We start from the raw sequence: 54,733 nt of genomic DNA, 5'->3' as shown, positions 1-54,733 counted from the left end.
CTCGCGCTTGAGGATGAAGGTGGGATCGGGAAACAGGGTCAGGAGCGCGAAGGTCTCCCAGACCGACTGGTGCTTTGCCGCGACGATGAAACCGCCGTCGGGAATGTTCTGTCGGCCTCGCACCTCGATCCTGACGCCGGCGATCACCCGCAGCATCCACAGGCTCGCGCGCGCCCAGAACACGATCAGCGGCCAGCCGACCTTACGCGGCAGGAAAAAGGCCGGGATATAGGCGAACAACGCGACGACGATGTAGAAATAGAAAAAGAAATTGAACAGCGCGGAGCGCAGAAGCACCATTGGAAGCGGTCCCGGGCTGGCCGGTGTCCCCAAAGGGGCCGGCATCAGGGCTTGGCGGTCGAGGCCGACACGGTGGTCGTGTCGCTGGGCGCAGGTTCCACGCCCGTGCGCAGCCACGCGACGATATACTTCACATATTCCCGCATGAGAAGCTTCATGGTCGCGGCTTTCAGGTACCAGTGCGGCAGGTTCAGATCGGCTGCGAAGACGGGGTAGGGCTGGAAGCGCATGTGCGGCATGGCCGAGCGCAGTTCGAGGATGCCGCGCGGCATGTGATAGGCGCTGGTGACAACGATCAGCGACTTGAAGCCATGTTTTTCCGCCCACTTGCGGGTTTCCGTGGCGTTGCCGATCGTGTCCTTGGCCCGCCGGTCGAGATCGACGCAGCAATCGAAGATGTCCTTGCCGCTTTCGGTCAGTCGCATGATCTGGCGCGGCGTCGTTGCCGGATGGACGCCCGATATCAGCAGGCGCCGGGCCCGACCGGCTTCCAGCAGCTCAATCGCGCCCGATACGCGTTCCCGTCCGCCGGTGAGCACCACGATCCCGTCTGCCGTCGCCTTGGGGTCGGCAACGAAAGACGCCACGTGAATGGCGAAAAGGACATAACCGCCGAGAAACAGGCCGAGCGCCGCGCCTGCCAGCAGTGTCAGAACGCCGACGATCCGCGGCCAGCGTCTTTGGGGCCGGCGGTCGGCCTTCTGAAACTCGGACGTGTGCGGGGGCAAGAGCAGCGGTCCGTCTCCAGATGAACGAAGCTCGGTCGGGTTGAATCGGGTCATACCGACAGGATCAGGCCCCCAGTGGGCTATTCTGCGGCAGGCGGTGTCCGGATGGATGCTTGGTTCCGGCCCGGACGATTTGCGGGAGCGGTTTCCATGTTACGTCCGATGACCGGCGTCTTCCAAGCACCGCTAGTCCATGTGCATAAGATGATTGTGCACCGCGATGCGCGAGGTCAATGCGGTCAGGAGCGCAACCAGCACAACCACACCGGCAACGCCAAGATAACCGGCAAATCCGATACTGGCGCCGCCGACGAGGGCGGCGACCTGGTCGGCACCGGCGAAGCCCGTATCGCGCGCCGTCACCAGATTGAAGATCAGGAAGGACAAGGCGGCCGCGCCGCCGCCGGCGACGCCGCCCTTGAGCCCGAGCCAAAGGAAGTGGCGCTCGAACTCCCGCGCGATGAAGCTGTTTTCGGCGCCGACCAGGTGCAGCACTTCCACCACCTCCCGATTGCCCGCCATGGCTGCGCGGGTGGCAAAGACGACGCTCAGCATCATCGCGGTCAGCATCAGGATCAGGATGACGATGCCGCCGTAGACGACCGCGCCGGCCATCGAGGCGAGCCGCTCGGTCCACACCGAGTGATCGTCGAGGCTGCCTCCCTTGATGTCGGAGGCGACCGCGTCGCGCAGGCCGCGGAAGTCGACGATTTCCGGATTGTTCAGTTCCACCACGACAAGACGCGGCACAGGCAGCGATTTCAGGTCGAGGCCGGAACCGAGCCAGGGCTGCAATAGGGCGCGGGTTTCCTCATCCGACAGGGCCCGGACCTCGCCCACGCCCTGGAATTCCTGGGCAAGAGCGATCGCCTTGTCGATCTCGCGCACCATGTCCACGCCTTCGATCGGCTTGATCTGGATCGTCACCTCGCGCACCAGATCGTTCTGCCAATCGTGCGCGGCATCGCTGACGAGCGTCACCCCGCCCACCGTCAGGCAGGCGAGAAACGCCATGATGGCGACCACGAGCGTCAGGGCGCGGCCGGCGACCGATTGCTGGGGAACGATTGCGGCAGGCGGGCGGATCGCAGGCTGTCCGCCTCTGGACTGGCCGCGGCGGGAAGGGAGCTTGCGGGATTTCTCCCGTTTGGCCGTCGGCGCAGCCGGCTTGCCGCTCTTCCTGCCGTCTGCAATGCCCGAACCGGTATCGCGCGCGGGCCGCGCCGCTTCGCGGTCGGAGCTTGCTGGGGGTCTGGTTGGAGCCTTGGTCATACGCGACATCATTCATAGATTGTCATGCGGCCGTCGGCCAGCACGAGCCGTCGGGCATCGATCTGCTCCATCAGGGAAAAATCGTGGGTGGCGATCACCACCGAGGTTCCCAGCCGGTTGAGCTCGATGAAAAGACGCAGCAGACGCCGCGCCAGCGGAGGATCGACGTTGCCGGTGGGCTCGTCGGCAAGCAGTACCTCCGGCTTGGTGATCAGCGCTCTTGCGATGGCCGCGCGCTGCTTTTCTCCGCCTGAAAGCACCTGCGGCTGGACGTGCATGCGTTCGCCGAGGCCGACCCACTTGAGAAGTTCGATAACGTCGCCGCGATACTGCGCCTCGTCCCGTCCGAGGACGCGCAGCGGAAGGGCGACGTTTTCGTATGTGGTCAGGTGGTCGAGCAGACGGAAATCCTGAAACACGACGCCGATACGCCGGCGAACGGCCGGCAGGTCGCGCTGCGAGATCGTCGCCGTGTCCTTGCCGAAGGCCTTGATCAGGCCGCGTGTCGGCTTCAACGCCATGAACAGGAGGCGCATAAGACTGGTCTTGCCGGCGCCGGAGGGGCCGGTCAGGAACTGGAACGACTGCGGCTCGATGCGGAAGGTGATGTCGCGCAACACCTCCGGCCCCATGCCGTATCGCAGCCCGACATTCTCGAACCGGATCATGAGCGCATCCAATCTCTCGCGTCGGCCTTTTGGTGCCGCGCGACTACGGATATGGGGTTTTCGCGCAGGAACGCGACGTCATACATGGTATTGTCCACCGGACGGAGCTTTGGGGCCTTCACGGGTGTCGATCATGTCGTCGTTCGTGCCGCAAAAATCATCAACAGGCAAATTCCGTGCGGGCAACCAGGTTAACGTTTCATTAAAGATATCCGCGTCCCCTGTCGTGCGCGATTTCGCATACCGGACGCGTCGTGGTGCCGGCGGCTGGAAGTTGCACGATATGACTAAAAACGGCGCCCCAAAGCGGATGCGGGAGTGATTCGGACGTGAAGATCGTCTGTCCGAACTGCAGCACAACCTACGAGGTCGGAGCAACCAGCATTGCACCGGGCGGTCGGGACGTGCGCTGCTCGCGTTGCGGCACCACGTGGCATCTCGATCCCGAAACGATCCTTGATCAGTCTGAGGAAGACGGCGCGGACCAGCCAGACTACGACGCGGAGGCAGTGGCCTTCGACGAGGCTGGAGCCGATGACGACGACATCGCTTTTTCCGACGACGAGACGTCCGAGGAAGACGAAGAGCTCGACAATGATCCGAACTGGGCGTTCGCGGGCGCCGAGGATGAGGATGACCAGGCGCTGGCAGCACCCGCGGATCCGGACGAGTGGGCGAACGAAATCAGTTCGATGGAACCGACCGGGGCAGGCGACGGGGCCGGAAACGATGACGACCCGGGAGAAGACGTCGAGGCGGCGGCTGCCCACCCGCGCAGATGGCGATCGCGCAAGAAGGGCGGGCGCGCCGATGCCAGATATCGGGTCTCGCCGCAGATGCGTGCGGCAATGGGCCTCGCCCTTTTTGCAGGGTCGATCGTGCTGTCCATCGCGATGGTGACCTTGCGCGAACCGATTGTTCGGGCGGCGCCGAACCTCGCCGATCTCTATGCCTCCGTCGGGCTTGAGGTGAACCTGCGCGGTCTGGAGTTCCGCGACCTGCGCACCTTCCGCGAATACGAGAAGGGAGCGCCGATGCTGATCGTCGAAGGCACGGTGGAGAATATCCGGGATACGTCTGCGCATGTCCCGGCAATCCGACTGGCGCTGAGAAGCGGCGATGCGCAGGAAATCTATGCCTGGACGATCGAACCGCGCCAACTCTGGTTGCGGGCAGGTCAGACGCTGCGTTTCAGCACGCGGCTGGCTTCCCCGCCCGACGTGGCGTCGGACGTCCTCCTTCGTTTCACCGACCGCACCAAGCGCCAGACCGACATTTGAGATCCAGGTCCACACATGACGACCACGCATGAAATCGCCGTCCTCTATGACGAGGACGCCATCGCCGGGCGGGTGGACGCGATCGCCAACGCCATTGCCGCGGCGCAGACGGAACGTTTGCTCGTCGTCGCCGTTCTGAAGGGAAGTTTCGTCTTCGCCGCCGACCTGATCCGGGCGATGCACCGGGCTGGTCTCGCCCCCGAAATGGAGTTCATCCACCTGTCGAGTTACGGCGCTGAGAAAACATCGTCGGGGAGCGTGAGAATTCTGCGCGATATCGAGAGCGACGTTTCCGGACGGGACGTCCTGCTTGTCGACGACATTCTGGAATCCGGCCGCACGCTTTCCTACGCCCGCGATCTCATTGCCTCGCGCGGGGCGAAGTCGGTCGCGATCGCCGCATTGCTGGACAAGCCGGGGCATCGGGTGGCGAAGCTGGAAGCCGATTACGTCGGCTTTCTCTGCCCGGACAAGTTCGTTGTCGGCTACGGAATGGACGCCGCGCATGCCTACCGGCAATTGCCGTTCATCGGCTATCTGGTCGATGCGGAGAGCTGAGGCCTCAAAATTGCCTTGACTGGCGTCGATCCTTTCGAATCGGCGCAATAACACGATGGAAAGAAATACTGGCGCATTCTGTTCCGAATGATTGGAATCGATGGCTCCAGACGCTCCGACGCCGAACAACGGGATCGGCGTTCCGGACAGGAGGTTGAGGATGGCACGGATACTGGTGACCGAGGACGACGACGCGGTCCGCTCCTTCGTGAAGCGGGCGCTCGAACTCGACGGCCATACGGTGGAAATTGCCGAAGACGGGGCGCAGGCCGTCGACGTCATCACACGGGCCGGCGGGAATTTCGACCTACTGCTTTCCGACATCAAGATGCCGGTGATGGACGGTATTGCGCTGGCGCTCGTCGTCGCCCGCGACTGGCCATCCCTTCGCATCCTGCTGATGACCGGCTTTGCCGATCAGCGCGAGCGCGCGCACAATCTGGAAGCGCTTGTCCATGACGTGGTGACCAAGCCCTTCTCGCTGGCGGATATCCGCCGCGCCGTTTCGCTGGCCATTGCCGGCGTCATCGATGACGATCGCAACAGGCTTTACGCCTGACACTTTGCGCCTGACGGATTTCGTTGCGGGGGCGGGGCCTCAAGGTTCGACAATGACCTTGCCGCGCGCGCGCCGCTGCGCCAATTCGGCCAGCGCCTGAGGCGTTTGGGCCAGCGGATAGACCGCGTGAATGTGTGGCTTGAGCTTTCCTTCCTCCACCCATGCCAGAAGCTGCGTCACGTCCGCCCAGTGCTCTTCCGGTTCGCGCACGATCGCCTCGCCCCAGAAGACGCCCAGGATATCGCAGCCCTTGAGAAGCACGAGATTGAGCGGGATCTTCGGGATCGTGCCGGCGGCAAAGCCGACCACGAGATAGCGTCCGCGCCAGGCGGTCGCCCGCAGGGCCTGTTCGGCGTGGTCGCCGCCGACCGGATCGTAGACCACGTCGACACCGCAGCCGCCCGTTAGCGCCTTCAGCCGCGCCTTGAGGTCTTCCTCGGCATAGTTCACCGTCTCCGCGGCGCCGAAACGTTGCGCGAATTCCAGCTTTTCCCGCGACGAGGCGCAGGCGATGACGCGGGCGCCCATGAGCGTCGCGATTTCCACCGCAGCCTGACCCACGCCACCGGACGCTCCCAGCACGGCGACCGTTTCGCCGGGCTGAAGGTTCGCCCGTCCCCTCAGCGCGTGCAGGGTCGTTCCGTAGGTGACCATTATTCCCGCCGCGACCTGGAAGGAGACGCCCTGCGGCATCGGGACGATATCGTCTTCGCTGGCGACGACGCGCTCGCGGCAGGCGCCGAAGCGGGTATAGGCAACGATGCGGTCCCCGGCCTTCACGCGGGTAACCCCATCGCCGACCGAAAGAACGATGCCGGCCAGTTCGGCTCCGGGCGAGAACGGCATTTCCGGGCGGACCTGATAGCGGTCTTCGATGATGAGCGTGTCGAAGAAGTTCAGCGCGGCGGCCTTGACGTCGATCAGCACCTCGCCCGGTCCCGGCTCCGGGTCCGGCAGGTTTTCAACGACAAGCGTGTCCGGTGGCCCGTAGGCCTTGCAAAGGACGGCCTTCATTTGTGTTTCAGCCCGTTTTTCGCTAGATCCCCACACCGCTGGTATCATGCGGCCAGCGGCATTGAAAGATTTCGTTAACCATAATCGGTCGAACAGCGATCGCAACGGCCGGCCTGCCGACAGGGAATGGTGCCGGCAAGAACCGGGAAGTACTTGTATGCGCGGCTATTTCGCGATCGGAATCGAAGGTGTCTCCAAGGTGATGAACCTGGGAAACCTGATACGCACCGCTCATGGTTTCGGCGCCGCGTTCGTCTTCACGGTTGATGCCGACAAGCGTCTCGGCCGGGTGCCTCCCTCCGACACATCGCGCACCCCCGATCACACGCCCTATTACGCCTGGAAATCGATCGAGGAAATGCAGCTGCCCGGCGGGTGCAAGCTCGTCGGGGTGGAACTGACGGACGATGCGGTCGATCTGCCCAGTTTTGGTCATCCGCTCAGGGCCGCCTATGTTCTGGGCCCGGAACGCGGGTCGCTGTCGCCCCAGATGCTGGAGCGGTGCGACCACGTGATCCGCATCCCCACGGGGTTCTGCATCAACGTGGCGACGGCCGGTGCGATCGTCATGTACGACCGTGTTCGCACCATGGGACGATTTGCCGAACGGCCGCTCGTCGGAGGGGCTCCGCGGGAGGGACTGGCCGACCATGTGCACGGCGGTCCGATCACGCGCACTGGCGCGACACGGCGGACGCTGGAAGGCTGAGTGGCTCGAAAGCCACACTCTCGCCAGAATTTTCGGGCCAGCGTTGGCCGAACCCACCGAAATGGTCCGGACCTTCGGCGTGGAAGGTCGTTGGAGAGGTCAACCCTTTCGTAACCCTGGTTCGGGTAACCTTTGATTGAGGTTTACGACCGATGAAATCGGCCGGCCCGATTTTAATCAAGACAAGCGGTTTGGAGATGATGCAAGCACGTATGCTGGCTACGGCCATTCTGGCCCTCGCTCTCTCGGGCGCTGCCGCGAACGCGCAGTCCCCCTCCCTCCTGAGCACCTTCAACGATTGGGCCGCCTACGCCCATACGGGCCAGAAGGGCAAGGTATGCTACGCCTTGTCGAAACCCACCGACATGCAGCCCGCCGATCGCAACCACGGCGAGGTCTTCGTGTTCGTCTCGACCCGGCCCGGCGAGAACGTTCGCGACGAGCCGAGCTTCCTGGTCGGTTATCCCTTCAAGGAAGGTTCGTCCGTGGCGGTGAATATCGACGGCAACATGTTCACGATGTTCACGAAGGGCGACGGCGCCTGGGTGGAGAATGCAGCGGAAGAGCAGCGCCTGATCGCGGCCATGAAGGCCGGACGTTCGATGAAGCTCTCCGGGGTGTCCTCGCGCAACACCAACACCTCCTACACGGTGTCCCTGTCGGGCGTCACGGCGGCCATCAATGCTGCTGACAAGGCCTGCCAGTAGATCGGTGCGCCCGGGTTTTCGCCGGTTGCGGACTCGCATCCTCGGCGAAAAGCGATATATAGAAAAAACGGGCTGGGGGCGGTGACGAGCAGTCGCCGCCCCTTTGCCGTATCGACGTTTCACCACAAAGCTCACACGCAGCGCATAACGAAGAGCGAACCGATGGCGGTATCTCTCGATCTGACCCAGACACGCCCGGCCGGCAGGACGATCACGCCGAGGCCGACTGTCGTGGCCTCGACGGGCGAAAAGCCTTCGCTCATCGGCATGTCGCGCTCCGAGCTTGCCGCGGCCTTGTCGAGCGTCGGCGTTCCCGACAAGCAGATCCGCATGCGCGTCGCGCAGCTCTGGCACTGGATCTATGTGCGCGGCTTTTGCGATTTCGAGCGGATGACGAACGTATCGAAGGAGTTGCGCCAGAAGCTGGCCGATGCCTTCACGCTCGCGCGCCCGGAACTGGTGCTGGAGCAGATATCGGTCGATGGCACCCGCAAGTGGCTGATGCGCTTTCCTTCACGCGGAGCCGGCAAGCCGGTGGAGATCGAGACGGTCTACATTCCCGAAGAGGGGCGCGGGACGCTATGCGTCTCCTCGCAGGTCGGCTGCACGCTGACCTGTTCCTTCTGTCACACGGGAACGCAGAAACTCGTGCGCAACCTGACGTCGGAGGAGATTGTCGCCCAGATCATGGTCGCGCGCGACCGGCTCGGCGATTTCCCCGAGATCGACACGCCCCAGGGGGCTTTCGTGCCGAGCGAGGGGCGCCTCGTCTCCAACGTCGTGATGATGGGCATGGGCGAGCCGCTCTACAATTTCGACGAGGTGAAGAAGGCGCTTCTGATCGCCTCCGATGGCGAGGGCTTGAGCCTTTCCAAGCGTCGGATCACGCTTTCGACGTCCGGCGTCGTGCCGATGATCGGCAAGGCGGGCAGCGAAATTGGCTGCATGCTCGCCATTTCGCTGCATGCGGTACGCGATGATCTGCGCAACGAACTGGTGCCGATCAACAAGAAGTATCCGCTGAAGGAGCTTCTCGACGCCTGCCGCGCCTATCCCGGTCTTTCCAACGCCAGGCGCATCACCTTCGAATACGTCATGCTCAAGGGTGTCAACGATTCGCTTGAGGATGCGAAGGAGCTGGTGCGGCTCCTGAAGGGTATCCCGGCGAAGATCAATCTCATTCCGTTCAATCCGTGGCCGGGCTCGCCCTATGATTGCTCCGACTGGGAGCAGATCGAGGTCTTTGCCGACTATGTGAACAGGGCAGGGTACGCCTCGCCCATCCGCACGCCGCGCGGCCGCGATATCTTCGCCGCCTGCGGCCAGCTGAAGAGCGAATCGGAGCGGCTGAAGCGGGTCGAGCGCGAAAAGCTGGAAGCCGCGCAGGCCGCTTCGGGCGATGCGCATGGTGAGACCTCTCACGCGCCGCTGGCCGGAAGCTGACGGCCTCGACATGGACGGGTTTCACGTCTTCGGCAGGCTCTTCGCGATCGTCTTCGGCTATTGTCTGGCCGTGGTCGCGGCGAGCTTTTTTCTGGCATTCGCCGTGCCGGACTGGATGCCCGCCGCGTGGGTCTTCGACCACTGGCATGTCGGGTCCGAGTTTCTCGTCTACGACTACCGGGCCTCGGGCGACGCGGTCGATGTCGCCGATACGGTGACGCGGGTCATTGTCGGCACCGTCGGTGCCAGCATCGTTGGCGGTCTCGCCTTCGTGCCCGCAGCCCTTGCCATCCTTGCGGCGGAAATTCTCAGGCTTCGCAGCATTCTCTACCACGTGCTCATCGGCGGGCTTGTTGCCATCGCGCTTGTGGTGGCCACATGGGTGCCGGACGCTGGATCGCGGGGCCTGCCGCCGGATTGGAACCTCTTTCTCGCCGCAGGTTTCGTCGGCGGCTTCGTCTACTGGCTGATCGCCGGGCGTGGATCCGGCATCACCAGGCCGGGGGCCCCCGGCGCGGGCGCGTAGTCGGCCGGGGCGTTTCCAGATCTCCAAGCCGCTTGCCGAAATCGCCGAGGGCTGCTAGCCCGGGTGCGTCCCGTTTTCAGACGTTTCCGGATCCCAGATGCCCACACTCGCTCCCCAGTCCCTTGGTGCTTTCGTCGTTTCCGCCGGCTTTCTCGGCGATGTCGCCTGTTTCGCTCTGGGGGACGGTACGGTTCATCTGATCGGTGCCGAACCTCAGGTGGTGCAGGCGCACAAGGGCTCCGTGCTTGCCGCAAGCTCCTCGCGCGATGGCCGCAGCCTGATCACATCCGGCGATGACGGACGCGTGGTCCAGATCTCGGGCGACGGCGCGCTTGAGGTGCTGGCAGAGCGGCCGCGCAAATGGATCGACATTCTCGCCACGGGACCGGACGGGGTCGTCGCCTTCGCCAGCGGGCGCACCGCGTGGACGCGCGATCGCAACGGTGTCGAGAAGGAATTCGCCATCGAGCGCGCCGTCGGCGGTCTGGCCTTCGCCCCCAAGGGCATGCGGCTCGCCATGGCGCGCTACGGCGGGGCGACGCTCTACTGGGTCAACACGACGGGAAAGCCCGTGGATCTCGCCTGGGCCGGCGCCCACAATGCGGTGATCTGGTCCCCTGACGGGAAATATGTCGTCACGTCCATGCAGGAAAACGCGTTGCACGGCTGGCGGCTTGCCGACGGGCAGGACATGCGGATGACGGGCTATCCGACCAAGGTCAAGTCGATGTCGTGGACGGTGCGCGGAAAGTATCTCGCCACGTCGGGCGCGGCGGCGACGATCCTGTGGCCCTTCATCGGCAAGTCCGGCCCGATGGGGCAGGAGCCCCTGCAGCTCGGTGCGCGCGGCGAAGGAGACCTGGTGACCTTCGTCGCCTGTCATCCGCAGGAAGAGGCGATCGCGATCGGCTACCAGGACGGGCTTGTGCTCGCCAGCCGGTTCCAGGACGGTGCGGAACGGGTTCTGCGCCGTCCCGGCGACGGGCCGGTCTCGTCGCTGGCGTGGAGCGCGGACGGCATGAAGCTCGCCTTCGGAACGGAAGAAGGGGCTGCAGGCGTGATCGCCCTGCCTTGACGGATCTGCCCATCCCCGCCAGCACGGACAGGTCCATTCGGGACCGGCATGTCCGTTAACCGCCCTGCCAGGCCCGGATCGCTTCGGACGGGTAGAGGAGCATGATCACGTTCAGCGTGAGATTGTCTCGAATGACCCACAGCGCCAGCAATTCCAGAACTATGCCGATCGCTATTGTCAGCCACACGGGCAAGCGTGCGGCAATGAAGAACCCCGCGAGCATGAAGAGGATGTCGCTGACCGAATTGAGGACGCTGTCGCCCGTATAGCCGACCGCAATGGTCGCCTCGCGATAGCGATCGATGATCCACGGGCTGTTCTCGACGATCTCCCATGCCGCCTCAACCGCGATTGCGATCAGGGCACGGGCCCCAATCGGTCGCGAACGCATCAAAAGCCACAACGCGCCATAGAAAAGGAAACCGTGGATGACATGGGAGGGCGAATACCAGTCCGCGATGTGCTGCGAGTTTCCGGCCAGATCCTCCGGCGGAGACCACAGGCGCACATAGCCGCATTCACAAATGGGAATGCGGCCCATGGCCAGCAGTGTGGCCGCCGTGGCGGCGATGATCGCAAGGCCCGCGATCCAGTATTTCCGAGTTGTCATTAGCCATCCTTCCGATGCCGGTTTTGCGAACGCCATTCCGGCCGGTCTGCGTCCTGCGATCAATGCTTCCTTTAGAGCGAAGATGCTATTCCCGATTGCAGCATTAAATGCACGACGCAGGTGATACATAGAAGGAATCCGTCCGCAACGACGGGTTCTCCAGAGCGTGTTCCGGTCAGATATCGTCAATCCGATCGGCAGGAATATGCTCAAGGTGTCGATCTGGCGCGCTTTCCGCCCATTCGGAGATTTGCATGGAGACGATCACTTCGACCGCCGGCATGGTGGTCGCGCCTCACATGGCGGCGGCCAAGGCCGGCGCGGAAGTGCTGGCCGCCGGGGGGACCGCCGTGGACGCCATGATCGCGGCCGCGGCCACGATCGCGGTTGTCTATCCCCACATGAACGCGATCGGCGGAGACGGTTTCTGGCTGATCGCGCCGCAGGGCCGCGACCCTTGGTATGTCGAGGCTTGCGGTCCGGCGGCGCGCAAGGCCTCCATCGAGGCCTATCGCAAGGCGGAGTGCGACATCGTTCCCACCAGAGGGCCGCTTGCCGCCCTCACCGTGCCCGGCACGGTCGGTGGGTGGGCAAGGGCGCACGAGATCGCCGCGCATTTGGGCGGCGGACTGCCTGTCGCGGAGCTTTTGAGCGATGCCGTGCGGCGCGCGCGCGAAGGGATCGTCGTGTCGCGCAGCCAGGCTGCGCTGACGGCCGAAAAGCTGGCGGAACTCAGCGGTCAGTCGGGTTTTGCCGATGTCTATCTTCTGAACAAGAAAGCTCCCGCCGAGGGCGCTTCGCTGTGCCAGGAGCGGCTTTCCGACACGCTGGATCATCTCGGTCATGCCGGTTTCGCCGACTTTTACCGCGGCGATGTCGCGGCCACGCTTGCCGCCGATCTCGATGCGATGGGATCGCCCGTCACGCGGGATGACCTGAGGGCCTACGAAGCCCGCCTGCGGCCTCCGCTTCGCACGCGCATCAAGGCCGGCCATCTCTTCAATTCGGCACCGCCGACGCAGGGGCTCGCCTCGCTCATCATTCTTGGGCTTTACGACCGGCTGGAGGTCGCCCGGCCAGAAAGCTTCGAGCATATACATGGCCTGATCGAAGCCACAAAGCGCGCGTTTCTCGTGCGCGATCGCATCGTCACCGATCCGGCGTACATGGACATCGATCCGGCGGAGTTCCTTTCCCCCGACTGGCTTGACCGCGAAGCTGGCGAGATAGATCGTCGGCGCGCCGCCCCGTGGCCGCATGTGGCGAAGGATGGCGACACCGTCTGGCTCGGTGCGATGGATGCGGCGGGCAATGCGGTCTCCTTCATCCAGTCGATCTATTGGGAATTCGGATCGGGCTGCGTCTCGCCGCGCACCGGGATCCTGATGCAGAACCGGGGAGCGAGCTTTTCGCTCGAACCGGATGCCGTCAATCCGCTGCAGCCGGGCCGGCGACCCTTCCACACGCTCAATCCGGCGCTTGCGCGGCTCGATGACGGCCGCACCGTGGTCTACGGCACCATGGGCGGCGAGGGGCAGCCGCAGACACAGGCCGCGGTGTTTTCCCGTGCCATCTTGCACGGGCAGGATCTTGGCGCCGCTGTCGATGCGCCGCGCTGGCTGCTGGGCCGCACCTGGGGTGACGAGACAACGGCGTTGCGGCTGGAAAATCGTTTCGATCCCGATCTGGTGCGGGCACTTGAGCGGGCGGGCCATCAGGTGGTGGTGCTCGATGCGGCCTATTCCGACACGATGGGCCATGCGGGAATGATCGTGCGCGAGCCATCCGGTGCGCTCATGGGCGTACACGATCCGCGCGCGGATGGCGGCGCGGCCTGCGGATAGGGCAGGCGTCACGCGCTGAATGGCGTATCCGCGGCTTTATCGTCGGCGAGAGCGACCAGATTGCGGATATCCTCGGGCGTGGCTCCGGTTTTCCGCAATTCGGCAAGCCCCGTCGATGCGGCGGATTTGGAGAGCTTTCTGCCGCTCTCGTCGAGAATCAGGCGATGGTGATGATATTCGGGCGCCGGCAGTCGAAGGAGCTCCTGGAGCAGGCGGTGAATGGCCGTTGCCTGAAGGAGATCGCGGCCGCGCACGACATGTGAGACGCCCTGAAGCGCGTCGTCTACGACAACGGACAGATGATAGCTGGTCGGGGTCTCCTTGCGCGCCAGCACCACGTCGCCCCAGACCAGAGGATCGGCGACGATTTCCTGCCGATGACCGGCTCCGGTCTCCAGCCAGCGCGGAGCGTCGCCAAGGCGTGCAAGGGCCGCTTTCGTGTCGAGCCGCAGGGCCTGCGGCTCCTCCCGCCGTCGGCGTCGGATTTCGGTCGGATCGAGAATGACCTCGTCCCCGCCAAAAAGCGGCGCGCCGTCCGGGTCGCGCGGCCAGGGCCTGCCTTCGGCGCTTGCGCGCGCCGCCGCCTCCCGGATCTCGCGGCGGCTCGCGACGCTGCGCCGGATGAGCCCCATCGCGTCGAGCTGACGGAGCGCATCCGCATAGGCATCGAAATGGTCCGATTGCCGGCGCACGGGCTCTTCCCACTCAAGCCCGATCCACGAAAGATCGCGGTAGATCGCGGCTTCGTATTCCGGCTTGCAACGGGTGGTGTCGATGTCTTCCAGGCGCAACAGCAGCCGGCCGTCCAGATCCGCAGCATGTCTTTGGTTCAGCAGGGCGGAATAGGCGTGGCCGAGATGCAGAAATCCGTTCGGGGAGGGGGCGAAACGCAATACGGGGCGATGGGGCATGTCTGGTCCGACAGGCTGCGCGGGCACGGGAAACCTGCACGTTCAATGTTGCATAGCAGATGAAAGGCGCACGCTGATCGTCTCTTCGCCTCGCGTTCGCTATGGAATAGCATAAGGGCACGGATGCGGGATCGTGAAAGGCGCTTCTTGAAGACGATAACGTGTGAACGCGATGTTCGAAACGGGCTCGATGCGTTGCTGGTTCTCGATCCGCGCCTGAAACCGGTCGCGGCGGCCGCCGGGCCGTTGCCGCTGCGCCGGCGGCCGGCTGATCTGAAGGGCCTTGCCCATATCGTTGTCGGGCAGCAGGTCTCCATCGCCAGCGCAGCTGCCATCTTCTCGCGCCTGGAGGCGCTGGTGGATCCTTTCGACGCCGAAACGCTCTCGTCGCATAATGATGCGGCGTTGGCGGCCGTCGGCCTCTCCCGGCCGAAGATCAGGACCTTGCGGGCCGTCTGCGCGGCTCTCAGCGACGGGCTCGATCTCACCTCGCTCGCCGAAGCACCCGCAGACGAAGCCCACACGCGGCTTTGTGCGATCTCCGGCATAGGGCCCTGGTCGGCGGATATTTTCCTGCTGTTCTGCGCGGGCCATGCGGATATCTTCCCTTGCGGAGATCTCGCCTTGCGCGAAGCGCTGCGCGTCGCCTTCGCGCTCGAGGTCCGGCCGAACGTGAGGGAGGTTGCGGAAATGGCGCGGGCCTGGCAGCCGTGGCGAGGCATCGCGGCCCGGCTTTTCTGGGCCTATTACAGGACGTTGCGCCAGGGGCGGGACGTGCTGCCTTTGTGAGAGGAAAGGGAATCCAGTTGTCCGACGTCACATTGCCCATCAGTACGCTTCTGGTTTGCGGTCTGGCCATTCTCTTCGTGATCCTGACCAGCCGCGTTATCCAGTTGCGGATACGATGCCGGGTATCGCTTGGCGACGGCGGCAATCCGGAGCTTCACCGGGCCATTCGCGCCCAGGGAAACCTCGTGGAGGTCGCGCCGCTATTCGTCCTGCTCGTGCTTGTGGGCGAGATGCAGGGTGCCGCCGCGCTGTGGCTTGGCCCGCTCGCGGCGGCGTTTCTCGTTGGACGCGCCATGCACGGATCTTGCCTGGCATTCCTGAAATCGAACATGTTTCTGCGCTCCGGCGGAATGATCCTCAGCCTCATTCCGATGATCGCGATGATCCTTGTCGATCTGGCCGTGATCATTTCCGGATAGGACACGCCGTTGCTCCAAGCCAATAGGGCCCGCTCTGGCGCACACCGCCCGCGGTGTCGGGAACATTTGGCTCGTTCGAAAATAAATAAATAATATCAAGTCACTGGGCTATGCCTTGCAGGCGTGCCTGATCAATATCAGCGTGTGCCGACCTAGCCGTTGGCGATATATTGCGCGCCGTTGATCGTGAGAACCGCGCCTGTCATGAAGCCCGCGGCTTCCGACGCCAGGTAGACGGCGAGCCCGCCAATCTCCTCCGGGTGCCCGAGGCGGCCGACGGGGATAGTGGAAATGATGCTTTCCAGAACTTTTTCCGGCATGGCGGCGACCATGTCCGTGTTGATGTATCCGGGGCAGATGGCGTTGACGGTGATCCCCTTGCGGGCATTTTCCTGGGCAAGCGCCTTTGTGAATCCGATGACGCCGGCCTTGGCGGCGGAATAGTTCGCCTGCCCCATCTGCCCCTTCTGGCCGTTGATCGAGGATATGTTGATGATGCGGCCATGGCCGCGTTCGCGCATGCCTTCGATAACCGGGCGGGTCATGGCGAACATGCTGTCCAGATTGGTGGAGAGAACCTCGCGCCACTGTTCCCACGTCATCTTGTGGAACATCCCGTCGCGAGTGATGCCGGCGTTGTTGACGAGAACATCCACCGGGCCGAGATCCGCTTCGACCCTGGCGATGCCGTCGACGCATTCTTCCGGGTGCGACACATCCCATTTGAAGACATGGATGCCGGTCTGTGCCTTGAAGGCTTCGGCCTTTTCCACGTTGCCGTGATAGGTCGCCGCGACCGTGTATCCAGCGTCTTTCAATGCACGCGAAATCGCCTCCCCGATGCCCCGCGTGCCACCGGTGACCACTGCAACTGAACTCATCGTTTCCCCCTAACCTGATCCTCGACGCGCGCGCCGCTTTGTTCCGGTCGCGCCCACTCTCCCAACTCAAGCGACAGCCTAAAGAAAAGGGCGGGATGTGATCACCCCGCCCTTGGTCTTAGTCAGGCGTTTTCGAGGCACATGGCGATGCCCATTCCACCGCCGATACAAAGCGTTGCAAGGCCTTTCGCCGCCTGTCGGCGCTTCATCTCGTGCAGAAGCGTGACGAGGATGCGCGTGCCGGAGGCGCCGATCGGATGGCCGATGGCGATGGCGCCGCCGTTCACGTTGACGATTTCCGGGTTCCAGCCCATGTCCTTGTTGACCGCACAGGCCTGAGCGGCGAAGGCCTCGTTGGCTTCGACAAGGTCGAGGTCCTCGACCGTCCAGCCTGCCTTCTTCAGAGCCTTGCGGGATGCGGGGATCGGGCCCGAGCCCATCACCTTGGGGTCGACGCCGGCGGTCGCCCAGGAGGCGACCCGCGCCAGCGGCTTCAGCCCGCGCCTGTCCGCTTCCGCAGCGCTCATCAGCACGACGGCGGCTGCGCCGTCGTTGATGCCCGAGGCGTTGCCGGCGGTGACCGTGCCTTCCTTGTCGAAGGCGGGACGCAGCTTGGCGAGACTGTCGATCGTCACGCCGTGGCGGATGTACTCGTCGTCCTCGACGATACGCTCGCCCTTGCGCTCCTTGATCGTGACCGGCGTGATCTCGTCCTTGAACCTGCCGGCCTTCTGGGCCGCCTCGGCCTTGTTCTGCGAGGCGACGGCAAGCTCGTCCTGCTGAGCCCGGGTGATCTGCCACTGACCGGCGACATTCTCCGCCGTCGTGCCCATGTGATAGCCGTTGAAGGCATCCCACAGACCATCCTTGATCATGGTGTCGATCATCTTGAAGTCGCCCATCTTGTAGCCGCCGCGCATATGGGCGCAGTGCGGCGAGAGCGACATGGATTCCTGCCCACCGGCAACGATGACGGAGGCATCGCCGGACAGGATCTGCTGCATGCCGAGGGCAACGGTGCGCAGGCCCGATCCGCACACCTGGTTGACCACGAGCGCGGTCGCGCCTTCGGGAATGCCTGCGGCGATCGCGGCCTGCCGGGCCGGGTTCTGTCCCTGGCCGGCGGTCAGGACCTGGCCGAAGATGACCTCGTCGACGTCGGCCGCCTCGACGCCTGCGCGCGTGAGCGCCTCGCGGATGACGGCCGTGCCGAGCTCGTGGGCCGGCGTGTTGCCGAAGGCGCCGTTGAATGCGCCGACAGGCGTGCGCGTGGCGCTGACGATGACGATATCCGAACGTGCGTCCATTGAATCTCTCCGCTTTGGGCATGGGGGCGCGCGGAACCGAAAGGTCTAAAAAAATCGGGCACCGGGCGGTTTTCCATTGGCAGGAATACTGCTCCTACATTCCCTGAAGTCAACCGCTGTGACGCAAGAGCGCGAATGCGGGGCAGGGAGACAGGCGCAGCTATCGTGCGCTCGCAAACTCTTCTCGCAGAAGCGAGAAAAAGCGGTGGTGAATCCAAGGACGTTTGGCATATCGTGGTGGCAGAGGGGGAAACAGGACGGACGCGTTCGCGAACGGGCGGCGTCGGTCCCGTGCCTAGAGAGCAAATTCGCCGCCGGTTCCGATCCGGTCAGGCGGCAGGGTTCATGCTCCCGTGAATACTTGGGAGTGACGCGCATTGTCCGGCCCGCTCGATCCGGACAACCCGCACTCCGGCATTCAACTTGCGCGCAACAACGCGGTAGGCAAAATGGCAAAGAAAGACGGACCGACAACGATCAAGAAATACGCCAATCGGCGCCTCTACAACACAGGCACCAGCACCTATGTCACGCTGGAAGACCTGGCGTCGATGGTAAAGAGCGGGGAGGACTTCCAGGTCTTCGATGCCAAGTCGGGTGAAGACATTACCCGTTCGGTTCTCACGCAGATCATCTTCGAGCAGGAAGCCAAGGGGCAGAACCTGCTGCCCGTTACCTTCCTGCGCCAGCTCATCCGGTTCTACGGCGACCAGATCCAGGCGCTCGTCCCGAGCTATCTCGAATATTCCATGGCCTCGCTCACCAAGGAACAGAACAAGCTTCGCGAGCAGATGTCGCAGACTTTCGGGGCGACCGCCTTCGATGCGATGGAGGAGCAGGTCCGCCGCAATACCGAAATGTTCGAGCGCGCCATGCGGATGTTCATGCCGTTTCCTGCCGGGGCCGAGGGTGGCAAGGAAGGGCAGCCGGCTGCCGCTGGCGATCAGGGCACAGGCGAAGGCACGGGCAAACGGGAAGCGGGCGACCTCAACGCCTTGAAGCAGCAGCTTGCCGACATGCAGAAGCAACTCGAGGAGCTCGCGAAACCGAAGGGATGAGAGCCGGGAGGCTGGCCAAGACGCTGGCCAAGACGCTGGCCGGGACGCCGTAAGGTGAGATTCGGCGCCCGGGCTTTGCTCTTTCCGGCTCTGCTGCGCGATCGTCAGGCGCCGGTATCGGCGACGAGGCCTGCGGCCTGAATTCCTGCCACGGCGCAAGCCTCGTCATTGTCGGAGGTGTCCCCGGTGATGCCGACGGCGCCGACGGGCTTTCCCTGTCCATCGCGGATCATGACGCCGCCGGGAACCGGAATGATGGAGCCCCCGGACGCGCCGTTCAGCGCCTGGATGAAGTGCGGACGGCTCTCCGCATTCGCGTTGAGCCAGCGGGTGCCCGTGCCGACGGCGAGCGCACCGTAGGCTTTGCCGTAGGCGATCTGGGGTCGCATGATCGAGGAGCCGTCCTGACGGGCGAGCGCGGTCAGGTGGCCGCCGGCGTCGAGCACCGCGACAGTGATCGGCTTGATCCGGAGTTCGGCCGCCTTGTCCATGGCGGCGGCGATGATCGTCTGGGCGGTTGCGAGCGACAGGTCCGTCATGGTTTTCAGCCTCGAAAGAATGTGGGTTTTCACAAGGGTGTCCTGATCTAGCAGGCGGACGCCCGCGGGAAAACAAGCGCCGGAGAAAAACTGCCGTTCGCCGGCGGCGCAAAAGACGAACGTGGAGGATACATGCATCGCGATTTTCAATTGCCGGGACGCTCGCCGGTTCACGGACGCACCGCCATGGCCGCGACATCGCATCCATTGGCCACGTCGGCGGCGCTCGACGTGCTGCGAGCGGGCGGAAACGCGGCCGACGCCGCGGTTGCCGCCGTTGCGGTCCAGTGCGTTGTCGAACCGCACATGACGGGCATCGGCGGTGATTGCTTTGCCATCGTCGCCCGGCCCGACGGAACGCTGCACGGTCTCAACGGGTCCGGCCGCGCGCCGGCCGGTGTCTCCGCCGAACGCCTGATCGAGGCGGGTCTGAAAGAGATCGCCGACGATTCGATCCATGCCGTCACCGTGCCCGGTGCGATCAAGGCTTGGGAAACGCTCTTGCGCTCGCACGGCTCGTGGCCGCTGGCTCGTGTGCTGGCGCAAGCGATTGACTATGCGGAGAACGGTTTTCCGGTTGCTCCGAGGGTCGGCACGGACTGGGCGCGGCTTACCGGGCTTCTGGAACGCGACGAGGGGGCCGCGCGTCACTACCTGGTCGACGGCAAGGCGCCCGAGGTCGGAAGTCTCCATCGTCTGCCTGCCCTTGCCGGAACGCTGCGGGCGATAGCGGAAGGAGGGTCTTCCGCCTTCTACGAGGGACCGATCGCGGCGGAAATCGCGGCGACGGTGAGGGCGCGTGGCGGATTTCTGGACGAGGCGGATCTGGCGGCGATCGAGGTCATCGACGTGAAGCCGGTTTTCTCAGACTATCGCGGGGTCCGAGTGCTCGAGCTTCCCCCCAACGGTCACGGCGTTACGGCCCTCGTCCTGCTCAACATTCTTGAACGCTTCGACCTGTCTCGTCTCGATCCCAACGGTTCTGAGCGCTTTCATCTGGAAATGGAAGCCGCGCGGATCGCCTATTCGGTGCGCGACCTGCACGTGGCAGATCCTGATGCCATGACGGTCTCTGTGGAAGAGCTGGCCTCCAAGGATTTCGCGGCTGATCTTGCCGCGCGGATCGATCCGGGCGCGCGGATCGAGGGATTGCCGAGCGATGTGCTGACGCCGGATTCCGACACGGTCTATCTGACGGTCGTGGATGGCGAGGGGACGGCCGTGTCGCTCATCAACTCTATCTATTGCGGTTTCGGGGTCGGCGTCGCCACGCCGAACTCGGGCATCCTGCTGCAGAACCGCGGATCCTGTTTCCGCCTGCAGCCCGGCCATCCGAACTGCATCGGGCCGCGCAAACGCCCGCTTCACACGATCATTCCGGCGATGGCCTTCAAGGAGGGGCGGCCGTGGCTGTCCTTCGGCGTCATGGGCGGGGCGTATCAGCCCTGCGGCCACGCGCACGTGCTCGGCAACATCGTCGATCACGGCATGGACGTGCAGCAGGCCATCGATGCGCCGCGCATCTTCTTCGACGGGATCGACGGTCCGCTTCTCGTGGAGGCTCAGATCGCAGAGGCGACGCGCGTGGGACTGCACGAGCGGGGCCATCGCCTCCACAACGCGCCGGCAGCCCTCGGCGGAGGCCAGGCGATCATGATCGAGAACGGCGTCCTGATCGCGGGTTCGGATCCGCGCAAGGACGGCTGTGCGCTTGGCTGGTAAAGGGTTCCGCTCAGGCGCAGCGGTTGAGGATGGAGCCGGGCTTGAGGAAGAAAGTGGAGCCCGCCGTCGTGGCATAGGCCTTGGCGGAGGGAGCGGGCTCGGCCCTGCGCCGGGCACGGGTTTGAGGTGCACCGGCATCGGTCGCAATCAGATGGGCCAAGAAGGCGACGTTGGTGCCGTAATAGTGATAACGCGCCGGCTCGCTTCGGGCGGCAAGGGGGACGAGCGCACGGCTCTGGCCTTCCGATGAGCCATGGTGCTGCTCGCGCTGCGGATCGGCGTCCGAAACGGGCTCGACGCGCCGGTATCCACCAGCGTTCCATCCCGCAAATCCGCCCGGTCCGACCGGTGCCACCATGGGGTTCGCCTCCAACTGTCCCGTCGCGGGACATGTGCCCTACGTCTCCATTCTTCTCCGCAAGTCGGATGCCATTTGGTAACCATCTGTTAACCATTTGCCCTGTGGCAATAGTAAATTCCCGCGAATCAGCGCTTTTTCGAGCAGATTTTCGTGTTCGGGATGGAGTGGAGGGGGCCGGAAAGGCTTCCTGCGGGCGCGACAACACAGCGCCGTTGGCACGGATGTGCCCGGTTTCGATACAATTTTAATTGAAAGCGATACGCCGCCGCCGCTTTCCGCTCAGGAATGCGGCGGTATTCTGCCGCTCAGGACTGGTCGCCGGGTCCGAAGGCGATATCGCGCCGGGCGGAATGGATCGCGACGGTGAAGCCGGCGATCATGTCGAGCAGGGAAATCAGCAGGAGAATGAAGAAGACCGAAGTCGCACCCTCGCGCACGACGAGAAACTCGACGAGGTAGACGACGAACACGAGAGCCGACAGGATGTGGTCGACGACCGATCCCCGTCCGACGCGGGTTGCCTTGAGGATCTCGAAAAACAGCAGGAAGAGAGCGACGGCGATCATCAGATCGCCGAGCAGCAGAGACCAGCGCGCATCGGAGGGCAGGGGGATGGTCGATACCGGCAGGATCCAGGGGTTGCCCGGATCGGTTCCCAGGAGACCGAAGGCAATGATGTTGTAGACGATCAGGGGGGCAATGGTCAGCGGGATATTGACGAAGAGCGGCATGGGCGACCTCATGCGTGGCTTTGGACGGCAATTCCCTAACGTCTTAAGCAGTGCCGGGGTTCACCGGCAATCGTCAATAGGTCCCAATCTTGGGCCTGAAACCGAACGCGTTCGAGTGCTCTTGCATGCGGAGGACCGGTCGCCGGACATGAAAAAGGCCGACGAATACGCCGGCCTCGATCATCGTTTCAGCGCTCGCAAGCGATCGCCCGAACTTTCAGGATGCTCAGATGCTTTCCTTCGGTTCAAGGATCTGACGCCCGCGATACATGCCGCTCTTCAGGTCGATGTGATGCGGGCGGCGAAGTTCGCCCGAATCCTTGTCCTCGACATAGGCCGGCTGCTTCAGGGCGTCCGCGGAACGGCGGAAACCGCGCTTCATGCGCGACGTCTTTCGCTTCGGAACGGCCATGTTCAACTCTCCAGTGGTCAAAGGCGGGCCACGCCCGTCCCGGTCTTGCCGGATCGGACATGCCTCACCTGAAAGAATGGCGCGCTTATACAGGCATCTCAGCGCGGACGCCACCCCGTTGCGCGATGTTTTTTCGTGTCCCCGTCTCGAACGCTTAAAGGCAGTCCAGAAGGTCGCGCCCGATATCGGCACGATGGCGCACCGCACGGGCGTGCCCGGCGTGCCGACGCGAAAGATCCGTCGGGTCGCGGGCAATCGGATTGGGCAGAACGGTCGCGAGCCTTGCCGCCTGCGTTGCGCTCAGCTTGTCGGCGGAAACGCCGTAATAGTGTCTGGCTGCGGCCTCGATCCCGAATATGCCGTCGCCCCATTCCGCGACATTGAGATAAAGTTCCAGAATGCGCCGTTTGGAGAGAACGAGATCGATCCAGAGCGCGAGCGGTATTTCCATTGCCTTGCGCACGTAACTGCGGGATGGCCACAGGAACAGGTTCTTGGCGAGCTGCATCGTGATGGTGGAGGCGCCGCGCACATCCTCGCCGTCCTCCAGCCGCGAGACCTGCTCCATCAGGGCGCTCCAGTCGACGCCGTCGTGGACGCAGAAGCGCGCATCCTCCGAGGCCACGACGGAGCGTTTGAGCGCCGGCGAGATCGCATTGAGCGGCGTCCAGATGCGCTCCACCGTCTGTCCCGTCAGGAGCCGGGCCAGCATTGGCGTGGAGACGGCCGGCAATATCGAATAGAGAAGCGTCATCACGACCGGCAACATGGCAATGAAGACCGCGATCTTGAAGAAAATCCAGGCCACGTGCCGTCTGGTGGAAACCCGGGCTCGGCCATGCCGTTCGTTGTCGGTCGCTTTCTTTCGAAGCCGCGCGAACCATTGCCTTGCCGCCACTCCAGCCGTCCTTTCGTTCGCATCTCTTCGCGCCTGCATTTCTGCAATAGGGTCCCGCGAGAACCGACACGTCAAGACCGCGGTGACTTGCGGCGCCGGCGAGATGCTGCGAAGCCGGGGAAAACCTCCCCCTGCCGCGAGTGCGAGTTGGCCCCTAGGCCAGCCGACGCCCGCACGTCACCGCGTGCGGCAATTGACAGCGTCGGTCCCATAAGGCACTCCCGATTGGACGCTTCCGCATTTTCAGCGATCAGGCCCGTGGTTCCGTGACATCCGATTTTCCAGACACCTTCGCCGAGCGCCTTGCCGCGACGGCGGCGACCGTCGAGACGATGCTCGATGCGCTTCTTGACGGCGTACCGCTTATGGGAGAGGTGGCGCGCCCGGAGCGGCTTGTTGCGGCGATGCGGCACGCCGTCCTCGGCGGCGGCAAGAGGCTCCGTCCGTTTCTGCTCGTCGAGGCTGCACGTCTTTTCGGGCGTGAGGACGAGGGCGCCTTGCGGGCCGCATGCGCGCTCGAATGCGTCCATTGCTATTCGCTCGTCCACGACGACCTGCCCGCGATGGACGACGACGATATCCGTCGCGGCCGGCCCACCGTGCACCGTGCCTTCGACGAGGCAACCGCCATTCTGGCGGGCGATGCCCTGCTGACCTTCGCCTTCGATGTCATCGCCGATCCGGCAACGGATGAGGATGCGGATCTGCGGGCCGGGCTCACGCTGGATCTTGCGCGCGCTTCCGGTCTCGGGGGAATGGCGGGAGGCCAGATGCTGGATCTGCTGGGAAGTGCCGTTTCCTGTGAGGAGGCGGACATTCGGCGGCTGCAGTCGATGAAGACCGGCGCGCTCATCCGTTTCGCCGCCCGGGCCGGCGCGCGCATGGGCGGAGGCAGCGCCGACGATATCGCCCGTCTCACGCGGTTTGGCGAGATTGCCGGGCTCGCCTTTCAGCTTGCCGACGATCTGCTCGACGTCCTCGGCGATGCGGAGGCACTGGGCAAGGCGACCGGCAAGGATGCCGCGCTCGGCAAGGCGACGTTGGTGGAGCTGCACGGCGTGGACTGGACAAAGGACACGCTTGCCGGGCTCGTGAGCGAGGCCGATGGCCTGCTGGAGCCCTATGGGGCACGCGGCGCTATCCTGCGCCAGACCGCCCGTTTCATTGCGGAAAGGCGCAGCTGATGAGCTTTGCCGTCCCGATCTGTGCCGTGGCGTGCCGGAACCGTGAATTGACCGGCGCCGCTGCGTAAAGCAATAGTTAACGGTTTCTTGCGACGATTTGCGATCGAAACGGTCCAGAAGGATCTTTCGAACTTGATTGGGCCGGTGTGCCGCGACGGTGCTCCGGGGGCTGTGACAAGGGCAGGATGCCGATATGTCTCAGACGGTCGACAGGGTGCCGGCACCCATGCCGCTGGTAAAGGCGGCGGATCATTCCACGGACCACAATCCGCGGGACCAGCAGCAATTTGCCCGGCAAGATGACGCCCGGGCCCACTCTTCAGACGAGCACGAGGTCGTCATCCATGATGGCGCGGACGAGCCCGCCGTCGTGGTGGAAAGGGTGACGCACGAGGAACGACCGCTTGACGGTGTCGCGGCCTATCAGGCCGCCGCACGGCATGCGATCGAGGTTCTGGGGCGCGATCCGGTGCCGGATGACGAAACGCTTGTCATCGCCGAGGCGGCTTCTCCGTCGTGGAAACTCGGCAGCGAGGATTCCTGATCGGGCGCTACCGTGTTCAGCTGTCTTTTTCCTCTTTCGCGGCCAGCGAATGCCGGTTGATCAGCGGCAACTGGGACAGCGTGAAGACGAAGGTGATCGGCATGATGCCGAAGACCTTGAAAGTCACCCAGAAATCGGTCGAGAAGCTGCGCCAGACGATCTCGTTGAGAATGGCCAGGAAATAGAAGAACAGCCCCCACCGGAAAGTGAGTTTGCGCCAGCCTTCCGCGTCGAGCCGGAAGACGCTGTCGAAGACATAGCCGAGGAACGACCGCCCGAAGGCGAGGCCGCCGAGCAGCACCGTTCCGAACAGCAGATTGACGATGGTCGGCTTCAGCTTAATGAAGAGATCGTCGTGCAGATAGAGCGTCAGCGCGCCGAAGACGAGCACGACGATGCCGGTAACCAGCGGCATGATCGGCAGGTGCCGGGTCAGCGCGTAGGAGACGACGAGCGAAATCGCGATCGCGACCATGAAGGCGGCCGTGGCGATGAAGATCGGACCGCCCAGGGCCGCCAGAGCCGGAAAGAGCTCGGCCAGTTGAGCCCCGCGCGCATTCGCGAAGAAGAACACGCCGAGCGGTCCCAGCTCGAGTACGAGCTTCAAGAGCGGGTTCATTTCGTCGCGTTTGCGATCCGGCGCACTCGGGTCGTGTTCGAATTCCAAAGCGAAAATCCCGTCTCATTTGATTGCCGCCCCTCGTTTCGCCTAGCAGGTCGAGGGCCCGGCGGCAACGCAAGCGTTAGCGAACCACGCCCGCGATCGCCGCGGCGAAGTCCTTGGCGGTGAAGGGCTCCAGATCGTCGATGCCCTCTCCGATGCCGATGAAGTGGACCGGAAGGCCGTGCCGGGCAGCAATAGCCACAAGAATGCCGCCTCGGGCCGTGCCGTCGAGCTTGGTCATCACGAGGCCCGTTACTCCAGCCGTCTTGCCGAAGATCTCGACCTGGCTCATGGCGTTCTGCCCGGTGGTGGCATCCAGCGTCAGCAGCACCGTGTGCGGGGCCTCCGGGTCGTGCTTTTTTATGACGCGGACGACCTTCTCAAGTTCCGCCATCAGCTCCGCCCGGTTCTGCAACCGTCCCGCGGTATCGATGAGGAGAACGTCCGAGCCTGCGGCCTTGGCTTCCTTCATGGCATCGAACACGAGACCCGCCGCATCCGCGCCCGTGGGGCGTGCGATGACGGGGGAACCGGTGCGGTCGCCCCAGATCCGGAGCTGTTCGACCGCAGCGGCTCGGAACGTGTCGCCTGCGGCCAGCATCACCTTCTTGCCGTCGCGGGTAAGCTTTGCCGCAAGCTTGCCGATCGTCGTCGTCTTGCCGGTGCCGTTGACGCCCACGAGGAGCACCACATGCGGCTTGTGGCCGGTGTCCAGATCAAGCGGCCGGGCCACCGGCTCCAGCACCTTTTCGATTTCCTCCGCGAGGACCGCGCGGACCTCGTCTTCGGATATTTCCTTGTCGAACCGGCCTTCGGCCAGTCTCTCGGTGATCGTGAGCGCCGTGTCGGCGCCAAGGTCGGCCTGTATCAGCAGGTCTTCCAGATCCTCCAGCGTTTCCGCATCGAGCTTGCGCTTGCGGAAGACGGACGTGATTCCCTCGCCAAGGGCGGAGGAGGATCGCGAAAGGCCGTCGCGCAACCGCTGGAACCAGGAGCGCCTTGGCGCGGGAACGTCATCGGCCGGCGGGATGGCCGCGATCGGCTCTGCGATATCAGGCCCAGCGATATCAGGCTCTGCGATATCAGGTTCTGGGGTCTCGGGTTCTTCCGGCAGCAGATCGACAGGGGTCTGTTCAACGGGCTCAGGGTCAACGGGCTTCGGGGCCAGCGCTTCCGGCGCGGACGCTGCCGTCTCTGGTGTGTCGGCATCGACTTCCAGTTCCGGCGTCAGCTCCAGGATGGGGGCGTCCGCGGCGTTCTGTTCCGGTGCCGGTTCTTCGTCAGCGTCGGCTTGCGCCACGTGGCGCGGTTCCTGCTCCGGTGCGCGCTCGAGCGGCAGGGCTGGAGAGAGCTCGACCGGCATCACCACCGGGTCGGTGATGTGCGGGCCGGGTTCGTTTGCCGTCTCGGGAGCGGCAACGGATTGCGCTGCCTCATCGGCGTCGGCCGGGGCTTCGGATGGGCCTTTGCCTTCGGTCCGCGTAGCCTCCGCCTCCGGGGTCGTTTCGCTCTCCGGCGTTTCCTTCTTGCCGCCGCCGAAAAGGCGTCCGAAAAATCCGCGCTTCTCGCTATCCGCCATGAAATTCCGTTCTTTCGATCAGGTGCCGCGGGGTCCGGGTCGTTTTTCGGCCCCGCTCCTGCTTGTTACGATCTGCGGTTCTTGTCATCCCGGGCACGCTGCGGCATGGCCTCCGACCGACCCTCACGCCACTTCCGCCATCAGGTGGCGATGGCTGTGGCCGCTGATGCGTGCGGTGACGATGGTGCCCGGCGCGCCGAACGCGAGCTCCGTTTCGGTGAATTGTTCGGTGCGGCCCAGTCCTTCCCGTTCCACGAGAATGCGGCGGGTGTGACCGACTTCGCCGGCAAGGTGGCGCAAGAGCGCCGCCTGTCCGGCCTCGCGCAGGCGCGCTGCGCGCTCCTTGACGATGGCCCGCTCGACGTGCGGCATGCGCGCGGCGGGCGTGCCCTTTCGCGGCGAGAACGGGAAGACATGAAGATGCGTCAGGCCGCAATCGTCCACGATCCGCAGCGAGTTTTCGAACATATCGTCTGTCTCGGTCGGGAAGCCGGCGATGATGTCGGCACCGAAGACCACATCGGGTCGGTGGCGGCGGACCTCCTCGCAAAAGGCGATCGTGTCCTCACGCGAATGCCGACGCTTCATGCGCTTCAGGATCATGTTGTCGCCGGCCTGAAGGCTCAGGTGGAAATGCGGCATCAGCCGGTCTTCCTCCGCGATCGCGCGCATCAAAGCGGGATCGGCCTCGATGGAATCGATGGAGGACAGCCGCAGCCGTTCAAGATCCGGGACGAGCTTCAGGATCTTCTCGACGAGCGTTCCGAGCTTCGGTTCCCCGGGCAGGTCGGTGCCATAGGAAGTGATGTCGACGCCGGTCAGCACGATTTCGCGGTAGCCGTTTTCCACCAGCCGCCGGACCTGACCCACCACCTCACCCATGCCGACCGAGCGCGAATTGCCGCGGCCATAGGGGATGATGCAGAAGGTGCAACGGTGGTCGCAGCCGTTCTGGACCTGCACGAATGCGCGCGCACGGCCTTCGAGCCCGTCGATCAGGTGTCCCGCGGTCTCCCGCACGCTCATGATGTCGTTGACGATGACCTTCTCGCCCGTATCGATGCCGAAGTCGGCAACGCGGGCGTAGGAGGCGCGCTCAAGCTTTTCGGTATTGCCGATGACGAGGTCCACCTCGTCCATCCGGGAAAACGTCTCCGCCTCGGTCTGCGCGGCGCAGCCGGTGACGATGATGCGCGCGTCCGGGTTTTCCCGGCGCGCCCGGCGGATCTGCTGGCGGGCCTGACGCACGGCCTCGCCCGTCACCGCGCAGGTGTTGACGAGGATGGCATTGTCGAGCCCTGCGGCCTCCGCCTCGCGGCGCATGATCTCGGACTCGTAGGTGTTGAGCCGGCAGCCGAACGTCACGAGCTTGATGGTCATGTGGGAAACCTCACGCCGCGCCCTGTTCCTCGCGGGCCCATGCCAGCGTGTCGAGGTCGAGCGTGCCGAAGAACTCCACGTCCGTGTCCCCGGTCATCATCACGTGGCCGTCGTCCTCGCGCCATTCGATGAAGAGCGGTCCGCCCGGCAGATGCACGGTGACGGACCGTCCGGTCAGCTTCTTGCGCGCGGCAGCGACCGCGATCGCACAGGCGCCCGTGCCGCAGGCGAGCGTCAGCCCCGCGCCGCGCTCCCAGACGCGGGCCTTGATCTCGTTCTCCCCGACGATTTGCGCGATGGAAATGTTGGCGCGTTCGGGAAAGATCGGGTGGCTTTCCAGAAGCGGGCCGAACCGGGCGAGATCGTAGCCGTCGGCGTCCTCGTCGACGAAGAAGATCGCATGCGGATTGCCCATGCTGACGACCGCCGGGGAATGCAGCACCGGCGCATCGATCGGGCCGACCTGCAACTCGATGGCGCGGGTATCGCGGAATTCCTCGGCAAGCGGGATCTGGTGCCATTCGAGCCTGGGCTCGCCCATGTCGACAGTCACGCGGGTCTCGCTGTCGGTGGCGAAGGCCTTCAGGAGGCCGGCATTGGTTTCGATCGTGGCGCGATCGATGTCCTTTTCCTCCATCACCAGCCGGCCGATGCAGCGGGTCGCATTGCCGCAGGCATCCACCTGGCTGCCGTCGCGGTTGTAGATGCGCATGAAGGCATCGACGCCCATCGGCGAGGTCTCGACGATGATCATCTGGTCGAAGCCGATGCCGGTGCGGCGGTCGCCGATCGCGGCGATCTGGGCCTCGGTGAGGCGCACGGGCTTCTCGCGCGCATCGAAAACGACGAAGTCGTTGCCGAGCCCGTTCATCTTGACGAAGGGGATTTCGCGCGCGGTCATTGCGGGTGCATTCCTGATCCGGGATGGAAACTCGCCCTTATATGGCGGAAACGCACGTCGAATGCCAGTGCCGGTGGGCATCCGCGAGTGCCGCGTTCAATCGATTCGCATCACGGTATCGTCGTTGGCGCAGGCCAGCAGGCGCCGCATGTCGGACAAGCGCACGGCGATGCACCCGGCGGTCGGTGTGTAACCCGGTCCTGCAAGGTGGAAGAAGACGGCGCTGCCGCGGCCCTGGATGCGCGGGCTTTGGTTGTGATCGAGGATCACGACGAGATCATAGAGATGGTCGTCGCGCCACAGGCGCTCGTGCGAGGCGGCAAAGGGCAGACGCACAGGGGAATTGTATCGTGCGTGACCGGGATCGTCGCACCAGCCGTTATCGGGGCGGATCGGGCGCACCGGCAGGCGCGTCACGGGCCGTGCGATCCGGTCGGCGCGATAGAGGACGCGGACGAGCCGATAGCTTCCCCGGGGTGTTGCGCCATCGCCTTCGCGCTTTCTCCAGGTGGCGCCGGCGCGGCCGAGCGCACAGGCAACCGTCAAGGGTCCGAAGGCGAGCGTGCCCTTGGTGGCGCGCGGGGACAGGCTTTGCACGCGCATGACCGATGAAGCGGAAAGTCGTTTTGGTACAGATGTCAAACAGGTATTCCTTCACCGTCGCGTGATCATGATTTGACCCGGATGCCGGTCAGTCGCAATGATTGACCTCTCGCAATCGTGATCAAGCTTTGCCATGTATGGCTCATGGTCCGTTCCGCATACAACAAGTCTGCCGGATCGGATCGAGGAAGAGCGTCGGAGGACGGGAATGACCGCTCGAAGAATTCTGATCATCGACGACGACACCGATCTGCGCGAAGCGCTGGTGGAGCAATTGTCGCTCTTCGAGGAGTTCGAGACGCTGACCAGCGATTGCGCCGCCTCCGGCATAAGGGAGGCGCGCTCCGATCACATCGATCTCCTGATCATGGATGTCGGCCTGCCGGACATGGACGGGCGCGAAGCCGTGAAGGTGCTGCGCAAGGGAGGCTTCAAGGCTCCCATCATCATGCTGACCGGCCACGATACCGACAGCGACACGATCCTCGGCCTGGAAGCGGGCGCGAACGATTACGTGGTGAAACCGTTCAAGTTCGCGGTCCTGCTCGCTCGCATCCGCGCGCATCTGCGCCAGCACGAGCAGAGCGAGGACGCCACTTTCGCCATCGGCCCCTACACCTTCCGGCCTTCCGCCAAGCTCTTGCTGGACCAGAAGGGCAGCAAGATCCGGCTGACCGAAAAGGAAACGGCAATCCTCAAATATCTCTACCGCACGGGCGAGAAGCCGGTGACGCGCGATGTGCTTCTACACGAGGTCTGGGGCTACAATTCCGGCGTGACGACCCACACGCTCGAAACCCACATCTATCGCCTGCGCCAGAAGATCGAGACGGACCCCTCGAACGCGGCCCTGCTGGTGACGGAGGCCGGCGGCTACAAGCTGGTTCCGTAGCCGCCCGGCTCCCGACGGCCCGGCACCGTTATCTCAGTAGCCTTCCGTCAGATCGCCCGTGGTGCGCGGATCGGAAGCGCCCATCAGCATGCCGTCGACCGCCATGATCGACTGTGTGGAGCCCATCGCGTCCTTCACCGCGATCTCGTAGCCCATGTCGGACAGGAGCTTCAGCGTATCGGGGCTGAGGCCGTCTTCGACCCGCAGTTCGTCGGGAAACCACTGGTGATGGATGCGCGGTGCCGCGGAGGCTTCGGCGATGTTCATGCCGTGGTCGACAACGTTCAGGATCACCTGCAGCACGGTGGTGATGATACGGCTTCCGCCGGGCGAGCCGGTCACGAGCCACGGCTTGCCGTCCTGGAAAACGATCGTCGGGCTCATTGAGGAGAGCGGCCGTTTGCGCGGCTCCACAGCATTCGCCTCGCCGCCGATCAGTCCGTAGGCGTTCGGAACGCCGGGCTTTGCAGAGAAATCGTCGAGCTCGTTGTTGAGCAGGACCCCGGTTCCCTTCGCGATGAAGCCGGCGCCGTACGAAAAATTCAGCGTGTAGGTGTTGGAAACGGCATTGCCCTGCGCATCGACGACGGAGAAATGCGTGGTCTGATCGCTCTCGTAGGGAAGGGGATCGGCTGGTGCGATATCTGAGGAAGGTGTCACCGTTCCGGCCGAGATCTTCGCCCGCAGTGCCTCCGCATAGGGCTTCGCGGTGAGGCCCTTCATCGGCACTTCGACGAATTCGGGGTCACCGAGATATTTCGACCGGTCGGCGTAGGCGCGCTTCATCGCTTCCGCCATGAGGTTGATGGTGGCGGCCGAATTGGGCCCTGTTTTCGAAAGGTCGAAGCCCTCGAGGATGTTGAGGATCTGGATGATGTGGATGCCGCCGGAGGAGGGCGGCGGCATGGAGGCGATCTCGTATCCGCGATAGGTGCCGCGCACCGGCTCGCGGACGATGGCGCGATAAAGCGCAAGATCCTCTGCCGTCATGCCGCCGCCGCGTTCCTGTACCGTCTGTGCGATCGCCTCTGCGACAGGGCCCTGGTAAAAGCCGTTGGCGCCCTCATCGGCGATCCGGTGCAGCGTCGCGGCCAGGGCCGGCTGTTTGAAGGTCACTCCCGGTTCTATCGGGAGGCCTGCCTCGCCGTAGAAGGTGACGTAAGCCTCCGCGTCCTGCGAAAGCCGGGGGCGCACGCGTTCCAGCGACATCGCGAGGCTTGCCGGCATCTCGAAGCCCTCTTCGGCAAGCCGGATGGCGGGGGCCATGACCTCCGAGAGCGTCAGCTTTCCGGAGCCGTAGTCCCGTTGGGCCATGACAAGACCGGCGACAGTCCCCGGCACGCCAACGGCGAGCCCCGAATAGCGCGATTTTTCCGTGTCTGCCTCGCCTGCTTCGTTCAGAAACATGTCCCTGAAGGCGGCGGCCGGGGCCTTTTCGCGATAGTCGATGGCAACCGTCTCGCCCCGGTCGGCCCGATGGACGATCATGAAGCCTCCGCCGCCCAGATTGCCCGCCCTGGGCAAGGTCACCGACAGCGCGAAGCCTACCGCTACGGCGGCATCCACCGCGTTGCCGCCCTTTCGGAGGATTTCCAGGCCCGCCCGTGTCGCCATCGCTTCCTGGCTTGCCACCATCCCGTTGGGCGAGACTACGGGGTGGGCGAGATCGCGGCCGGACAGAATGGGAGCGGCTTCCTGTGCCCGCGCGCTATCAAGGCGCCATGCCGCGGGTGAGACCGCAGCGGGCAGAAGGGCAATCGTGGCGGCAAGCGCCACAGAGGCGAGGCGGAAACGAAAAGGCGGCATGTTTTATCCTCCCAATCCATGCTCGAAACGAATTCAGTATCCTGCTTATACTGGCGCACGTAACGGCAGTTACCAGTCTGGTGCTTCGAATTGGTGGCTATCACGGGAGGACAGGATCGCCATGACCCTATCGCGCATCGCAAGAACCCTGCTTTTGGCTGCCTTCGCCGCAAGCCTGTCCCAGAGCGGGGCCACGGCGGCCGCGAGCGTGGCGGCGGGCGAGAAGCTCTCGCAACTCTGGTGCGCGAACTGTCATGTCGTCTCCAGCGACCAGACGAGCGGCAATCCGGACGTACCGCCCTTTTCCGAAATTGCCGACAAGTCGGATCTCACAGCCGAGCAGATCGAAACCCTGCTTTCCGGCACGCATCCAGTCATGCCGGACATGTCCCTCAGCCGTGCTGAAATCGATGCCATCGTCGCCTATATCCGCTCGCTGAAGACCCGATAGGCGGCGTTATCGGGCCAGGGCGTCGTCAAACGTGGCGACAAGCGGCGCGTGAAAAGAGCCGAGCGCCGCGGCCGTTCCCGAATCATCGACCTCGTCGGCGAGATCCTTGTTCAGGATCTGCACGCTCTTCAGCCGGTCGGCGAGGGGAGGGCTCACCAGAATATGATCCAGCATGTGATGTCGCCCGTGGTGGGTGACCGTGAAACGTCGTTCCTCGGCGATCGCGGTTTCCACGGGCAGCAGCCGGCGGGAGGCGAGCCCCGGGTTTCCGGTGTCGTCCGGATCCGCGAGGATGAGGCGCAGCGCCGGCTCCACATCGACGGCGTTGAAGTCGCCCATCGCGGCCACGAGCGCATCCGGTTCCCGGTCGAATATGTCGTCGATGGCCTCGCGCAGTTCCAGCGCCTGGCCGGTGCGTTTCATGGCTGCCGCGAAATACCCTTCGGCCCAGCCGGGCACCGTTTTCCACGCGCTCGCGCTCAGTTTCTGGCCCGGCACCGGGGCGGCCAGCGGCGCGCGCAGGTGAACGCAGAAGAGATGGAGCAGGCGGCCTGCGGGCAGACGGGCGGCAACCGCCAGGATCGGCCGGTCGAAGGTGATCGCCGGAGCGGCGTCGTCGGGCGGATCGGCATGCCGGCGCAGCCAGCGCGGCGGTTCGACATAGTCGTTGAGGATGTCCCTGCTGCTGGCGATCGGAAAGCGCGACAGGACGACGAGATTGTGCCGCTCCGCCGGATCGCCCTCGCCGCTGGCCGCGATGTGGAAGCTCTCGTAGGAGGTCCCCTGAAGGAGGATGGCCAGCGCATCGAAGGCGCGATGGTCCTCGCCCTTGCGGTGCTGCGCGTTCACCTCCTGAAGGCAGAGGATATCGGCGCGGAGATTTTCGAGAAGCGGGCGCAACCGCCCGATGCGCGGTGCGAGCGCATCGGCTTCGAAAGGATCGTCGCCGAAGGATTCCAGGTTGAAGGTCGCAATTCGCATGAACCCAGAGTGAGAGTTTCCGTTGCGTCTGTCGAGGGTGGAGGCTCTTGCGCTTTGTCGCAGTCCGGGGCAAGAGCGCCCGGGAGATGACACGTGTGGGTCCACACCCCGGGTTTTGAGGAAGCGATATGAACCCTTGTCCCTGCTGCTCCGGTCTCGACTACGACGCATGCTGTGGGCCGGCGATCGAGGGCCGGGCCTGGCCGGAGACCGCCGAGGCGCTGATGCGGTCGCGCTACACGGCCTTCGCGCTGCGCAACGTCGACTGGCTGAAGGAGAGCCTCTGGCCGAAGTACCAGAAGACCCTCGACGTGCCCGGGCTCACGGAATTCGCGCATTCGCGGCAATGGGTCGGCCTCGATATCCAGAAGGTCGAGCAGGGCGGCGCCGGCGATACGACGGGGATGGTGCTGTTCGTGGCCAGGGCCCTTGAAAGCGGCGAGATCCGCGAGCATCGCGAGGCAAGCCTGTTTCGCAAGAAAAAGGGCCGCTGGTACTACGTCGCGGCCGTGGCGGAGGACCAGGCGAAAGTGCTGCGTCAGCCCTGAGAGGATGCGGTCGGTAACGAGGGCGATCGACCGGCCTTTGCCTTCCTGCAAATTTCGTATACAAATGCATACGAAAAGGCAGGACTGCCCGCCTAGCAGCATCGGGCATACCGGACATGGATCAGTTTGCCGCCTTCATGCCGCCGGATTTCTCCGCGGCATTCGCCATCACGCTTGTCTTCATGTCGTTTCTCACCTCGGCCATGACGGCGGCGGTGGGCTTGGGCGGTGGCGTCACGCTTCTTGCGGTGATGGCGTCCGCCATTCCGATGGCCGTTCTCATCCCTGTTCATGGCGTCATCCAGCTCGGCTCCAATGCCGGGCGAGTGGTCGTGCAGGCCCGCCATGTCGACCGGACCATCCTCCTCTATATCGCGATCGGAAGTCTGGTCGGCGCCTGGGCGGGAGGGCACATGGTGGTGCGCCTGCCGGATGGGCCGCTCAAGATCGCGCTTGCTCTGTTCGTGATGTGGTCGGTCTGGGGGAAGAAACCCTCCTTTGCCCGGCTCCCGCGCTCGCTGCTGGTGCTGGCGGGGTTCGTGACCACGATCCTGACCATGTTCTTCGGCGCGACGGGTCCCTTCATGGGAGCGATCGTTCGGCCCCTGACAAAAACGCGCCATGCCTTCGTTGGCACGTTCGCCGCCTGCATGACGCTGCAGCACCTGATCAAGGTGATCGTGTTCGGGTTTCTGGGCTTTGCCTTCGGCCCGTGGCTGCCGCTGATGATCGTGATGATCGCAACCGGCTTTCTCGGCACGATCGCCGGCTCGATGCTGCTCGGAAGGATGCCGGAAACGGTTTTTCGCGCCGGCTTTCGCACGGTTATGACGGTTCTCGCACTGAACCTCGCCCTTCAGGGGGCCGGGATCAATCTGATCTAGCCTTCTGCGGCCGAGTGCAGGCCATTCGGTGAAGAGAAACGGGCAAGACGCGCCTCCAGGCCCGCCCGGATGTCTGGCCAGTCTTCCGCCAGAACCGAAAAATAGACCGAATCGCGCCACCGCCCGTCGGGCAGCACCTTGTGATGGCGCAGCACACCCTCGCGCGTCGCGCCCATCTTGGCCATTGCGGCCTGCGAGTGGGCATTGCGGGCGTCCGTCTTCAGCTGAACGCGGCTGTATCGGCATGCCTCGAAGGCATATTGCATCAGAAGCAGCTTGCATTCCGGGTTCGTCGCCCCGCCCCAGTGGGCCGGATGATACCAGGTATAGCCGATCTCCAGTCCGCGATCGCCGGGATGGATATCGAAGAGCCGCGTCATGCCGACGAAGGCGTCATCCGTCATCGCGCGCACCACGAAGGGCACGTGGGCATCCGCCTCGCTCGATGCGAGGGCTGCATCGAAGTAGTCATCGAACGATCCCGCAAACGGAGAGTTTGCAAAGATGCGGGGCCCTGCATCGGCGTGAAGCGCTGCAAGCCCCGCCCGGTGCCGCTCTTCGGCCGGTTCCAGCCGCACGAACCGGCCGGCCAGCACCACCGGGGCAACAGGAGCGACAGGTTGGGTAGGAGCAAATTCGGTCAATGGGTTATCCTGAGTATTATCCCGGAAGTTGTCCTGCGGTGATTTGCGTCAGGCTGCGGCGGGTGGCCGTTTCGGCCCGGAGCGATAAACTCGTCATGAATGCGATCTGCGGACGTAAGCGGCCGATGCGGACACCCATGCGGTGTCCATACGTTATTAAGGCGCGGTTTCGTCGCAGCGACAATGGGGTACAATGAACCGTGGTCTCCGGGCTTCTTCGCGGCTTTTGCCGCCGGGGAGCCGAATGCCGGAAAGGCGGGCCGTGCCCTGGTCCCGTTGAGATATACCGACAACATGAGGGCGCAGCGAATCGGTCGTAAAGACCCCCTGCCGTGGTCGAGGCGAGCCTGTATAGTCGGGCTTGGCGGGCGGCGCAGCGTTCCAGACACGCGCGAATTTCGAGGAACGGAATGGCTTCCGATAAAGACAAAACGTCCAGTGAAAACGCCAGGCCCGCCGACAAGAGCGGTGCCAAGCCCGGTGGCGCTGGCGGTGCCGGTGCGAGTGCAAGGCCGGCCGGCCAGGGCTCGCAGACAGAAGCCAAGAGCGGTGCCGCCGGTTCGGCCAAGCCGGGCAGCGGACAGGGGGCTTCTGCCAAGCCGGGGGCCGGTCAGCCGGGGGCTGGTCAATCAGGTTCGGGCCAATCGGGCTCGGGTTCCTCCGGCGCCTCTAAGGGTGCGGGCCCGCGCGGTGGCAAGCCGTTGACGATCGATCTCACCGCGGAGGAAGTGCGCAGCAAGCAGGCGCAGGCGGCGAGCGAAGCGAAGGCGGGTGCACGCGGGGCATCCGGGCAGGGCGGACCCTCCGGTTCGGCTGGCGACAATGGCCGTTCCACAGCCTCTCCTTCGTCCGCGAATCAGCGCCCCGAAAGCCGTTCGAGGGCTGGCGCCGAGGCGAAACGCGGATCCGCCGGCATCGGCGGAATGGCGCTTGCCGCCGGCATTGGCGCCGTCGTCGCGTTCGGTGGCGTCTGGGGGGCGGGACAGGCCGGGCTGCTGTCATTCTCTAGCGGAACGGACATCTCGGATCTGCAGGCGCAACTTGCGGCGGCCGACAGCCGGTTCGCGGCGCTTGACGAGCGTATGCGCGAACTCTCCAAGACGGAGGCTGCGCCGACCGTGGCGCCTTCCGTGGTCAACGACCTGTCGACGCGGTTGCAGACCCTTGAAGAGCGCACGCAGACGGAGGCGGGGCTCAAGTCCGACGTGAAGGCGGTCGCGGACGGGCTCGACGAACTGCGCCGCTTCGTCTCTTCCGGTGGGGCCGGATCCTCCGCGGCACTCGCCAGCCTCGGCGATAGTGTCGAGAAGCTGCAAGGGCAGGTCGCGGAGATCGACACCAAGGTCGGCAAGCTCGAAGGCGACACCAGTCCGGCGGTACAGAAAGCGCTCGACGATCTTGGCCAGAAGGTCGCGGCTCTGGACGGGCGCACCAAGGCCGCGAGCGAAGCGGCGAGCGCGGCCGCGAAGGCCGCCAACGAGGGCGATGCCGTCGTTGGGGATACGATGAAGGCCTTCTCCGGTCGTCTCGACGCGCTGTCCGATACGCTCGACCTGACGAAAAAGGATATCGAGGCGCAGGCCGCGCGGCTCGGCACGCTCGAGGGGGCCGCCGATTCGGCACGCAGCGATATCGCGGCGGCAAAGGAGCGGCTCGACGGGCTGGAAAAGCGCATGACGGCCATGGAAGACATCATGGGCGGCCCCGGCGCACGTGAAACGGCATCGCGCGCGATTGCCGTCTCGCTCCTGAAGAGTGCGGTCGACGCCGGTCGTCCCTACACGGGCGAACTTGCGGCGGTCCGCTCCGCGCTGCCGCCCGGTACGGATCTGCATGCGCTCGAGGCCAATGCCGGAAGCGGCATCACCACCGAGACCGAACTCATCACGTCCTTCCCCGCCGTGGCGGCCCGGATGGCGTCGACGCTTGAGCGTGTGGACACCGGCAACTCGGTTGCGGACAAGTTCCTCAACAACATGCGTTCGCTGGTTCAGGTGCGGGCAACGGGCGAAGGCGCGGGCAGCGGACCGATGGGCGCGCTCGGGCGCATGGAGGAGAACGTGCGCAACGGGGATCTCGAGCAGGCGCTCAAGATCTACGAGACGCTGCCCGAAGGCACCCAGAATGCGGGCAAGGCGTGGGCCGCATCCGCGCGCACGCGCATCGCCGCTAACGCCCTTGTCGACAAGGTGACCGCCGAGGTCATCAAGGCGCTCGCCAAAGACAGCTGATCCGGAGACACCTTCATGGTACGCGTCCTTACCTTCTTCGCCGTTGTCTTCGTGATCGCGATGGGCTTCGCGTGGCTGGCCGACAGGCCGGGCGTGGTGGCCATCGACTGGCAGGGCTATCACATCGAGATGGGCCTGATGACGCTGATGATCGCGCTCGGCGTTCTCATGCTCGTTATCGGGTTCATCTGGTCGCTGGTGAAGGCGATCCTGCACACGCCGGGTTCCCTGTCGCGCTTCTTCAAGCGCCGGCGCCGCGAGCGCGGGTTCAGCGCGCTTTCCCATGGTTTGATCGCACTTGGGGCGGGCGATGCCCGCGCCGCCGGCAAATACGGCAACGAGGCGCAGAAACTCCTGAAAAGCGAGCCGGCGGCCAAGCTGCTTCTCGCCCAATCCGCCCAGATGGCCGGCCGTCGCGAGGAAGCGCGCGCCCATTTCGAGGCCATGCTGGAGGACGAGGAAACCCGGCTTCTGGGTCTGCACGGCCTGTTCGTGGAAGCCGAGCGGCAAAAGGAGCCGCTGGCGGCCCGCCATTATGCGGAGGAAGCGCACAAGCTCTCGCCGGGTCTGTCCTGGGCGGGCAAGGCTGTGCTCGCCTATCAGGCCGCCGCGCATGACTGGGAGCAGGCGGTCGTCACGCTGGAGCGCAATGCGCATGCCAAGCTGATCGACAAGCCGACGTTGCGCCGGCAGAAGGCGGTGCTGCTGACCGCCCGGGCGATGGAGATCGAGGATCACGAACCCGACCGCGCCCGCCAGCTCGCCATGGAAGCGCACGGACTGGCGCCCGATCTCGTTCCGGCCGCGGTCATCTCCGGCCGACTGCTGACGCGGCGCGGCGACGTGCGCAAGGCGTCCAAGGTGCTGGAGACGACCTGGAAGAAGTTTCCTCATCCCGACATCGCGGAGGCCTACGCCCATGTTCGTCCCGGCGACAGCGCCCGCGACCGGCTGAAGCGGGTCAAGGCGCTCAACGACATGCGCGGCCACAATGTTGAAGGCGCACTTGCGATTGCCCGTGCCGCCATCCAGGCCCGCGACTGGGCGAGCGCCCGCGATCAGCTGCGGCCGTTGCTCAAGAGCCAGCCGACCCAGCGGGTTTTCCTGCTCATGGCCGATCTCGAAGAAGGCGAGCATGGCGATCGCGGCCGCGTGCGCGAATGGCTGTCGCGGGCCGTCAGAGCGCCGCGCGATCCCGCCTGGATCGCGGATGGCATGATGGCCGATGCGTGGGCGCCGGTTTCGCCGGTCACCGGCAAGCTCGACGCGTTCGAATGGAAGGCGCCCGTCGAGCGCATCGGCGCGCCGGAGACGACGGACACAGAGGATCTTCTGGAACTGCCCGCCGAGTGGCCGGCGCCGGAAGATCTTCCCGCGAGTGGTACGCCGGTGGAAACGCTGAAGCCGGAGCCGGTTGCCCCGAAACCGGTCATGTCGAGCCCAAAGGCTGAGACGAAACCTGCCGTGAAACCGGAAGGCAAGGTTGTCGAGCCGGAACCGTCCAAAGCCGAACCGGACAAGCCGACCATTGCGGCCGTCATGAAAGACGTCCTGGAAACGAAGCCGGAACCGGTCGCACCCAAGGCGCCGGACGTGGTCGGGACCCACCTTGAGAAAAAGCCAGAACCTGCGCCTGCGGCCGCGCCGAAGACGCCTGCGGCCGAGCCAAAGACACCTGCGGACCGCGTCAAGGCACGCGTTGCGCAAAGGCTCGCCTCCGGACAGACCGTGCCGGCCGCCGCCACGGATGTTTCGAAGGACGAAGGGGTGGCCGAGGTGCTTGCAGGTGACACGGGCGCGGACAAGCCTGCTGCTCCGGCAGCGTCTTCGGCATCGTCTCCCGCTGCGATCAGGCCGGAAACCCTCACGTCGGCTCCGGCCGGAGCCGGTGATGCCGGGCGGGGAGCCGAGGCGGACGCGCTCGAACCCGTCGGCGACATCGCCATGCCGCGCCCGCCCGACGACCCGGGCGTGGAAGCGGACGCAGACGATATCCCGCGCCGGAGCCGCAAGTTCTTCTGAAGGCGGCAGTTCTATCCGATCGCGGGCCGGACTCCGTGCCGTTAACAGACAGTGGGACTGATCGAGAATTGGGGTGTCGCGGCAACGTTCCGCGACACCTTGCGGACAAGACGCACGGAACGACGTATCGCCACTTGCATCGCTCCGGCGAAGCGTATATCAAGCGCTCACTTTCGGACCCTTTCCGAGCGCCGCTTTAGCTCAGTTGGTAGAGCACATCATTCGTAATGATGGGGTCGTCAGTTCGAGTCTGACAAGCGGCACCACTCTCCCCTGCAAATTCTCTTCAGGCAGATCCGTGCAGCGACCGGCGTGCCGCTGTTGCGATATTATTCGGCAGCAGTGGCGGCCGATGGGCGGTCCCTTGTGCGCCTGTCGAGCAGGTGGTGCGTCAGCCCGGCTGCGATCCAGATCCCGCTCAGCGCAACCCAGGCCGTGACCGCGAAGACCGAGGCACCCGTAACGCCGGCTCCCACCGCGCAGCCGCCGGCGAGCATCCCGCCGAACCCCATCAGGGCTGCCCCCAGCAGGTAGCGCCGCATGGACGGGCCGTCGTGAAAGCCGACGATCTTCCATTCCCGAGCAAGCAATGCGGCTAGAGCCGAGCCGAGAAAGACGCCGGGAACCAGCCCCACATCGAAATCGAGCGCGCCTCCCGGCGGAGAGAGCACGAGCATCAGGGTGTCGGCGGAGGGGCCGGTGAAAGTCACCGCCTCCACCTGGACCGGGTCAAAGGCCTGACCCGCCATGCCGGCGGTGAACCACCATGCCAGCGGTATCGTCAGCCCGGCGGCCGCCGCCGCAGCAGCCTGCCAGATCGGTATGCGGGCACGCAAGGCAACGAACAGCCCGGCTCCGAGCCACAGAGCGGCGAATGCCAAGGCCCAACCTGTCGTGGTGCCCGTGAAGGCGAGAAGATCGTTGCCGCCGATCTCGGTGGTGGTGAATCCTGCGGCCAGCCATTCGCGCAGAGGTCGCAGGATGCCGCGAAGGCTTGCCTGGGCGACAACCGCAAAGACGAGCCCGGAGAGCAAAGCCCTGAGATTTCCGGTCGCGGAGAGAACGAGAAGCCGGCTGGCGCAACCGCGCGCCAAGACCATGCCCGCTCCGAACATCAACCCGCCAAGTGCCGCTCCCGACAGGCTTTGCGGTGAGGCGATCTGGCGCGCCTCGGCAAGCTGCGCCAGATCGCTGAAGACGAGCAACTGGGTTCCCAGCACTGCGGCGGAAAAGGTCAGCAGCCAGATGGCGAGTTTGGGACCGGGCGTGCCTTCGACGAATTCGACCACGGCCGCGCGCAGGCAGAACCGGCTCTGCTGGGCGAAAGCGCCGAACATGAGACCGATCGCCAGGCCGCCAAAGGCGAGAATGGCAGGCTCGGGGAAGCGATCGAGCAGGAAGGCGAGGTCCATGGTCATGTTCCGAAGGCCGGGATTGGACATTCCGCAGCGAAAGGGCGGCGAGAGCCCGTCGCATTGACGCGGGTCAAGCCACGCCCTTATAAATTCAAAAAATACTATATTTATTTGGAGGAGATGTCATGAGGCGAGAAATCCCGAGGATCGATCGAAGAACGCTTCTGTCGGGGGCGGCCGCTGCCGCCGCCGCGCTTGCCGGATCGGGATTGCCCCTGGGCCCGGCCCGGGCTTCGACGCTCGCGCTGGGCGACGCCTCGCTTCAGGTCGTCTCGGACGGCAACCTCGTCCTGCCGATGGGTTTCATTCTGCCCGACCGCTCGAAGGCCGAGATCGAGACCCTTCTTGCGCCCCATGGATTGCCCAGCGATCAGGTGGAACCGGCCTGCAATTTGACGCTGTTCAGGACGGGCGACCGGCTCGTGCTGTTTGATGCCGGCTCGGGCGCCAATTTCCAGCCGACGGCCGGTCGGCTCGGCAGCAGTCTGGCGGCGGCGGGCGTCGATCCATCGGACATCACCGACGTCGTCTTCACCCACGCCCATCCCGATCACATCTGGGGCGTACTCGACGATTTCGACGAGCCGGTCTTTTCAAGCGCCCGCCACTGGATCTCGCAAGCCGAATGGGACTTCTGGCGTGCGGAGGATACGCTGTCGCTCATGCCGGAGGAGCGCAAGTCCTTCGTCGTGGGCGCCCGCAACCGGTTCGATGCGATCGAGGCGGCGGTATCCTTCTTCAAGGCTGGCGACATGCCGGTGCCGGGCGTGGAGGCCGTCGACACCACGGGGCACACGCCGGGCCATGTCTCCTTCATGCTGCACGGGGGGCCGGACCCGGTGCTGGTGACGGGAGACGCAATCACGCATCCGGTCATTTCGTTTGAGCGACCTGATTGGGAGATCGGGTCCGATCAGGACCGGGCGCAGGGCGCCGTCACGCGCAAGGCGTTGCTCGACCGGCTTGCTGAAGACAAGGCAGCCATCGTCGGTTTTCATCTGCCCTATCCAGGCATAGGCACTGTGGAACGCTCCGGCGGTGCCTATCGGTTCCTGCCGGCATGAGGGGCTTGCCACCTGGTTTCGGGGTTCGGAAAGCTTATTCTGCCGGGTGGCTGCGGTTGAGGCCGGGGATCAGCGCCCTGACGGATCCCTCGATCAGCCAAGCGAGGCCCAACCGGGCGCCGATGACGATGGAGAAAAAGACGATCGGCGCGGATATGGCGAGCGTCGAGACGGCCGAGATTCCTTGTCCGATCGTGCAGCCCATTGCAAAGACCCCGCCCACGCCCATCAGGCTCGCGCCCATGAAGTGGCGGCCCAGTTCGCGAGCGTCGTCGCAGGCTTCCCAGCGGGCGTCCTTCTTCCGCCACGCGCCTATACCGGCTCCCATCAGCGTGCCGGCGATGAGCCCCACGCCGTAGTCGGGTAGCGTGCCGGTATAGGTAATGAACTGCAGCAGCGTATCGCCGACGGGTACCACGAAGGAGGCCGCCTCGATCTGGACGGGACCGAAGGCGTGCCGGGCCGCCCAGGTCGTGGCGATCCAGCCGAAGGAAACGGAAAGGCCGATGAGCGTCCCCGTGGCCATTTCCGGAAACGCGCGACGATACGAACGGTCGGAAAAGATCCAGCCGAGCATGGCGAGTGCGGTTGCCGCAGCAACGAGCGGACCGACGGAAAAGCCGAGACCGGCGGAGACAAGGCCTCCAAGCGACTGGTCGCCGGCGGCGGAGAGATCGAGCGCCAGATCGTCCACGATGAGAATGCGCAACGGCGCCAGCAGCCCGCGCTGGGCGGTCAGAGCGGCCAGCCCCAGGACGATCAGGACGACCGCAGACCGCAGGCTGCCGCCTCCCAGGCGGATTACGGCGCCGAAGCCGCAGGTGCCAACGAGCGCCATTCCGAAACCGAACATCAGGCCGCCGAGCACGGCGCCGGTCAGGCCGAAGTCGGGATCGAGATAAAAACTCTGCGAAAGATCCGCATATCCGAGGAAACTGGCCGCCTGGCTGGCGATCAGGGCGACGGTTGCCGCGAGGACCCAAGTCCGCAAGCCGCGCGAGTCGCCTGCGTACCAGTGCCGTTCCAGCGCGGAGAGCGTGCAGAAACGGTTGATGCGGGCGGTGTAGCCGAGGACCGCGCCCGCGCCCAATCCAAGGACCGGCAGCAGCACCTGCGGGTCAATTCCATCCATTGTCGCCTCCTCCCGGGCCCGCTCTTGTGGCGGCGTTCCCTTCAAGCGACGACGAGCATGACGGAGGGGAATGTGGCGTTCAAGAAGATTCGCGGATGGCAGCCGCCCCCGCTCAAGCGTCGGGCTTGGGGGGCCGTACCGGCGCGCAGAACATCGAATAGAGGTTCTCGATGATGCCGCGCACTTCGTCGTCGACGAGCGAATAGAAGATCACCCGCCCCTCGCGACGCGGGTTGACGAGGCCCTCCATGCGCAACCGGGCCAGCTGCTGGGAGACGGCCGCCTGCGGCATGGTGAGAATGTCCTCCAGTTCTGAGACCGACTTCTCGCCCTCCGACAGAATGCAGAGGATCAGAAGCCGGGTCTCGTGCGACAGGGCCTTGAGAAGATCGCTCGCCTTGCGCGCCTGCTCCATCAGCGCATCGCGTTCGTGCGGATCGGCCAGATCGGCCAGGGCTGGAAGGTTCTTCATCATTCTCGGTTCGTTCCGACTGCTGGTTTTCCGCGTGGTTGCCGGTTCCGTGAGAAGGTGAACCGGACCGCCCCTTAATTCAGATATGGCCCCGATGAACGAAAAGGCCCGGCTGGCTGGCAAGTCAGCGCGCCCGCTGTATATCCGCCGGCTCCAGCTTCCGGAGCATGTCATCCAGAAGTGGCCAGAAGAAATTGTCCCCCGGATAGCCGCGCATGCGTGCGCGTTCGCGACCGTGTTCCACCAGAATGAACGTGGGCGTCAACCGATCGGGCGCGATACCCGAAAGATCATCGGGCCAGGGCCTCGTGATGTCCACGGTGCGGAGCGGCGCGAGGCGACCTTCCGGCGTGTTGGCGTAAGCCGGGGCGATCTCGCTCCGGAAGCGGGCGCACCATGCACATCCGGGCTGCTCAAGCATCAGGAGTTCCGCGGCCTGAGCCGGCTGCGCCACGGCGGCGAGCGCCGCAAAAGCGACGGCGAACAAGCGTCCAGGATCGTTCATTTGCCGGCCCTCCGTATTCCCCGATTGCAAAATATAGGAACATCTGAATATTTTCATCTATCAGATCGCAGACGGATGGTCGCAAGTCCCGATCGCAAAACAAGCGGCGGCCGCAAGGGTGGAAACGACCGGGGAGGTTCGTCGAATGCTCGATGTTTCGTTCAGCGCGGCATTTCTCGCGGGCCTGCTCTCTTTCGTCTCGCCCTGCGTCCTGCCGATCGTTCCGCCCTACCTGTGCTATCTCGCCGGCATCAGTTTCGAGGAGCTTTCCGGCGAAAAGCCGGCGCCCGGCACGGCGCGGCGCATCGTCTGGGCGGCGGTCTTCTTCGTCGCCGGCTTTGCCACCGTCTTCGTGGCTCTGGGCGCGACCGCCAGCGTCATCGGCCAGACGGTCGCGCGCTACTTCGATACGATGGCGATCGTTGCGGGGATCATCATCGCGGTCATGGGCCTGCATTTTCTCGGCGTCTTCCGCATCGGCCTGCTCTACCGCGAAGCGCGGGTGAATGTCGCAAAGAAGCCGGCGGGGCTCGTCGGCGCCTACGTGATGGGGCTCGCCTTCGCCTTCGGCTGGACGCCCTGCGTCGGCCCTGTCCTGGCGGCCATCCTGTTCATCGCAGGCTCTACGGCAACGGCCGCCAAGGGGGCGGCGCTGCTTGGGGTCTATGCCGCCGGCATCGGCTTGCCGTTCATTCTGGCAGCAGCGTTCGCCGGCCGGTTCCTCGGCCTGGCGACAGGATTGCGCCGGCACATGGCCCTGATCGAAAAGGCGATGGGCGGCCTGCTGGTTCTGACCGGCGTCCTGTTCATGACCGGCCAGATGTCGGCGATCGCCCAGTGGCTTCTGGAGACCTTCCCGGTTTTCACCCAGGTTGGATAGGCCACAACGGCACATGGGAGGAGAGGATCATGTTCAAGGGATTTTGGATGGCGCTGATGCTCGCTGCGACGCTTGCCGGAGCGGGTGCCGGCAGCGGCGCCCGTGCGGCGTCGCTCGGCGATGACGGGCTGCACAAGGAGGACTGGTTCGCCATCACCTTCCGGGATGTTGCCGAAGACATCGATGCCGCCCGCGAGGAGGGCAAGCGGCTGGTTCTCGTGTTCGAACAGCGCGGCTGCATCTACTGCGCGAAGATGCACGAGCAGCTTCTGTCCGATCCCGAGGTCTCGGACTTCATCAAGGCGCACTTCAAGGTCGTGCAATACAACATGTTCGGCGACGAGGAGGTGACGGATCTTGACGGAGAGGTGCTCACCGAGAAGACGGCTGCGCGCAAGTGGGGATACGTCTTCACACCCACGCTCGTCTTCATGCCGGAAGAGGCGCCAGAGGGCATGAGCGCGGCCCAGGCCGCCGTTGCCACCATGCCGGGCGCGTTCGGTAAATGGACCTTCCTGAACATGTTCCGCTGGGTCTACGAGAAGGGCTACGAGGGCGACGAGCATTTCCAGAAATATCACGCCCGGATCATCCAGCAGCTGCGCGACGCGGGCCGTTTGAAGGACGAATAGATCCACGGATTCAATCGTTTGAATAAAGGCAGGAATCCCTGCTTCACAAAGCATGCAAAAAATCATATCTTTTAATATATCTAAACTCCACGTTGTCGCGGGATGAGGATTGCGACCGGCGTGGCGGGGGGAGAACGCAAGCCGGAATACCGGCTGTAAATGGGAGGAAGCGGCACATCATGCGCATGCAGATGAACAAGGCGGCCGCCGGCCTGGCGGTGGGGGCGGCCCTGCTCGGGTCCGGCATCGCGCTTGCCGGAACGATCGCGCCGGAAGCCGTGCGGATCGAGGACATGGAGCTGTCCCGGCCGCTGACCGATACGCCGGGTGATCCGGCGAAGGGGCGGGACGTCTTCGCAGACCGAAAGCTCGGCAATTGCCTGGCCTGCCATGCCAACAAGGATCTTTCGAACGAGCTCTTCCATGGTGACGTGGGCCCCTCGCTCGACGGCGTTGCTCAGCGCTGGTCGCCGGCGCAGTTGCGCGCGATCGTGGTGAATTCGAAGACGGTTCTGGGCGAGGCGACCGTCATGCCCGGCTTCTACTCGCTCGATGTGGGGGCCGATGTCGCCGAGGAATTCGCCGGCAAGACGATCCTGTCGGCGCAGGATGTCGAAGACGTCGTCGCCTATCTGACGACCCTCAAGCAAGACTGACCAATCAAGGAGGACGCGATGACGTTCAATCGTCGCGAAGCATTGGCCGTGGCCGCAGGCGCTCTGGCATTCGCGGTAACCGGCGCGCGCATCGCCTGGGCCGCCGCAGAGGATACGAAGAAAGCCCTCATGGACTTCACGGGCGGGGCCGAACCGCAGACGGGCCGCATCACGCTTGATGCGCCGGAAATCGCCGAGAACGGCAACACCGTGCCCGTGTCGGTATCGGTGGAGAGCCCGATGACGGCCGAGGACTATGTGGAATCCGTCACCATTCTGGCGGAGGGCAATCCCAGTCCCGCGGTCGCCACGTTCCACTTCACCGCAATGAGCGGCGAGGCGGCTGCCTCCACGCGCATGCGCCTTGCCAAGACCCAGAACGTCATCGCGGTCGCGAAGATGAGCGACGGCTCGGTGTTCATGGACACCAAGGAAGTCAAGGTCACCATCGGCGGCTGCGGCGGCTAGAGCACGGCAAGGCCGGAACGGATATCGCCGGTCCGGCCGACGAGGAAATGCTCTGAAGGTCAAAGTTCAAGGAGAGAGCCGTCATGGCCAAAGTCAAACCGCGCGTCAAACTGCCGAAGAAGGCGGAAAAGGGCGAGATCGTCACGATCAAGACGCTGATCAGCCACCCGATGGAATCTGGCCAGCGCAAGGACAAGAGCGGCAACGTCATCCCGCGTCAGATCATCAATTCCTTCAAGTGCGAGTTCAACGGCAAGCCGGTGTTCGCGTGCGACATGGATCCGGCGATCTCGGCCAATCCGTATCTGGAATTCACCGCGAAGGTCGAGGAAAGCGGAACGTTCGCCTTCACCTGGGTGGATGACGACGGCAGCGTCTACACGACCGAAGAAAAGATCACGGTCGAATAAGAGCCGACATTTCTGCCGGGAGGAGACGGCAAAGCCGAGGGGAGGAAGGCAGTTGAGAAAGGCAATCGTATTTGGCGCGGCAGCGCTTGCGATCGTCGGCGCGGGGGCCGCAAGTTTCGCCGAGCCGGTCGATGACGAACTGGTCATCGACGGCGAGACGAAGATCATAACCCGCGCCAAGGCGCCGGAGGGAAGCCCCTTCGAAGAGGTGACGTCGGGTTGGCTCTACCGCACGAAGGAAACGCGGGCGCTTGAAGCCGATTCATTCGAAAATCCCGGCATGCTCTATGTGGAACGTGGCGAGGAAATCTGGAACACGGCCGCAGGCGCCGCCGGCAAGTCCTGCGCCGAGTGCCACGGGGATGCTTCGGAAAGCATGAAGGGCGTCGGCGCCCACTATCCCAAGTGGAACGCCGAGGCCGGCAAGCCGTTCAATCTGGAGCTCCAGATCAACGCTTGTCGCGAAGCCAACATGAAGGCCGAGCCTTACAAGTTCGACGCCCCGGACCAGAAGGCGCTCGTCACCTACATCAAGAACCAGTCGCTTGGCACTCCGGTGGCGATCGATCTGGATGCCGGCGAGATGCGGGCGTGGTGGGAGAAGGGCAAGGAGGCCTACTACACCCGCATGGGCCAGCTGAACCTTTCCTGCGCGAGCTGCCACGAGCAGAACAACGGCAAGTACATTCGGGCAGATCACCTCAGCCAGGGCAACACCAACGGGTTCCCGACCTACCGGTTGAAGCAGGCGAACATGGTTTCGCTGCACAACCGCTTCCGTGGCTGCATCCGCGACACGCGGGCGGCCCAGCCCAAGGCGTTTTCAGACGTGCTGATGGCGCTGGAAGTCTATGTCGCGTGGCGCGGAACCGGTCTTTCCGTCGAAACGCCCGCCGTCCGACAATAGCGAATACGAACGCGGCGGCCTGCACGCCGCGTTCGCTTGGGATTTCTTGAACCGACAGACGAACGGCTTGCCGGGCGCACGGGGTTTCGTGCGCTGCCGGGGAAGCTTTGCCCGAAAGGCACCCTGAAGGGCCCGACCCGGGCCAGATAGGGTGACCCCCGGATAGGGCGATCCAAGGAGCGAAGAACCGCATGTTCTCCAGACGCGAATTCCTCATGGCGGCGGTGGCGACGAGTGCCGTGCTCGGCTCCGGGATGGCGGGGCGCTGGAGCCGCGCCATGGCGCAACAGCGGCTCACCGAGGACGGTCTCCTCGCCATGGAGGGGACCGGCAACCTGACGCTGGTGCATGTCACCGACATCCACGCGCAGCTCAAGCCGATCTATTTCCGCGAGCCCTCGATCAACCTGGGCGTCGGCGAGGTGGCCGGCAAGCCTCCGCACGTGACGGGCGCCGATTTCCTCAAGCTCTACGACATCGACCCCGGTTCGCCGCACGCCTACGCGCTGACGTCGGAAGATTTCGTCTCGCTTGCCAGAAGCTACGGCCGGATGGGCGGCATGGACCGGGTGGCGACCGTCATCCGCCGGATCCGCGAGGAGCGCGGCGCCGAAAATGTGGTGCTGCTGGACGGCGGCGACACCTGGCAGGGCTCCTACACGGCGCAGCAGACGCAAGGTGCGGACATGATCGAGATCATGAACGCGCTTTCTCCCGACGCGATGACCGGGCACTGGGAATTCACCTATGGCACCGACCGGGTGAAGGAGGCCATCGACGCGCTTCCCTTCGCTTTCCTCGGCTCCAACATCTACGACAACGAATGGGACGAGCCGGCCTTCGAGCACACGCTCATGCTGGAGCGCGGCGGCACCAAGGTCGCCGTCATCGGCCAGGCCTTCCCCTATACGCCGATCGCCAATCCGCGCTGGATGATCCCCGGCTGGTCCTTCGGCATCCGCGAGGAGGACATCGCCAAGCATGTGGAGGAGGCGCGAGAGGCAGGTGCTGAAGTGGTCGTGCTGCTGTCGCACAACGGCTTCGACGTCGACCGCAAGCTCGCCTCCCGCGTGCCCGGCATCGACGTGATCCTGACCGGCCACACCCATGATGCGCTGCCCGAGCCGGTGATGGTCGGCACGACGCTGGTGGTGGCCTCCGGCTCCAACGGCAAGTTTGTATCGCGCATCGATCTCGACGTGCGCGACGGGCGGGTGACCGACTGGGCCTATCGGCTCATTCCGGTCTTCTCCGATGTCATCACGCCGGATGCGGAGATGGCGGCGCTGATCGACAAGGTCCGCGCGCCCTATGAGGCGGAGCTTTCTCGCGAACTGGCGACGACGGACGCTTTGCTGTTCCGGCGGGGCAATTTCAACGGCACCTTCGACGATCTGATCTGCGAAGCGCTTCTGCAGGAACGCGATGCGGAAATCGCGCTTTCGCCGGGCTTCCGGTGGGGGACGAGCGTGCTGCCGGGCGACGCGATCACGGTCGAGGATCTCCATAACGCCTGCGCGATGTCCTACCCGGCGGCCTATCGCTCCACCATGAGCGGGGCGACGCTGAAGGACGTGCTGGAGGATGTGGCGGACAATCTCTTCAATCCCGATCCCTATTACCAGCAGGGCGGGGACATGGTCCGCGTGGGCGGCATGGGCTACGCGATCGACCCCAAAGCCGCCATGGGCTCCCGGATATCCGACATGACGATGCTGTCCACCGGAGAGCCGATCGATCCGGCGCGCGACTATACGGTCGCCGGCTGGGCCTCGGTCAACGAGGGGACGGAAGGCCCGGCCATATGGGACGTGGTGGAAAGCTACCTGACGCGGACGGGCACCGTCAGCCTGCCGGAAAACCAGTCCGTCAGGGTGACGGGCTGATGGACGACAAGACAAGACGCGGTCGAGGGACGACGATGACTGAGACAAGCAAGCCGGCCCCCGGAATGAACCGGCGAGGCTTCCTGAAGGCGGGACTGGCCGCCGGCGGCGCTGCCGCGTTCGGCGGTGCGGCGGGGGCGGCCGAGAGCGATCCGCTCATCACTCAAGTGCAGGACTGGAACCGCTATCTCGGTGCCGGCGTACAGGCCGCGCCCTACGGCGTGCCCTCCGCGCACGAGGCGCATGTGGTGCGGCGCGATGTCGAATGGCTGACGGCCTCGACCGAGAGCTCGGTGAACTTCACGCCGCTGCACGCGCTCGATGGCATCATCACGCCCAACGGGCTGTGTTTCGAGCGCCACCACGGCGGCGTCGCCGACATCGCTCCGGCCGATCACCGGCTGATGATCAACGGGCTCGTCGACAAGCCGCTGGTCTTCACCATGGCCGATCTGATGCGTTTCCCGCGTGAGAACCGGGTCTATTTCCTGGAATGCGCCGCCAATTCCGGCATGGAGTGGCGCGGCGCTCAGCTCAACGGATGCCAGTACACCCACGGCATGGTCCATTGCGTGATGTATACGGGCGTGTCGCTGAAGACGCTGCTCAACGAGGCCAGGATCAAGACCAACGGCAAATGGGTGCTGGCGGAAGGTGCCGATGCCGCCGCCATGACCCGCTCCATTCCGATGGAGAAGGCACTCGACGACTGCATCGTCGCCTTCAAGATGAATGGCGAGGCGCTCAGGCCAGAACAGGGCTATCCGCTTCGGCTCTGCGTTCCGGGGTGGGAAGGCAACATGTGGGTAAAGTGGTTGCGTCGGCTGGAGGTCGGCGACGAGCCGTGGCAGCAGCGCGAGGAAACATCCAAATACACCGATCTGCTGGCCAACGGAAAGGCGCGGCGCTTCACCTGGGTGATGGACCCCAAATCGGTCATCACCAGCCCCTCGCCGCAGATGCCGATCACGCATGGGAAAGGGCCCCTGGTGATCTCGGGCCTCGCCTGGTCGGGCAACGGCCGGATCAAGCGGGTCGATGTCTCAATCGATGGCGGCCGCAACTGGACCACCGCGCGCATCGACGGGCCAAGCCTGCCCAAGGCGCTGCACCGTTTCTATCTCGATATCGACTGGGACGGGTCGGACCTGTTGCTGCAGTCGCGCGCGCTCGACGAGCACGGTTTCTACCAGCCGACCAAGAATGCGCTTCGGGCCGAGCGCGGCGAAAATTCCATCTACCACAACAATTCGATCCAGACCTGGCATGTGAAAGAGGACGGAAGGGTTGAAAATGTCGAAGTTTCTTAAATCCCTGATCGTCTTCTCCGCCCTGGGGTTCGCTGTTCCGGCGATGGCTGGCGACGGGGAGAAATTCGGGCTCGGGCGCACGGCGACGCCCGAGGAAGTCGCCGCCTGGGATATCGATGTGCGGCCGGATGGACTTGGTCTTCCCGAAGGCCACGGCACCGTGGCTGAGGGCGAAGTGCTGTTCACCGACAATTGCGCAGCTTGTCACGGCGATTTCGGTGAGGGTGTCGGACGCTGGCCGGTTCTCGCCGGCGGGCAGGGCACGCTGAAGGACGACAGGCCTGAAAAGACGGTCGGCTCCTACTGGCCCTATCTCTCCACCGTCTACGACTACGTTCGCCGCGCCATGCCCTTCGGCAATGCCCGTTCGATGACGAATGACGAGATCTATGCCCTGACGGCCTACATCCTCTATCTGAACGACATCGTGACGGACGAGGACTTTGAGCTCTCCAAGGAGAACTTCACCTCCATCCATTTGCCTAACGAGGCCAATTTCATTGAGGACGGGCGCGCCGAAGAGCCGTTCAACGAAACGAAGGCCGAACCTTGCATGAGCAATTGCAAGGACAGCGCGGTGGAAATCACCATGCGGGCGCGTATCCTCGATGTGACGCCCGGCCGCGCGGACGACGAAGGAGCCGGTGCGGGATCCGTGGATTGACGTTCTCCGGGAAGGAACGACGATGGCGGCACTGACCAGAAGGCGCTTCGGGTTGCTTGCGGCAGCGGGCGTCGCGAACCTTGCCGCTCCGTCGCTTGTCGGGGCGCAGGGCGTGCCCCGCGTCGTCGTCGTTGGAGGCGGTGCAGGAGGGGCGACGGCGGCCCGTTACATCGCCATGGACGCGGGCGACGCGATCGACGTGACGCTGATCGAGGCCAATGCGATCTATACGACCTGCTTTTTTTCCAACCTCTATCTCGGCGGTTTCCGCAGCCTTGCGTCGATAACCCACGGCTATGATACGCTGGCTGCGGACTACGGGATCAATATCGTCAACGCCCGTGCTGAGGCCATCGATCGCGAGGCGAAGGCGGTGCGGCTCGCGGACGGCGGCAGGGTCGCCTATGATCGGCTTGTCGTCGCTCCGGGCATCGATCTCGTCTATGATTCCGTTCCCGGCTATTCGCGGGAAGCGGCCGAAATCATGCCGCACGCCTGGGAGGCGGGGCCGCAGACCCGGCTCCTGAAAGATAGGTTCGACGCGCTCGAGGACGGGCAGCAGATCGTCATCGTGCCGCCGCCCAATCCGTACCGCTGTCCGCCCGCCCCCTACGAACGCGCATCGGTCTTCGCCCATGTGCTGAAGGCGAAGGGACATATGGCCTCGCGCATCATCATCCTCGATCCGAAGCCGAAATTCTCCAAGCAGGCGCTGTTTTCCGAAGGCTGGGAGAAATATTACCCCGGCATGGTCGAATGGTACGGTCCGGATGTGCACGGTGGCATCAAGGGCGTCGATCCGGCTGCAGGAACAGTGGAGACGGATTTTGACACGTTCCATGGCGCGCTCGTCAACGTGATCCCGGCGCAAAGGGCGGGCCTTATCGCCCAGGATGCCGGGCTGGCGGACGAAAGCGGCTACTGTCCGATCGATCCGGCCTCCATGCGCTCCAGGATGGACGAGGCCATCTTCGTTCTGGGCGATGCCGCGATCGCGGGCGACATGCCGAAGTCCGCCTTTGCCGCCAACAGCCAGGCGAAGGTCGCGGCCATGACCGTGTGCGGAGACCTGACCCGATCCGAGGTGTTTCCGGCGAGCTATGCCAATACCTGCTGGAGCCTGATCGAAACGGACGACAGCGTGAAGGTGGGCGCGCAATACGAGCCGACGGCGGAAAAGATCGCATCGACTTCGCACTTCATTAGCCAGACACACGAATCCGCAAAGGTGCGGAAGGCGAATTTCGAGGAATCGCTCGGTTGGTATGTGGGCATCATCGCGGACATCTTTGGCGCGTGAGCCGCGGCGGGGCGCGCCCTACTTGCGCTTGCGGCCGTAGATCTCCAGCCGGTGATGCACGATCTCGTAGCCGAGCTTGCGGGCGATCTCTTTCTGCAACTCCTCGATCCGATCCGACGTGAATTCGATGACGGCACCGGTGTCGATGTCGATGAGATGATCGTGGTGGGTGGCGTCGGCATGCTCGAAGCGCGAGGGGCCACCTTCGAACGTGTGCCGGTGGATGGCGCCCTTGTCCTCCAGAAGCTTCATCGTGCGGTAGACGGTGGAAAGCGAGATGCTTGCATCGACGCGCACGGCACGGCGGAAGATCGCCATGGCGTCGGGATGATCGTCGCGTTCGGCGAGGATTTCGAGGATGACCTTGCGCGGCCGGGTGATGCGTACCCCGGCTTCG

The 54,733-nt window shown here is 64.5% G+C and carries 59 protein-coding genes and 1 tRNA gene (2 of these 60 only partly in view); 33 read left to right on the top strand and 27 right to left on the bottom strand.

What is annotated here, in order from left to right:
- The 4 genes from V2L18_RS16600 to ftsE form a co-directional block, all read right to left on the bottom strand.
- Window positions 1–300, bottom strand: the 5' portion of a protein-coding gene (locus V2L18_RS16600) for a 1-acyl-sn-glycerol-3-phosphate acyltransferase (protein ID WP_336179403.1). It extends 495 nt beyond the left edge of the window; the window shows 300 of its 795 coding nt (coding positions 1–300); the start codon lies at window positions 298–300; the stop codon falls past the left edge of the window.
- Between the two features lie 44 nt (window positions 301–344).
- The gene (locus V2L18_RS16595; RefSeq protein ID WP_336179402.1) at window positions 345–1,082 is read right to left on the bottom strand and encodes a YdcF family protein; all 738 of its coding nucleotides are present in this window, start codon (window positions 1,080–1,082) and stop codon (window positions 345–347) included.
- 132 nt (window positions 1,083–1,214) lie between these two features.
- Window positions 1,215–2,300, bottom strand: a complete 1,086-nt coding sequence (locus V2L18_RS16590) for an ABC transporter permease (RefSeq protein WP_336179401.1) — start codon at window positions 2,298–2,300, stop codon at window positions 1,215–1,217.
- Window positions 2,301–2,308: 8 nt separating this feature from the next.
- Window positions 2,309–2,968 carry a cell division ATP-binding protein FtsE gene (gene ftsE / locus V2L18_RS16585; RefSeq protein ID WP_336179400.1) on the bottom strand — a complete coding sequence of 220 codons (660 nt, stop codon included), beginning with the start codon at window positions 2,966–2,968 and terminating at the stop codon, window positions 2,309–2,311.
- A 329-nt stretch (window positions 2,969–3,297) separates the two neighbouring features.
- Between ftsE and V2L18_RS16580 the strand changes: the two genes are divergently transcribed.
- The 3 genes from V2L18_RS16580 (at window position 3,298) to V2L18_RS16570 (ending at window position 5,365) form a co-directional block, all read left to right on the top strand.
- Complete coding sequence (locus V2L18_RS16580) at window positions 3,298–4,248, top strand: zinc-ribbon domain-containing protein (protein WP_336179399.1); 951 nt, start codon at window positions 3,298–3,300, stop codon at window positions 4,246–4,248.
- Between the two features lie 15 nt (window positions 4,249–4,263).
- Window positions 4,264–4,806 carry a hypoxanthine phosphoribosyltransferase gene (gene hpt / locus V2L18_RS16575; RefSeq protein WP_336179398.1) on the top strand — a complete coding sequence of 181 codons (543 nt, stop codon included), beginning with the start codon at window positions 4,264–4,266 and terminating at the stop codon, window positions 4,804–4,806.
- A 160-nt stretch (window positions 4,807–4,966) separates the two neighbouring features.
- A complete protein-coding gene (locus V2L18_RS16570; RefSeq protein WP_336179397.1) occupies window positions 4,967–5,365 on the top strand; it encodes a response regulator in 399 nt (132 codons plus the stop codon).
- A gap of 39 nt (window positions 5,366–5,404) precedes the next feature.
- Here V2L18_RS16570 and V2L18_RS16565 read toward each other — a convergent pair whose 3' ends face one another.
- On the bottom strand, window positions 5,405–6,379 hold the full coding sequence (locus tag V2L18_RS16565; protein WP_336179396.1) for an NADPH:quinone oxidoreductase family protein: 975 nt from the start codon (window positions 6,377–6,379) through the stop codon (window positions 5,405–5,407).
- 157 nt (window positions 6,380–6,536) lie between these two features.
- Here V2L18_RS16565 and V2L18_RS16560 point away from each other — a divergent pair, with 157 nt between their 5' ends.
- The 5 genes from V2L18_RS16560 (at window position 6,537) to V2L18_RS16540 (ending at window position 10,839) form a co-directional block, all read left to right on the top strand.
- On the top strand, window positions 6,537–7,088 hold the full coding sequence (locus V2L18_RS16560; RefSeq protein WP_336179395.1) for an RNA methyltransferase: 552 nt from the start codon (window positions 6,537–6,539) through the stop codon (window positions 7,086–7,088).
- A 212-nt stretch (window positions 7,089–7,300) separates the two neighbouring features.
- Window positions 7,301–7,795, top strand: a complete 495-nt coding sequence (locus V2L18_RS16555) for an invasion associated locus B family protein (protein WP_336179394.1) — start codon at window positions 7,301–7,303, stop codon at window positions 7,793–7,795.
- A 162-nt stretch (window positions 7,796–7,957) separates the two neighbouring features.
- Window positions 7,958–9,238 (top strand): 23S rRNA (adenine(2503)-C(2))-methyltransferase RlmN, encoded by a 1,281-nt coding sequence (rlmN, locus tag V2L18_RS16550; protein ID WP_336179393.1) that lies wholly within the window; start codon window positions 7,958–7,960, stop codon window positions 9,236–9,238.
- Window positions 9,201–9,764 (top strand): hypothetical protein, encoded by a 564-nt coding sequence (locus V2L18_RS16545; protein WP_336179392.1) that lies wholly within the window; start codon window positions 9,201–9,203, stop codon window positions 9,762–9,764. Before rlmN ends, V2L18_RS16545 begins: the two co-directional genes overlap by 38 nt.
- 97 nt (window positions 9,765–9,861) lie before the next feature.
- Window positions 9,862–10,839, top strand: coding sequence for a WD40 repeat domain-containing protein (locus tag V2L18_RS16540; RefSeq protein WP_336179391.1), 978 nt, complete (start codon window positions 9,862–9,864; stop codon window positions 10,837–10,839).
- A gap of 55 nt (window positions 10,840–10,894) precedes the next feature.
- On the opposite strand, the gene V2L18_RS16535 is transcribed toward V2L18_RS16540, so the two are convergent.
- Entirely contained in the window at window positions 10,895–11,449 is a 555-nt protein-coding gene (locus V2L18_RS16535) for a DUF2585 domain-containing protein (protein WP_336179390.1), read from the bottom strand.
- A 254-nt stretch (window positions 11,450–11,703) separates the two neighbouring features.
- On the opposite strand from V2L18_RS16535, the gene V2L18_RS16530 reads away from it, so the two are divergent.
- Window positions 11,704–13,293 carry a gamma-glutamyltransferase gene (locus V2L18_RS16530; protein WP_336179389.1) on the top strand — a complete coding sequence of 530 codons (1,590 nt, stop codon included), beginning with the start codon at window positions 11,704–11,706 and terminating at the stop codon, window positions 13,291–13,293.
- A gap of 8 nt (window positions 13,294–13,301) precedes the next feature.
- Here the strand turns inward: V2L18_RS16530 and gluQRS are convergent, their stop codons facing one another.
- Window positions 13,302–14,204, bottom strand: a complete 903-nt coding sequence (gene gluQRS / locus V2L18_RS16525; protein WP_336179388.1) for a tRNA glutamyl-Q(34) synthetase GluQRS — start codon at window positions 14,202–14,204, stop codon at window positions 13,302–13,304.
- 147 nt (window positions 14,205–14,351) lie between these two features.
- On the opposite strand from gluQRS, the gene V2L18_RS16520 reads away from it, so the two are divergent.
- On the top strand, window positions 14,352–14,993 hold the full coding sequence (locus V2L18_RS16520) for a DNA-3-methyladenine glycosylase 2 family protein (RefSeq protein ID WP_336179387.1): 642 nt from the start codon (window positions 14,352–14,354) through the stop codon (window positions 14,991–14,993).
- Window positions 14,994–15,010: 17 nt separating this feature from the next.
- A complete protein-coding gene (locus tag V2L18_RS16515; RefSeq protein ID WP_336179386.1) occupies window positions 15,011–15,412 on the top strand; it encodes an MAPEG family protein in 402 nt (133 codons plus the stop codon).
- A 152-nt stretch (window positions 15,413–15,564) separates the two neighbouring features.
- On the opposite strand, the gene phbB is transcribed toward V2L18_RS16515, so the two are convergent.
- Together phbB and V2L18_RS16505 are read right to left on the bottom strand one after the other, a co-directional pair.
- Window positions 15,565–16,293, bottom strand: a complete 729-nt coding sequence (gene phbB / locus V2L18_RS16510) for an acetoacetyl-CoA reductase (RefSeq protein WP_336179385.1) — start codon at window positions 16,291–16,293, stop codon at window positions 15,565–15,567.
- Window positions 16,294–16,415: 122 nt separating this feature from the next.
- A complete protein-coding gene (locus tag V2L18_RS16505) occupies window positions 16,416–17,600 on the bottom strand; it encodes an acetyl-CoA C-acetyltransferase (RefSeq protein WP_336179384.1) in 1,185 nt (394 codons plus the stop codon).
- A 449-nt stretch (window positions 17,601–18,049) separates the two neighbouring features.
- On the opposite strand from V2L18_RS16505, the gene phaR reads away from it, so the two are divergent.
- A complete protein-coding gene (gene phaR, locus V2L18_RS16500) occupies window positions 18,050–18,658 on the top strand; it encodes a polyhydroxyalkanoate synthesis repressor PhaR (RefSeq protein WP_336179383.1) in 609 nt (202 codons plus the stop codon).
- 104 nt (window positions 18,659–18,762) lie between these two features.
- Here the strand turns inward: phaR and V2L18_RS16495 are convergent, their stop codons facing one another.
- Complete coding sequence (locus tag V2L18_RS16495; RefSeq protein ID WP_336179490.1) at window positions 18,763–19,197, bottom strand: heme-binding protein; 435 nt, start codon at window positions 19,195–19,197, stop codon at window positions 18,763–18,765.
- 132 nt (window positions 19,198–19,329) lie between these two features.
- Here V2L18_RS16495 and ggt (V2L18_RS16490) point away from each other — a divergent pair, with 132 nt between their 5' ends.
- On the top strand, window positions 19,330–20,919 hold the full coding sequence (gene ggt / locus V2L18_RS16490) for a gamma-glutamyltransferase (RefSeq protein WP_336179382.1): 1,590 nt from the start codon (window positions 19,330–19,332) through the stop codon (window positions 20,917–20,919).
- A 10-nt stretch (window positions 20,920–20,929) separates the two neighbouring features.
- Here ggt (V2L18_RS16490) and V2L18_RS16485 read toward each other — a convergent pair whose 3' ends face one another.
- From V2L18_RS16485 to mtgA, 4 genes are all read right to left on the bottom strand, one after another.
- Window positions 20,930–21,277, bottom strand: coding sequence for a hypothetical protein (locus V2L18_RS16485; protein ID WP_336179381.1), 348 nt, complete (start codon window positions 21,275–21,277; stop codon window positions 20,930–20,932).
- Window positions 21,278–21,585: 308 nt separating this feature from the next.
- The gene (locus tag V2L18_RS16480) at window positions 21,586–22,011 is read right to left on the bottom strand and encodes a hypothetical protein (protein WP_336179380.1); all 426 of its coding nucleotides are present in this window, start codon (window positions 22,009–22,011) and stop codon (window positions 21,586–21,588) included.
- A 226-nt stretch (window positions 22,012–22,237) separates the two neighbouring features.
- Complete coding sequence (gene rpmF, locus V2L18_RS16475; protein WP_107988773.1) at window positions 22,238–22,423, bottom strand: 50S ribosomal protein L32; 186 nt, start codon at window positions 22,421–22,423, stop codon at window positions 22,238–22,240.
- Window positions 22,424–22,577: 154 nt separating this feature from the next.
- On the bottom strand, window positions 22,578–23,231 hold the full coding sequence (gene mtgA / locus V2L18_RS16470; protein ID WP_336179379.1) for a monofunctional biosynthetic peptidoglycan transglycosylase: 654 nt from the start codon (window positions 23,229–23,231) through the stop codon (window positions 22,578–22,580).
- A 422-nt stretch (window positions 23,232–23,653) separates the two neighbouring features.
- On the opposite strand from mtgA, the gene V2L18_RS16465 reads away from it, so the two are divergent.
- Complete coding sequence (locus V2L18_RS16465; RefSeq protein WP_336179489.1) at window positions 23,654–24,505, top strand: polyprenyl synthetase family protein; 852 nt, start codon at window positions 23,654–23,656, stop codon at window positions 24,503–24,505.
- Between the two features lie 193 nt (window positions 24,506–24,698).
- A complete protein-coding gene (locus V2L18_RS16460; protein WP_336179378.1) occupies window positions 24,699–25,049 on the top strand; it encodes a hypothetical protein in 351 nt (116 codons plus the stop codon).
- 16 nt (window positions 25,050–25,065) lie between these two features.
- Here the strand turns inward: V2L18_RS16460 and V2L18_RS16455 are convergent, their stop codons facing one another.
- The 5 genes from V2L18_RS16455 to V2L18_RS16435 form a co-directional block, all read right to left on the bottom strand.
- A complete protein-coding gene (locus tag V2L18_RS16455; RefSeq protein WP_336179488.1) occupies window positions 25,066–25,668 on the bottom strand; it encodes a septation protein A in 603 nt (200 codons plus the stop codon).
- A gap of 124 nt (window positions 25,669–25,792) precedes the next feature.
- Window positions 25,793–27,292: a signal recognition particle-docking protein FtsY gene (ftsY, locus tag V2L18_RS16450; protein ID WP_336179377.1), complete on the bottom strand. Its 1,500-nt coding sequence runs from the start codon at window positions 27,290–27,292 to the stop codon at window positions 25,793–25,795.
- Window positions 27,293–27,415: 123 nt separating this feature from the next.
- Complete coding sequence (gene mtaB / locus V2L18_RS16445) at window positions 27,416–28,672, bottom strand: tRNA (N(6)-L-threonylcarbamoyladenosine(37)-C(2))-methylthiotransferase MtaB (protein ID WP_336179376.1); 1,257 nt, start codon at window positions 28,670–28,672, stop codon at window positions 27,416–27,418.
- 10 nt (window positions 28,673–28,682) lie between these two features.
- Window positions 28,683–29,573: a diaminopimelate epimerase gene (gene dapF, locus V2L18_RS16440; protein ID WP_336179375.1), complete on the bottom strand. Its 891-nt coding sequence runs from the start codon at window positions 29,571–29,573 to the stop codon at window positions 28,683–28,685.
- A 96-nt stretch (window positions 29,574–29,669) separates the two neighbouring features.
- Window positions 29,670–30,215, bottom strand: coding sequence for a L,D-transpeptidase family protein (locus V2L18_RS16435; protein ID WP_336179374.1), 546 nt, complete (start codon window positions 30,213–30,215; stop codon window positions 29,670–29,672).
- A 169-nt stretch (window positions 30,216–30,384) separates the two neighbouring features.
- Here V2L18_RS16435 and V2L18_RS16430 point away from each other — a divergent pair, with 169 nt between their 5' ends.
- Window positions 30,385–31,068: a response regulator transcription factor gene (locus tag V2L18_RS16430; RefSeq protein ID WP_336179373.1), complete on the top strand. Its 684-nt coding sequence runs from the start codon at window positions 30,385–30,387 to the stop codon at window positions 31,066–31,068.
- Between the two features lie 33 nt (window positions 31,069–31,101).
- Here V2L18_RS16430 and ggt (V2L18_RS16425) read toward each other — a convergent pair whose 3' ends face one another.
- Window positions 31,102–32,874, bottom strand: a complete 1,773-nt coding sequence (gene ggt / locus V2L18_RS16425) for a gamma-glutamyltransferase (protein ID WP_336179372.1) — start codon at window positions 32,872–32,874, stop codon at window positions 31,102–31,104.
- A 121-nt stretch (window positions 32,875–32,995) separates the two neighbouring features.
- On the opposite strand from ggt (V2L18_RS16425), the gene V2L18_RS16420 reads away from it, so the two are divergent.
- Entirely contained in the window at window positions 32,996–33,325 is a 330-nt protein-coding gene (locus V2L18_RS16420; RefSeq protein WP_336179371.1) for a cytochrome c, read from the top strand.
- A 6-nt stretch (window positions 33,326–33,331) separates the two neighbouring features.
- Here the strand turns inward: V2L18_RS16420 and V2L18_RS16415 are convergent, their stop codons facing one another.
- Entirely contained in the window at window positions 33,332–34,306 is a 975-nt protein-coding gene (locus V2L18_RS16415; RefSeq protein ID WP_336179369.1) for an endonuclease/exonuclease/phosphatase family protein, read from the bottom strand.
- Between the two features lie 128 nt (window positions 34,307–34,434).
- Between V2L18_RS16415 and V2L18_RS16410 the strand changes: the two genes are divergently transcribed.
- Both V2L18_RS16410 and V2L18_RS16405 read left to right on the top strand, forming a co-directional pair.
- Window positions 34,435–34,854, top strand: coding sequence for a YchJ family metal-binding protein (locus tag V2L18_RS16410; protein WP_336179368.1), 420 nt, complete (start codon window positions 34,435–34,437; stop codon window positions 34,852–34,854).
- Window positions 34,855–34,970: 116 nt separating this feature from the next.
- Window positions 34,971–35,738, top strand: coding sequence for a sulfite exporter TauE/SafE family protein (locus V2L18_RS16405; RefSeq protein ID WP_336179367.1), 768 nt, complete (start codon window positions 34,971–34,973; stop codon window positions 35,736–35,738).
- Here V2L18_RS16405 and V2L18_RS16400 read toward each other — a convergent pair.
- Window positions 35,735–36,382 carry a GNAT family protein gene (locus V2L18_RS16400; protein WP_336179366.1) on the bottom strand — a complete coding sequence of 216 codons (648 nt, stop codon included), beginning with the start codon at window positions 36,380–36,382 and terminating at the stop codon, window positions 35,735–35,737. The two genes, V2L18_RS16405 and V2L18_RS16400, sit on opposite strands and share 4 nt — an antisense overlap.
- Before the next feature lie 410 nt (window positions 36,383–36,792).
- On the opposite strand from V2L18_RS16400, the gene V2L18_RS16395 reads away from it, so the two are divergent.
- From V2L18_RS16395 to V2L18_RS16385, 3 genes are all read left to right on the top strand, one after another.
- Entirely contained in the window at window positions 36,793–38,613 is a 1,821-nt protein-coding gene (locus V2L18_RS16395; protein ID WP_336179365.1) for a hypothetical protein, read from the top strand.
- A 15-nt stretch (window positions 38,614–38,628) separates the two neighbouring features.
- Complete coding sequence (locus tag V2L18_RS16390) at window positions 38,629–40,635, top strand: heme biosynthesis HemY N-terminal domain-containing protein (protein WP_336179364.1); 2,007 nt, start codon at window positions 38,629–38,631, stop codon at window positions 40,633–40,635.
- A gap of 190 nt (window positions 40,636–40,825) precedes the next feature.
- Window positions 40,826–40,901: transfer RNA gene (locus tag V2L18_RS16385), tRNA-Thr, on the top strand.
- A 63-nt stretch (window positions 40,902–40,964) separates the two neighbouring features.
- Here the strand turns inward: V2L18_RS16385 and V2L18_RS16380 are convergent.
- Window positions 40,965–42,047, bottom strand: coding sequence for a YeeE/YedE family protein (locus V2L18_RS16380; RefSeq protein WP_336179363.1), 1,083 nt, complete (start codon window positions 42,045–42,047; stop codon window positions 40,965–40,967).
- A gap of 128 nt (window positions 42,048–42,175) precedes the next feature.
- Here V2L18_RS16380 and V2L18_RS16375 point away from each other — a divergent pair, with 128 nt between their 5' ends.
- The gene (locus tag V2L18_RS16375) at window positions 42,176–43,114 is read left to right on the top strand and encodes an MBL fold metallo-hydrolase (protein ID WP_336179362.1); all 939 of its coding nucleotides are present in this window, start codon (window positions 42,176–42,178) and stop codon (window positions 43,112–43,114) included.
- Window positions 43,115–43,148: 34 nt separating this feature from the next.
- Here V2L18_RS16375 and V2L18_RS16370 read toward each other — a convergent pair whose 3' ends face one another.
- From V2L18_RS16370 to V2L18_RS16360, 3 genes are all read right to left on the bottom strand, one after another.
- The gene (locus V2L18_RS16370; protein ID WP_336179361.1) at window positions 43,149–44,246 is read right to left on the bottom strand and encodes a YeeE/YedE family protein; all 1,098 of its coding nucleotides are present in this window, start codon (window positions 44,244–44,246) and stop codon (window positions 43,149–43,151) included.
- 112 nt (window positions 44,247–44,358) lie between these two features.
- Window positions 44,359–44,718, bottom strand: a complete 360-nt coding sequence (locus V2L18_RS16365; protein ID WP_336179487.1) for a metalloregulator ArsR/SmtB family transcription factor — start codon at window positions 44,716–44,718, stop codon at window positions 44,359–44,361.
- A 124-nt stretch (window positions 44,719–44,842) separates the two neighbouring features.
- Entirely contained in the window at window positions 44,843–45,223 is a 381-nt protein-coding gene (locus V2L18_RS16360; protein ID WP_336179360.1) for a transcriptional regulator, read from the bottom strand.
- 145 nt (window positions 45,224–45,368) lie between these two features.
- On the opposite strand from V2L18_RS16360, the gene V2L18_RS16355 reads away from it, so the two are divergent.
- The 10 genes from V2L18_RS16355 to V2L18_RS16310 all read left to right on the top strand — a co-directional run bounded on the left by V2L18_RS16355 (window position 45,369) and on the right by V2L18_RS16310 (window position 54,336).
- Entirely contained in the window at window positions 45,369–46,103 is a 735-nt protein-coding gene (locus V2L18_RS16355; protein WP_336179359.1) for a cytochrome c biogenesis protein CcdA, read from the top strand.
- A gap of 56 nt (window positions 46,104–46,159) precedes the next feature.
- Window positions 46,160–46,735: a thioredoxin family protein gene (locus tag V2L18_RS16350; RefSeq protein ID WP_336179486.1), complete on the top strand. Its 576-nt coding sequence runs from the start codon at window positions 46,160–46,162 to the stop codon at window positions 46,733–46,735.
- A gap of 179 nt (window positions 46,736–46,914) precedes the next feature.
- Entirely contained in the window at window positions 46,915–47,391 is a 477-nt protein-coding gene (gene soxX / locus V2L18_RS16345) for a sulfur oxidation c-type cytochrome SoxX (protein WP_336179358.1), read from the top strand.
- Between the two features lie 18 nt (window positions 47,392–47,409).
- Complete coding sequence (gene soxY, locus V2L18_RS16340) at window positions 47,410–47,859, top strand: thiosulfate oxidation carrier protein SoxY (protein ID WP_107988793.1); 450 nt, start codon at window positions 47,410–47,412, stop codon at window positions 47,857–47,859.
- 83 nt (window positions 47,860–47,942) lie between these two features.
- Entirely contained in the window at window positions 47,943–48,269 is a 327-nt protein-coding gene (gene soxZ / locus V2L18_RS16335) for a thiosulfate oxidation carrier complex protein SoxZ (protein WP_336179357.1), read from the top strand.
- A 64-nt stretch (window positions 48,270–48,333) separates the two neighbouring features.
- Window positions 48,334–49,176 (top strand): sulfur oxidation c-type cytochrome SoxA, encoded by an 843-nt coding sequence (gene soxA / locus V2L18_RS16330; protein ID WP_336179485.1) that lies wholly within the window; start codon window positions 48,334–48,336, stop codon window positions 49,174–49,176.
- Between the two features lie 191 nt (window positions 49,177–49,367).
- Entirely contained in the window at window positions 49,368–51,062 is a 1,695-nt protein-coding gene (soxB, locus tag V2L18_RS16325) for a thiosulfohydrolase SoxB (RefSeq protein ID WP_336179356.1), read from the top strand.
- A 35-nt stretch (window positions 51,063–51,097) separates the two neighbouring features.
- Window positions 51,098–52,372: a sulfite dehydrogenase gene (soxC, locus tag V2L18_RS16320; protein WP_336179355.1), complete on the top strand. Its 1,275-nt coding sequence runs from the start codon at window positions 51,098–51,100 to the stop codon at window positions 52,370–52,372.
- The gene (locus tag V2L18_RS16315; RefSeq protein ID WP_336179354.1) at window positions 52,356–53,036 is read left to right on the top strand and encodes a cytochrome c; all 681 of its coding nucleotides are present in this window, start codon (window positions 52,356–52,358) and stop codon (window positions 53,034–53,036) included. The genes soxC and V2L18_RS16315 overlap by 17 nt, the downstream gene beginning before the upstream one ends.
- 22 nt (window positions 53,037–53,058) lie before the next feature.
- Window positions 53,059–54,336, top strand: a complete 1,278-nt coding sequence (locus V2L18_RS16310; protein ID WP_336179353.1) for an NAD(P)/FAD-dependent oxidoreductase — start codon at window positions 53,059–53,061, stop codon at window positions 54,334–54,336.
- Between the two features lie 18 nt (window positions 54,337–54,354).
- Here the strand turns inward: V2L18_RS16310 and V2L18_RS16305 are convergent, their stop codons facing one another.
- On the bottom strand, window positions 54,355–54,733 hold the 3' portion of the coding sequence (locus V2L18_RS16305; protein WP_336179352.1) for a Fur family transcriptional regulator. 44 nt of this gene lie beyond the right edge of the window; 379 of the gene's 423 nt are visible here — the last part of the coding sequence; the start codon falls outside the window, past its right edge; it ends in the stop codon at window positions 54,355–54,357.

The sequence above is a fragment of the Breoghania sp. JC706 genome, from assembly GCF_037026715.1.
GTDB lineage: Bacteria > Pseudomonadota > Alphaproteobacteria > Rhizobiales > Stappiaceae > Breoghania.
Note: the sequence above shows the minus strand (reverse complement) of the source record. Positions and strands in the feature narration are given on the sequence as shown.

Bases quoted from the DNA above. Each gene is read 5' to 3' on its own strand.
- V2L18_RS16595 (WP_336179402.1), bottom strand. From the start codon at position 1,082: ATGACCCGATTCAACCCGACCGAGCTTCGTTCATCTGGAGACGGACCG.
- V2L18_RS16590 (WP_336179401.1), bottom strand. From the start codon at position 2,300: ATGACCAAGGCTCCAACCAGACCCCCAGCAAGCTCCGACCGCGAAGCG.
- ftsE (WP_336179400.1), bottom strand. From the start codon at position 2,968: ATGATCCGGTTCGAGAATGTCGGGCTGCGATACGGCATGGGGCCGGAG.
- hpt (WP_336179398.1), top strand. From the start codon at position 4,264: ATGACGACCACGCATGAAATCGCCGTCCTCTATGACGAGGACGCCATC.
- V2L18_RS16570 (WP_336179397.1), top strand. From the start codon at position 4,967: ATGGCACGGATACTGGTGACCGAGGACGACGACGCGGTCCGCTCCTTC.
- V2L18_RS16565 (WP_336179396.1), bottom strand. From the start codon at position 6,379: ATGAAGGCCGTCCTTTGCAAGGCCTACGGGCCACCGGACACGCTTGTC.
- V2L18_RS16560 (WP_336179395.1), top strand. From the start codon at position 6,537: ATGCGCGGCTATTTCGCGATCGGAATCGAAGGTGTCTCCAAGGTGATG.
- V2L18_RS16555 (WP_336179394.1), top strand. From the start codon at position 7,301: ATGCTGGCTACGGCCATTCTGGCCCTCGCTCTCTCGGGCGCTGCCGCG.
- rlmN (WP_336179393.1), top strand. From the start codon at position 7,958: ATGGCGGTATCTCTCGATCTGACCCAGACACGCCCGGCCGGCAGGACG.
- V2L18_RS16545 (WP_336179392.1), top strand. From the start codon at position 9,201: ATGGTGAGACCTCTCACGCGCCGCTGGCCGGAAGCTGACGGCCTCGAC.
- V2L18_RS16540 (WP_336179391.1), top strand. From the start codon at position 9,862: ATGCCCACACTCGCTCCCCAGTCCCTTGGTGCTTTCGTCGTTTCCGCC.
- V2L18_RS16535 (WP_336179390.1), bottom strand. From the start codon at position 11,449: ATGACAACTCGGAAATACTGGATCGCGGGCCTTGCGATCATCGCCGCC.
- V2L18_RS16530 (WP_336179389.1), top strand. From the start codon at position 11,704: ATGGAGACGATCACTTCGACCGCCGGCATGGTGGTCGCGCCTCACATG.
- gluQRS (WP_336179388.1), bottom strand. From the start codon at position 14,204: ATGCCCCATCGCCCCGTATTGCGTTTCGCCCCCTCCCCGAACGGATTT.
- phbB (WP_336179385.1), bottom strand. From the start codon at position 16,293: ATGAGTTCAGTTGCAGTGGTCACCGGTGGCACGCGGGGCATCGGGGAG.
- V2L18_RS16505 (WP_336179384.1), bottom strand. From the start codon at position 17,600: ATGGACGCACGTTCGGATATCGTCATCGTCAGCGCCACGCGCACGCCT.
- phaR (WP_336179383.1), top strand. From the start codon at position 18,050: ATGGCAAAGAAAGACGGACCGACAACGATCAAGAAATACGCCAATCGG.
- V2L18_RS16495 (WP_336179490.1), bottom strand. From the start codon at position 19,197: ATGACGGACCTGTCGCTCGCAACCGCCCAGACGATCATCGCCGCCGCC.
- ggt (WP_336179382.1), top strand. From the start codon at position 19,330: ATGCATCGCGATTTTCAATTGCCGGGACGCTCGCCGGTTCACGGACGC.
- V2L18_RS16485 (WP_336179381.1), bottom strand. From the start codon at position 21,277: ATGGTGGCACCGGTCGGACCGGGCGGATTTGCGGGATGGAACGCTGGT.
- V2L18_RS16480 (WP_336179380.1), bottom strand. From the start codon at position 22,011: ATGCCGCTCTTCGTCAATATCCCGCTGACCATTGCCCCCCTGATCGTC.
- rpmF (WP_107988773.1), bottom strand. From the start codon at position 22,423: ATGGCCGTTCCGAAGCGAAAGACGTCGCGCATGAAGCGCGGTTTCCGC.
- V2L18_RS16465 (WP_336179489.1), top strand. From the start codon at position 23,654: ATGCTCGATGCGCTTCTTGACGGCGTACCGCTTATGGGAGAGGTGGCG.
- V2L18_RS16460 (WP_336179378.1), top strand. From the start codon at position 24,699: ATGTCTCAGACGGTCGACAGGGTGCCGGCACCCATGCCGCTGGTAAAG.
- V2L18_RS16455 (WP_336179488.1), bottom strand. From the start codon at position 25,668: ATGAACCCGCTCTTGAAGCTCGTACTCGAGCTGGGACCGCTCGGCGTG.
- ftsY (WP_336179377.1), bottom strand. From the start codon at position 27,292: ATGGCGGATAGCGAGAAGCGCGGATTTTTCGGACGCCTTTTCGGCGGC.
- mtaB (WP_336179376.1), bottom strand. From the start codon at position 28,672: ATGACCATCAAGCTCGTGACGTTCGGCTGCCGGCTCAACACCTACGAG.
- dapF (WP_336179375.1), bottom strand. From the start codon at position 29,573: ATGACCGCGCGCGAAATCCCCTTCGTCAAGATGAACGGGCTCGGCAAC.
- V2L18_RS16430 (WP_336179373.1), top strand. From the start codon at position 30,385: ATGACCGCTCGAAGAATTCTGATCATCGACGACGACACCGATCTGCGC.
- ggt (WP_336179372.1), bottom strand. From the start codon at position 32,874: ATGCCGCCTTTTCGTTTCCGCCTCGCCTCTGTGGCGCTTGCCGCCACG.
- V2L18_RS16420 (WP_336179371.1), top strand. From the start codon at position 32,996: ATGACCCTATCGCGCATCGCAAGAACCCTGCTTTTGGCTGCCTTCGCC.
- V2L18_RS16415 (WP_336179369.1), bottom strand. From the start codon at position 34,306: ATGCGAATTGCGACCTTCAACCTGGAATCCTTCGGCGACGATCCTTTC.
- V2L18_RS16410 (WP_336179368.1), top strand. From the start codon at position 34,435: ATGAACCCTTGTCCCTGCTGCTCCGGTCTCGACTACGACGCATGCTGT.
- V2L18_RS16405 (WP_336179367.1), top strand. From the start codon at position 34,971: ATGGATCAGTTTGCCGCCTTCATGCCGCCGGATTTCTCCGCGGCATTC.
- V2L18_RS16395 (WP_336179365.1), top strand. From the start codon at position 36,793: ATGGCTTCCGATAAAGACAAAACGTCCAGTGAAAACGCCAGGCCCGCC.
- V2L18_RS16390 (WP_336179364.1), top strand. From the start codon at position 38,629: ATGGTACGCGTCCTTACCTTCTTCGCCGTTGTCTTCGTGATCGCGATG.
- V2L18_RS16380 (WP_336179363.1), bottom strand. From the start codon at position 42,047: ATGGACCTCGCCTTCCTGCTCGATCGCTTCCCCGAGCCTGCCATTCTC.
- V2L18_RS16375 (WP_336179362.1), top strand. From the start codon at position 42,176: ATGAGGCGAGAAATCCCGAGGATCGATCGAAGAACGCTTCTGTCGGGG.
- V2L18_RS16370 (WP_336179361.1), bottom strand. From the start codon at position 44,246: ATGGATGGAATTGACCCGCAGGTGCTGCTGCCGGTCCTTGGATTGGGC.
- V2L18_RS16365 (WP_336179487.1), bottom strand. From the start codon at position 44,718: ATGAAGAACCTTCCAGCCCTGGCCGATCTGGCCGATCCGCACGAACGC.
- V2L18_RS16360 (WP_336179360.1), bottom strand. From the start codon at position 45,223: ATGAACGATCCTGGACGCTTGTTCGCCGTCGCTTTTGCGGCGCTCGCC.
- V2L18_RS16355 (WP_336179359.1), top strand. From the start codon at position 45,369: ATGCTCGATGTTTCGTTCAGCGCGGCATTTCTCGCGGGCCTGCTCTCT.
- V2L18_RS16350 (WP_336179486.1), top strand. From the start codon at position 46,160: ATGCTCGCTGCGACGCTTGCCGGAGCGGGTGCCGGCAGCGGCGCCCGT.
- soxX (WP_336179358.1), top strand. From the start codon at position 46,915: ATGCGCATGCAGATGAACAAGGCGGCCGCCGGCCTGGCGGTGGGGGCG.
- soxY (WP_107988793.1), top strand. From the start codon at position 47,410: ATGACGTTCAATCGTCGCGAAGCATTGGCCGTGGCCGCAGGCGCTCTG.
- soxZ (WP_336179357.1), top strand. From the start codon at position 47,943: ATGGCCAAAGTCAAACCGCGCGTCAAACTGCCGAAGAAGGCGGAAAAG.
- soxB (WP_336179356.1), top strand. From the start codon at position 49,368: ATGTTCTCCAGACGCGAATTCCTCATGGCGGCGGTGGCGACGAGTGCC.
- soxC (WP_336179355.1), top strand. From the start codon at position 51,098: ATGACTGAGACAAGCAAGCCGGCCCCCGGAATGAACCGGCGAGGCTTC.
- V2L18_RS16315 (WP_336179354.1), top strand. From the start codon at position 52,356: ATGTCGAAGTTTCTTAAATCCCTGATCGTCTTCTCCGCCCTGGGGTTC.
- V2L18_RS16310 (WP_336179353.1), top strand. From the start codon at position 53,059: ATGGCGGCACTGACCAGAAGGCGCTTCGGGTTGCTTGCGGCAGCGGGC.